Source organism: Cryobacterium sp. Hb1 (assembly GCF_004403585.1).
In the GTDB taxonomy this organism is placed as follows: Bacteria; Actinomycetota; Actinomycetes; order Actinomycetales; family Microbacteriaceae; genus Cryobacterium; species Cryobacterium lyxosi.
In genome coordinates, this window is the sequence record NZ_SOHI01000013.1 from 1 (window position 1) to 57,671 (window position 57,671).

Annotated in this window: 48 protein-coding genes and 1 pseudogene (1 of these 49 running past the window's edge); 19 read left to right on the forward strand and 30 right to left on the reverse strand. The window is 63.3% G+C overall.

All coding sequences use genetic code 11. The features are described 5' to 3' along the window. Positions 1–453 precede the first annotated feature (453 nt). From E3T38_RS04840 to E3T38_RS04875, 8 genes are all read right to left on the reverse strand, one after another. Positions 454–1,857, reverse strand: a complete 1,404-nt coding sequence (locus E3T38_RS04840; RefSeq protein WP_134546699.1) for a recombinase family protein — start codon at positions 1,855–1,857, stop codon at positions 454–456. 302 nt (positions 1,858–2,159) lie between these two features. Continuing rightward, positions 2,160–2,705 (reverse strand): HAD domain-containing protein, encoded by a 546-nt coding sequence (locus E3T38_RS04845; protein ID WP_104198177.1) that lies wholly within the window; start codon positions 2,703–2,705, stop codon positions 2,160–2,162. 246 nt (positions 2,706–2,951) lie between these two features. Further along, entirely contained in the window at positions 2,952–4,166 is a 1,215-nt protein-coding gene (locus tag E3T38_RS04850; RefSeq protein ID WP_134546701.1) for a M20 family metallopeptidase, read from the reverse strand. A gap of 61 nt (positions 4,167–4,227) precedes the next feature. After that, the gene (locus E3T38_RS04855) at positions 4,228–4,998 is read right to left on the reverse strand and encodes an amino acid ABC transporter ATP-binding protein (protein ID WP_304562591.1); all 771 of its coding nucleotides are present in this window, start codon (positions 4,996–4,998) and stop codon (positions 4,228–4,230) included. Then, a complete protein-coding gene (locus E3T38_RS04860) occupies positions 4,995–5,957 on the reverse strand; it encodes an amino acid ABC transporter permease (RefSeq protein ID WP_134546703.1) in 963 nt (320 codons plus the stop codon). The genes E3T38_RS04855 and E3T38_RS04860 overlap by 4 nt, the downstream gene beginning before the upstream one ends. 2 nt (positions 5,958–5,959) lie before the next feature. Then, a complete protein-coding gene (locus E3T38_RS04865) occupies positions 5,960–6,901 on the reverse strand; it encodes a transporter substrate-binding domain-containing protein (RefSeq protein WP_134546705.1) in 942 nt (313 codons plus the stop codon). Between the two features lie 115 nt (positions 6,902–7,016). After that, on the reverse strand, positions 7,017–7,931 hold the full coding sequence (locus tag E3T38_RS04870) for an IclR family transcriptional regulator (RefSeq protein WP_134546707.1): 915 nt from the start codon (positions 7,929–7,931) through the stop codon (positions 7,017–7,019). Further along, the gene (locus E3T38_RS04875; protein WP_166805423.1) at positions 7,928–9,205 is read right to left on the reverse strand and encodes an amidohydrolase family protein; all 1,278 of its coding nucleotides are present in this window, start codon (positions 9,203–9,205) and stop codon (positions 7,928–7,930) included. The genes E3T38_RS04870 and E3T38_RS04875 overlap by 4 nt, the downstream gene beginning before the upstream one ends. 353 nt (positions 9,206–9,558) lie before the next feature. Here E3T38_RS04875 and E3T38_RS04880 point away from each other — a divergent pair, with 353 nt between their 5' ends. The 3 genes from E3T38_RS04880 (at position 9,559) to E3T38_RS04890 (ending at position 17,526) form a co-directional block, all read left to right on the forward strand. Beyond that, positions 9,559–10,917, forward strand: a complete 1,359-nt coding sequence (locus E3T38_RS04880; RefSeq protein WP_134546711.1) for a M20/M25/M40 family metallo-hydrolase — start codon at positions 9,559–9,561, stop codon at positions 10,915–10,917. A 515-nt stretch (positions 10,918–11,432) separates the two neighbouring features. Beyond that, a complete protein-coding gene (locus tag E3T38_RS16620; RefSeq protein ID WP_166805424.1) occupies positions 11,433–12,323 on the forward strand; it encodes a phospholipase in 891 nt (296 codons plus the stop codon). 352 nt (positions 12,324–12,675) lie between these two features. Then, entirely contained in the window at positions 12,676–17,526 is a 4,851-nt protein-coding gene (locus E3T38_RS04890) for an NAD-glutamate dehydrogenase (RefSeq protein WP_134546713.1), read from the forward strand. Between the two features lie 141 nt (positions 17,527–17,667). Here the strand turns inward: E3T38_RS04890 and E3T38_RS16625 are convergent, their stop codons facing one another. From E3T38_RS16625 to E3T38_RS04905, 4 genes are all read right to left on the reverse strand, one after another. Continuing rightward, complete coding sequence (locus E3T38_RS16625; protein ID WP_166805425.1) at positions 17,668–17,823, reverse strand: hypothetical protein; 156 nt, start codon at positions 17,821–17,823, stop codon at positions 17,668–17,670. 242 nt (positions 17,824–18,065) lie between these two features. After that, positions 18,066–18,389 (reverse strand): hypothetical protein, encoded by a 324-nt coding sequence (locus tag E3T38_RS04895; protein WP_134546715.1) that lies wholly within the window; start codon positions 18,387–18,389, stop codon positions 18,066–18,068. A 57-nt stretch (positions 18,390–18,446) separates the two neighbouring features. After that, complete coding sequence (locus tag E3T38_RS04900; RefSeq protein WP_134546717.1) at positions 18,447–18,719, reverse strand: glutaredoxin domain-containing protein; 273 nt, start codon at positions 18,717–18,719, stop codon at positions 18,447–18,449. A 50-nt stretch (positions 18,720–18,769) separates the two neighbouring features. Next, complete coding sequence (locus E3T38_RS04905) at positions 18,770–19,066, reverse strand: hypothetical protein (protein ID WP_104198168.1); 297 nt, start codon at positions 19,064–19,066, stop codon at positions 18,770–18,772. Between the two features lie 62 nt (positions 19,067–19,128). Between E3T38_RS04905 and E3T38_RS04910 the strand changes: the two genes are divergently transcribed. Continuing rightward, positions 19,129–19,419: a hypothetical protein gene (locus tag E3T38_RS04910; RefSeq protein WP_134546719.1), complete on the forward strand. Its 291-nt coding sequence runs from the start codon at positions 19,129–19,131 to the stop codon at positions 19,417–19,419. 77 nt (positions 19,420–19,496) lie between these two features. On the opposite strand, the gene E3T38_RS04915 is transcribed toward E3T38_RS04910, so the two are convergent. Both E3T38_RS04915 and E3T38_RS04920 read right to left on the reverse strand, forming a co-directional pair. Beyond that, positions 19,497–20,273 carry an ice-binding family protein gene (locus E3T38_RS04915; protein ID WP_134546721.1) on the reverse strand — a complete coding sequence of 259 codons (777 nt, stop codon included), beginning with the start codon at positions 20,271–20,273 and terminating at the stop codon, positions 19,497–19,499. A gap of 265 nt (positions 20,274–20,538) precedes the next feature. Continuing rightward, positions 20,539–21,138: a histidine phosphatase family protein gene (locus E3T38_RS04920; protein ID WP_134546723.1), complete on the reverse strand. Its 600-nt coding sequence runs from the start codon at positions 21,136–21,138 to the stop codon at positions 20,539–20,541. A gap of 221 nt (positions 21,139–21,359) precedes the next feature. On the opposite strand from E3T38_RS04920, the gene E3T38_RS04925 reads away from it, so the two are divergent. Next, the gene (locus E3T38_RS04925) at positions 21,360–22,121 is read left to right on the forward strand and encodes an endonuclease/exonuclease/phosphatase family protein (protein WP_134546725.1); all 762 of its coding nucleotides are present in this window, start codon (positions 21,360–21,362) and stop codon (positions 22,119–22,121) included. 25 nt (positions 22,122–22,146) lie between these two features. Here E3T38_RS04925 and E3T38_RS04930 read toward each other — a convergent pair whose 3' ends face one another. Further along, on the reverse strand, positions 22,147–22,890 hold the full coding sequence (locus E3T38_RS04930) for a sulfite exporter TauE/SafE family protein (protein WP_134546727.1): 744 nt from the start codon (positions 22,888–22,890) through the stop codon (positions 22,147–22,149). A 129-nt stretch (positions 22,891–23,019) separates the two neighbouring features. Between E3T38_RS04930 and E3T38_RS04935 the strand changes: the two genes are divergently transcribed. Together E3T38_RS04935 and E3T38_RS04940 are read left to right on the forward strand one after the other, a co-directional pair. Next, entirely contained in the window at positions 23,020–23,700 is a 681-nt protein-coding gene (locus tag E3T38_RS04935) for an HAD-IA family hydrolase (protein ID WP_134546728.1), read from the forward strand. A gap of 188 nt (positions 23,701–23,888) precedes the next feature. Then, entirely contained in the window at positions 23,889–24,788 is a 900-nt protein-coding gene (locus tag E3T38_RS04940; RefSeq protein ID WP_134546730.1) for a DarT ssDNA thymidine ADP-ribosyltransferase family protein, read from the forward strand. 64 nt (positions 24,789–24,852) lie between these two features. Here E3T38_RS04940 and E3T38_RS04945 read toward each other — a convergent pair whose 3' ends face one another. Beyond that, positions 24,853–25,410: an MOSC domain-containing protein gene (locus E3T38_RS04945; protein WP_134546732.1), complete on the reverse strand. Its 558-nt coding sequence runs from the start codon at positions 25,408–25,410 to the stop codon at positions 24,853–24,855. A gap of 137 nt (positions 25,411–25,547) precedes the next feature. Here E3T38_RS04945 and E3T38_RS04950 point away from each other — a divergent pair, with 137 nt between their 5' ends. From E3T38_RS04950 to mgrA, 3 genes are all read left to right on the forward strand, one after another. Beyond that, positions 25,548–25,850, forward strand: coding sequence for a hypothetical protein (locus tag E3T38_RS04950; RefSeq protein WP_134546734.1), 303 nt, complete (start codon positions 25,548–25,550; stop codon positions 25,848–25,850). Between the two features lie 158 nt (positions 25,851–26,008). Continuing rightward, the gene (locus E3T38_RS04955; RefSeq protein ID WP_134546736.1) at positions 26,009–26,488 is read left to right on the forward strand and encodes a Dps family protein; all 480 of its coding nucleotides are present in this window, start codon (positions 26,009–26,011) and stop codon (positions 26,486–26,488) included. Positions 26,489–26,561: 73 nt separating this feature from the next. Beyond that, positions 26,562–27,587, forward strand: a complete 1,026-nt coding sequence (mgrA, locus tag E3T38_RS04960; RefSeq protein ID WP_134546738.1) for an L-glyceraldehyde 3-phosphate reductase — start codon at positions 26,562–26,564, stop codon at positions 27,585–27,587. Here the strand turns inward: mgrA and E3T38_RS04965 are convergent, their stop codons facing one another. The 4 genes from E3T38_RS04965 to E3T38_RS04980 all read right to left on the reverse strand — a co-directional run bounded on the left by E3T38_RS04965 (position 27,588) and on the right by E3T38_RS04980 (position 38,998). Next, the gene (locus E3T38_RS04965) at positions 27,588–30,275 is read right to left on the reverse strand and encodes a DEAD/DEAH box helicase (RefSeq protein ID WP_134546740.1); all 2,688 of its coding nucleotides are present in this window, start codon (positions 30,273–30,275) and stop codon (positions 27,588–27,590) included. It abuts the gene before it with no gap. A gap of 4 nt (positions 30,276–30,279) precedes the next feature. Further along, the gene (locus E3T38_RS04970) at positions 30,280–32,406 is read right to left on the reverse strand and encodes a S9 family peptidase (protein ID WP_134546742.1); all 2,127 of its coding nucleotides are present in this window, start codon (positions 32,404–32,406) and stop codon (positions 30,280–30,282) included. 44 nt (positions 32,407–32,450) lie between these two features. Continuing rightward, a complete protein-coding gene (gene hutI, locus E3T38_RS04975) occupies positions 32,451–33,632 on the reverse strand; it encodes an imidazolonepropionase (protein ID WP_134546743.1) in 1,182 nt (393 codons plus the stop codon). A 299-nt stretch (positions 33,633–33,931) separates the two neighbouring features. Beyond that, entirely contained in the window at positions 33,932–38,998 is a 5,067-nt protein-coding gene (locus E3T38_RS04980) for a multicopper oxidase domain-containing protein (protein ID WP_134546745.1), read from the reverse strand. Between the two features lie 347 nt (positions 38,999–39,345). Here E3T38_RS04980 and E3T38_RS04985 point away from each other — a divergent pair. Then, positions 39,346–39,774 (forward strand): annotated as a pseudogene (locus tag E3T38_RS04985) (hypothetical protein); the annotation flags it as partial. Here E3T38_RS04985 and E3T38_RS04990 read toward each other — a convergent pair. From E3T38_RS04990 to E3T38_RS16630, 4 genes are read right to left on the reverse strand one after another with little or no spacing between them, the layout of a single operon-like run. Further along, a complete protein-coding gene (locus E3T38_RS04990; protein WP_134546749.1) occupies positions 39,765–41,108 on the reverse strand; it encodes a formimidoylglutamate deiminase in 1,344 nt (447 codons plus the stop codon). The pseudogene E3T38_RS04985 and the gene E3T38_RS04990 overlap by 10 nt on opposite strands. Next, positions 41,105–41,227 (reverse strand): hypothetical protein, encoded by a 123-nt coding sequence (locus tag E3T38_RS17280; RefSeq protein WP_255452725.1) that lies wholly within the window; start codon positions 41,225–41,227, stop codon positions 41,105–41,107. The genes E3T38_RS04990 and E3T38_RS17280 overlap by 4 nt, the downstream gene beginning before the upstream one ends. A 2-nt stretch (positions 41,228–41,229) precedes the next feature. After that, positions 41,230–42,894: a urocanate hydratase gene (hutU, locus tag E3T38_RS04995; RefSeq protein ID WP_134546750.1), complete on the reverse strand. Its 1,665-nt coding sequence runs from the start codon at positions 42,892–42,894 to the stop codon at positions 41,230–41,232. Continuing rightward, positions 42,845–43,045, reverse strand: a complete 201-nt coding sequence (locus tag E3T38_RS16630) for a hypothetical protein (RefSeq protein ID WP_166805427.1) — start codon at positions 43,043–43,045, stop codon at positions 42,845–42,847. The genes hutU and E3T38_RS16630 overlap by 50 nt, the downstream gene beginning before the upstream one ends. Positions 43,046–43,142: 97 nt before the next feature. Here E3T38_RS16630 and E3T38_RS05000 point away from each other — a divergent pair, with 97 nt between their 5' ends. Then, positions 43,143–43,415, forward strand: a complete 273-nt coding sequence (locus E3T38_RS05000; protein ID WP_104199740.1) for a DUF2277 domain-containing protein — start codon at positions 43,143–43,145, stop codon at positions 43,413–43,415. Here the strand turns inward: E3T38_RS05000 and E3T38_RS05005 are convergent. Genes E3T38_RS05005 through E3T38_RS05015 form a run of 3 tightly spaced genes read right to left on the reverse strand, consistent with a single transcriptional unit; the run spans position 43,412 to position 45,497 of the window. Next, positions 43,412–43,849 (reverse strand): hypothetical protein, encoded by a 438-nt coding sequence (locus tag E3T38_RS05005; RefSeq protein WP_104198149.1) that lies wholly within the window; start codon positions 43,847–43,849, stop codon positions 43,412–43,414. The two genes, E3T38_RS05000 and E3T38_RS05005, sit on opposite strands and share 4 nt — an antisense overlap. A 16-nt stretch (positions 43,850–43,865) precedes the next feature. Further along, positions 43,866–44,360 carry a hypothetical protein gene (locus tag E3T38_RS05010; RefSeq protein ID WP_134546752.1) on the reverse strand — a complete coding sequence of 165 codons (495 nt, stop codon included), beginning with the start codon at positions 44,358–44,360 and terminating at the stop codon, positions 43,866–43,868. A 39-nt stretch (positions 44,361–44,399) separates the two neighbouring features. Further along, positions 44,400–45,497, reverse strand: a complete 1,098-nt coding sequence (locus E3T38_RS05015; RefSeq protein ID WP_104198147.1) for a type I restriction endonuclease — start codon at positions 45,495–45,497, stop codon at positions 44,400–44,402. A 455-nt stretch (positions 45,498–45,952) separates the two neighbouring features. On the opposite strand from E3T38_RS05015, the gene E3T38_RS05020 reads away from it, so the two are divergent. The 4 genes from E3T38_RS05020 to E3T38_RS05035 all read left to right on the forward strand — a co-directional run bounded on the left by E3T38_RS05020 (position 45,953) and on the right by E3T38_RS05035 (position 51,880). Continuing rightward, positions 45,953–46,126 (forward strand): hypothetical protein, encoded by a 174-nt coding sequence (locus E3T38_RS05020; RefSeq protein ID WP_166805428.1) that lies wholly within the window; start codon positions 45,953–45,955, stop codon positions 46,124–46,126. Positions 46,127–46,210: 84 nt separating this feature from the next. After that, entirely contained in the window at positions 46,211–48,778 is a 2,568-nt protein-coding gene (locus tag E3T38_RS05025) for an Ig-like domain-containing protein (protein ID WP_134546756.1), read from the forward strand. A 25-nt stretch (positions 48,779–48,803) separates the two neighbouring features. Continuing rightward, positions 48,804–49,958, forward strand: coding sequence for a threonine synthase (locus E3T38_RS05030; protein ID WP_134546758.1), 1,155 nt, complete (start codon positions 48,804–48,806; stop codon positions 49,956–49,958). A 305-nt stretch (positions 49,959–50,263) separates the two neighbouring features. Next, positions 50,264–51,880, forward strand: coding sequence for an isocitrate lyase (locus E3T38_RS05035; protein ID WP_134546759.1), 1,617 nt, complete (start codon positions 50,264–50,266; stop codon positions 51,878–51,880). Positions 51,881–52,010: 130 nt separating this feature from the next. Here E3T38_RS05035 and E3T38_RS05040 read toward each other — a convergent pair whose 3' ends face one another. Continuing rightward, entirely contained in the window at positions 52,011–52,913 is a 903-nt protein-coding gene (locus tag E3T38_RS05040) for a DUF808 domain-containing protein (RefSeq protein WP_134546761.1), read from the reverse strand. A gap of 273 nt (positions 52,914–53,186) precedes the next feature. On the opposite strand from E3T38_RS05040, the gene E3T38_RS05045 reads away from it, so the two are divergent. From E3T38_RS05045 to E3T38_RS05055, 3 genes are read left to right on the forward strand one after another with little or no spacing between them, the layout of a single operon-like run. After that, on the forward strand, positions 53,187–54,245 hold the full coding sequence (locus E3T38_RS05045; protein WP_370448989.1) for a permease: 1,059 nt from the start codon (positions 53,187–53,189) through the stop codon (positions 54,243–54,245). 58 nt (positions 54,246–54,303) lie between these two features. Further along, positions 54,304–54,990, forward strand: a complete 687-nt coding sequence (locus E3T38_RS05050) for a TIGR03943 family protein (RefSeq protein ID WP_241984306.1) — start codon at positions 54,304–54,306, stop codon at positions 54,988–54,990. Between the two features lie 31 nt (positions 54,991–55,021). Next, complete coding sequence (locus tag E3T38_RS05055; protein WP_134546765.1) at positions 55,022–56,392, forward strand: Ig-like domain-containing protein; 1,371 nt, start codon at positions 55,022–55,024, stop codon at positions 56,390–56,392. Between the two features lie 332 nt (positions 56,393–56,724). On the opposite strand, the gene E3T38_RS05060 is transcribed toward E3T38_RS05055, so the two are convergent. Both E3T38_RS05060 and E3T38_RS05065 read right to left on the reverse strand, forming a co-directional pair. Further along, the gene (locus E3T38_RS05060; protein ID WP_134546767.1) at positions 56,725–57,246 is read right to left on the reverse strand and encodes a hypothetical protein; all 522 of its coding nucleotides are present in this window, start codon (positions 57,244–57,246) and stop codon (positions 56,725–56,727) included. Positions 57,247–57,268: 22 nt separating this feature from the next. Beyond that, positions 57,269–57,671, reverse strand: the end of a protein-coding gene (locus E3T38_RS05065; RefSeq protein WP_166805430.1) for an acetyltransferase. It continues 920 nt past the right edge of the window; the window shows 403 of its 1,323 coding nt (coding positions 921–1,323); the start codon falls outside the window, past its right edge; it ends in the stop codon at positions 57,269–57,271.

Consider the following 57,671-nt stretch of genomic DNA (forward strand, 5'->3'; position numbering starts at 1 on the left):
AGCCACCAGCCCGCCGCTGATACGGCATAGTAGAAAACACAGATAGTGGTCCTGTTTTCAAACGGCACTATTGGCCCCGTTTTGGCCCAGCGTTAACAGTTGCACCGGTACGACGTGGCCCAGAATTTTCGGCCGCGCCCGGTGGCGCTGTCGGGCCTATCGTCCGAGGACGTGCTCAGCCAGGCATCGATGCTTTTGGAATCTCAGCCGTCGGTCGATTGGTCATCATCCTCGGTTGAGGATTGGCCGGGACCGCCGTGCATCTGGGCTCAGTGGGGCCGGTGAGTCGTGATCGATAGAGCGGCATTGCGCGCGTGGTTGGAGGCCACCTGCGCTGTGCAAGGGGTTCCGGTTGCGGTGACTGATGCCGGGGTTGTTTCTCGGGTTGGCGTGCTGTTGAGAGGGCGGGATGTTGCGGGGCAGCCGCGGAGCGGCGACCGTAACGCCCGCCTCTCACAGCTGCCAGCTGGGAATGATCCGGTTGTAGTCCACGCTCCGGGCACCTAGAACGCCCGGGAGAATCGTTGCCATGTCCAGCACCGCCCGCACGATGGCAACCTGCCGGTCCAGGTTGAGCGTGTCCCAACTGGCGGTCAGGTGTTCTCCTTGGCCCACGAGAGCGTCGAGGGAGTTCGTACCGGCGATCTGGTCCAACTGCTTCTGCACGTTATCGACCCGGGCTTCCAAGGGCGTTCTGGCGTCCTTCCACTCCGACCGCGAAATCTCATCCGCCGCCCACATCTCAGCAAGCTCCGTCATCTTCGACTGCGCAGCCTGCAATTCCGTCAGCAAGGCGGCCTGCCGGTCGTTGGCGTCGGCGCGTCCGGCGAGGGTGTCGTCCATGGCGGGCGTGTCCAGGCGCATGAGAACGGCCGCCGCGATCCACTCTTCCACCGGCTGAGCGACAATTGTCAGCCGACCGCAGCCGCGATGATCCGGCCCGGACACGCACACGTAGCGACGTCGATCACGCCGAATCGAACTGTAGAGCCGATTTCCGCAGTTGCCACAGCGCAGCATTCCCGACAGCAGATAGCTGCGCGGCGCTCGACGTCCCGACACCTTCTTCGTCTGGAAGAGCGCATGAATCTGGTGGTGCTGGGCCACGCTAATAATCGCCGGCCATGCCGCCGGCCCCACTGCTTCGCCGTGATGATCCCGCAGGCCCGCGATACGCCCGGACAGAAGAATCTGCCGCAGCGTCGGCGTGCGCCACCCCTCCGCGGCCGCAGTCGTCGGGACGTCCTCCGCGGTCATCCACGACACCAGAGAACGCACCGACTCGCCTGCCAGAAAACGCTGCACAAGCATTCGGATAATCTCGGCCTCCGACTCGCGCACCGTGAGCCGGTCGATCTCATAGCCGAAGGGACGCTGTGCTCCACCGTTGGGTTTTCCCTGCTCGACGTTCTGTTGAATCTTGCGCTTGATGCGCTCGGACTTCCGCGCCGACTCGTTCGCGGCGACAGCTGCCGTGATCCGGGCGACGAGCATCCCGTTATCGTTGCCGAAGTCAATGTCCGACGTGACCGTCGCCAGATTTTGCACGCCCGCCTGGTCGCACAGTTCCACGAACTGCTCCCACTCCATCGGGCGGCGGGTCAACCGGTCCTGATGGTAGGCGACGATCGCGTCCCGCCTGCCCGCGCGAATGTCCTCGAGCATGCGTTCGTAGGAAGGCCGCGCCTTACCCCGGAACGCTGAGATATCGTTGTCGATGTATTCCTCAGCAACGGTCCAGCCCCGCTCGGCAGCGAGCTTCCGGCAGTCCTCCAACTGGCGCTGCACTCCCAACCCCAGCCCGGTCTGGTCCGAGGAAATCCGTGCATAAATCGCTGCCGTGCGGATGATCTTCATAGGGGTCACATTAGCGTTGTGTGGGCAACGGCGTCCTCCTCTGCTGGTTCCACCACCACACCATCAACACCAACGGATGGACAATCCGCATGATCAACGGCAAACCCCAAATACGCGGCCCACTCCTCTGGGACCCCACCCAAACCTGGCGCCCCGCCCACAGCCACCGNGCCACCGCGCCAACACCCCCAGCCCCGAACCACCCTGGCGCAACTAGCCGAACCTGGCCGCAGCTGCTAGCCGAACCTGGCCGCAGTGGGTCCAGTCGTGGCGCGCGGGGCAAGACGAGTGCTCAGACTGAACTAGGGCAGCTGCTCGAGCCAGACGCGCATCAGGGCGATGTCGTCGACGGTGATGCCTACCTCGGAGCGCGGCGGAATTAGCAGCGACGGTGTCTCCAGCGTGGCGTTGCGTACCGTCTCCCCGTGCAGTTGCACGTCGGCATCGTCGATCCAGATGAACGGTGCCGGCATGTTCTGGTCTTCTTCGATGCGCTCGGACTTCCAGAGTCCCGTCTCGCCATCGGTGCGGCCGGGGCGTTTCGGCGGAGTCGTCACGTCGAGCATGCGCCCGCCGGCCAGGCCGTGCAGCTCGGGCACGAGCAGCTGCCGGGTGGCATCGAACTCGTTCCAAGAGGTGAGCCAGACCAGCTCGACTCCGTACTGCATCAGCAGGGAGTCGAGCGCCGTGATCAGGCGGGGAGCCCAGTGCACGTCGCGGGTTGCAGCGTGACCGTCACCGTACTCGATGTTGATCGATGCCTGGGCTACATCTCCCCAGGCCGGGTCTGGCTCGGAACGGGGGCACAGGCATCCGTTGACAGAGAGGTAAAGTCGTGGAACGCTCACCTTGCCTGCCCATCGTGACCGGTGGCGTGGCTGGCATCAACGATGCGTGCCGTATCGGCCGTATCGGCCGTGGTGGTATCGCTGTTCAGCGTGAAATTGTGAATTGTCGAACTCCCAAGAATATGCATCTGTATATAGCTAAGCACGCACGAGCGACGTACGCCTCCCCGCGAACTGGGTGAACTTTAGGGCCGTCTCTGTGGTGGCGTTTGTGCATGACGAGCCCGCGCCGAAGATGGCCCGGGCTTAGCCCGCCAGTTCGGCCATACGCGACAGTGCCAACTGCGTGTACAGGGCCGTTCCGTCGGCCAGGACATCGTCGTCAAAGGTTGCCGCGGGGGAGTGATTGAAGGCGGCGGTGGAGGCATCCGCTTGTCGCGACACGGCCGAGAGAAAGACAAAGGTTCCCGGTACCTGTTGCAACACTCGCGAGAAGTCCTCGGAGCCGCTCAGGGGGTTGACCATGCGGGTGAACCGCTTTTCACCGAAGAGTTCACCGACGACGCGCTCGGCCCGGCTGGTTTCGCCCTCGTCTGTGACGGTCGATGGATATTCGGTGGCGTAATCCACCGCTACTTCAACGCCGTGCGCTGCCGCGATTCCCTCGAGCAGCCGGGGGACCACGCGCGCCAGCTTGGCCCGCGACTCGGGTGTGTATGACCGAACGGTCGCCTCCAGTCGCGCGGAGTCGGGGATGATATTGCGCTTGGTGCCGGCCTGCAGTACCCCGACCGAGAGCACCACCGGGTCGAACATGTCGAATTGGCGGGTGACCATCACCTGCAGGGCGGTGACCATTTCGGTAATCACCGTCACCGGATCCTGCGCTTGGTGCGGGGCCGAACCGTGCCCGCCGGCCCCGTGCACCGTCACAGTGAGGCTATCGCTGGCCGACATCAAGGTTCCGGCGCGACTGGCGAATTGCCCGTTGGGTGCGCCGGCCGACACGACGTGCAGGCCGTAGGCGGCGTTCGCCCGGCGGCCGGCGGCGTCGAGTACGCCCTCGCGAATCATCACTCCCGCCCCGTCGTACCCTTCCTCACCCGGCTGGAACATGAGCACGACGTCTCCGGCGAGCTGGTCACGGTGGTGGGCGAGCAGTGTCGCCGCGCCCACGAGCATAGACGTGTGCAGGTCGTGACCGCAGGCGTGCATGGCGCCGTCAATGCGCGAGCTGAACTCCCATCCGGTACGTTCCTGTACTGGAAGCGCGTCCATGTCGCCGCGCAGCAACACCACGGGCCGTGAAGCGGATGCCCCGGCGCCGGTTCCGCGCAACACCGCCGTCACCGAGGTGGTGTCGCTCCCCAGACTGATCTCGTACGGAAGGCCCTGGAGGGCCTTGAGCACCTTCTCCTGCGTGCGTGGCAGCTGTAGCCCGATTTCGGGTTCCTGGTGCAGTCGGTGGCGCAGGTCAGTGATGTCTCCGGCGAGTTCACGGGCATCTGCGAGTACGGTCATGGTTTCTCCTTTGAAGGCCACTGGTGGATCCAGTGTGAGCCGCAGCGGGAGAGTTGTCGAGTCACACCAGCGTCTTGCGCAGGAACTCCCGGGTGCGTGGTTGCTGTGAGTGGTCGAACACCTCGGCCGGCGAACCCTGCTCGAGAATGACGCCGCCGTCCAGGAAAACGACCCGATCGGCCGCTGCCCGAGCGAAGCCCAGCTCGTGGGTGACCACGAGCATGGTGGCGCCGCCGGCGGCCAGTGCGGCCATGACATCGGTGACTTCGCTGACGTTTTCCGGATCGAGGGCCGACGTCGGTTCGTCAAACAGAAGCAGGGCGGGTTCAAGGGCCAGTGCCCGGGCGATGGCGACGCGTTGCTGCTGCCCGCCGGAGAGCTGGCGAGGGTAAGCGTTGGCACGATCAGCCACTCCCACCCGGGTCAGCAGCGTCATGCTGCGTTCGATTGCGTCGGCCTTGCTCAGTTTGAGAATGGAGCGCGGTCCGTCGGCAATGTTCTGCAGCACGGTCCAGTGTGGAAACAGGTTGAAGTTCTGAAAAACCATTCCCACTTGGCGACGCTGCACGGCGATCTGGCTTTCCGTGAGCCGGCGCAGGGTCCCTTTAGACTCTTGCCGATAGCCCATGACCTCGTCGCCTACCCAGATCGACCCGCCGCTGGCAACCTCGAGGCAGTTCACGCAGCGCAGCAGGGTGGATTTTCCCGACCCTGACGAACCGAGGAGCGCGACGGTTTCGCCCACGTGCACCTCGAGGTCTATGCCCTTGAGTACCTCGACCCCAGAGAAATGTTTGCGCAATCCGCTAATGCGCAGAATGGGCAGAGTCACGATTGCAGACCGCGATTCCGGTAGCGTTTGGCGGCTCGTCGATCGAAAAACCTGGCAACAATAACCGAGCTGCCATTGCGGCTGGACCCCCGGCCGTAGTGACGCTCAATGAAGAACTGCACGCCGTTGAGCACGGTCGTGATGAAGAGGTACCAAATACTCGCGACGATCAGCAGCGGCACGGTTTGATAGGTCTGGCTGTAGATCTGCTTGACCGAGAACAACAACTCGGTTCCGCCGATCACGCTCACCAGCGAAGTCCCCTTCACCAGCGCGATGATGGAGTTGAAAGTGGGCGGAACGATGAAGCGCATGGCCTGGGGTAGCTGGATTCGAAAGAAGACGCGAACCGGCTTCATGCCCAGGGCTTGTGCCGCCTCAAGCTGCCCCTCGTCAACCGAGATCAGCCCGGCGCGATAGATCTCGGCCTGATAGGCGGCATCGTGCAGTCCAAGACCGATGATGGCCGCCAACAGTGGCGTCACCAGGGTGTTGGACTCGATGGAGGCAAATGTCGGACCAAATGGAATCCCGATGCTCAAAACCGGCACGAGCAGGCCGATGTTGAACCAGAAGATCAGTTGCACGAGCTGTGGTGTACCTCGGAACAACCAGATGTACGACGAGGCGAGCGCGCTCAGCAGGGCGTTATCTGACAGCTTGCACACTGCCAGAACGCCGCCGAGAACCAGACCGATCGTCAGCGCCGTCACCGTGAGAAAGAGAGTCATGACAACGCCCTGGAGCACGGTTTCGCTATTGAGGTATTGCCCGACGACGTTCCATTCAAAGTTGGGGTTCGTCAGCACCAGGTTCACTATTTGAGCGGCGACGACCACGGTAATGATGGAGAGCACCCAGGTAGCGGGCCGCCGGGGAGGCAGCGCCCGCGCTACGTCCACAGGGTGTTGCGGGTGAGGCAATGCGATGTCGGTCTGGTTGCTCGGCAGGTTTGCCATGACTATTGCGGATTTGCGACGAGCCAGTCGGCGTACAGGTTGATGCCGGGCTGTTCGATAATCTCTCGATCGAGACCGTACTTGGTCATGATTTTCTCGTAGTCACCATTGTCAAAGAGCACTTGAAAGCTCGCGAGCAGCGGGTCGGAGAGCTCGGAATCTTTCGGGAGCAGAGCCCCCATGAACTGACCGGCGAACCCGTTGGCGAACTCGTCACCGACGACTTCCAACTCGCCGTTGGATTCTTTGGCTGCGTAGAACAGCGAGGCTCCGCCGGTGAAGAATGCATCCGTTCGCCCTGATCGCAAAGCCAGTACGCCGTCGGGAACGCTCGCGACGCTTAGCACGGTGAGGTCCTTACCCTGCTCCCGGCACTTCACTGCCTGAGCCTCGGCGACTTTGTAAGTGGCGGCGTTGGCGAGTGCTGCCACGGTGACATCACACAATTCGTCCATGTTGGTGACGTTTTTGGGGTTGCCCTTCTCGACGAGAAAAGGCACGACCTCCTGTAGAACGTCAACGAATTCGGCGCCGGGCCGCTCCCTCGGTCCGCCGACCGAGTCGGCGTAGGGAAAGAAACCGAAGGCGTAACGTTCGGCGCTGATCGCGGCGAACGCGCCGGAAATGTCCGGCACGGTGGCGACCGTGACATCGACGCCCATGACCTCGGCGATGGCCTCCATGAGCTCGGCGCCGGCGCCGGTGTACTCGCCGGTTTTTCCGGGCGTCGTGACCCACCATGGCGGGTTTGCACCGCTCGTGACGACAGTGAGCTCGCCAGCGTCCTGAATGTTTTGGGGTAGGGCGTCGTGGATGGCTCGGTCCATGAGAGAGGATGCTGTGGGTTCCGCCGGTTCCGCCGGTTCGACCGCTGCGCTGCACCCGGCTAAGAGCGAGATCGAGAGGGCTATGCAGAGGGTTTTTGCGACCTTGATACGGTTCATTGACAGTGTTCCATTGCTGTAGTTGATGAGGTGAACTCAACACGCCTGCGTACAGGCCTGCGCCGATCTAGTGAAAAAGACGACGGAGCGCTGGAATTGCGCGGTAGAAGCGCCGCTATTTTCGGGGAAAGCCGAGCGTGGCAGAGATTCGGTGGGCGGCGTTGACGACCGAATCTCTCCACGCACCCTCGACATTGCCCGACACCCGCGACATGGCACCCCCAATTACCAGGGCCGCGATCATGTCTCCAGAGTAGTCGTAGACCGGCGCGGCGACTGCCCCTGCCCCGGCATCGACCTCGCCGAGACTGAGGCTGTAACCGCGTTGGCGAATCTCCTCCAATTGTCGGCGCAATTCGGCCTCGTCGGTGATGGTGTGTTCGGTGAACGCTGGCCCGCGATGCTTGAGTACCTGGATCAGGCGTTGCTCGTCCTGGCCCGAGAGCAGCATCTTCTGCCCAGCCCCCGCATGAAGTGGCCGTTTTTTGCCGACATCAACGGAGATACGCAGGGAATGGGTGCTCTCGATGCGGGAGATGCAGATCGCTTCCATGCCCGACGGCGCCACTAGATAGACCGTTTCATTGGTCTGCGCCTGCAACGCCTCCAGCTCGGGCTGCGCGGCGGCCCGCAGTGCCTCGATCGGTTGGATCGCCACTGCGCTGAGGGTGAGTAATCGACTGCCCACCCGATAGTGGTCGCCGATACGCTGCAGAAAACCGCGCGATTCGAGGGTTTTGATCAGGCGGAACGCCTTGTTTCGAGTCACTCCAATGCGCCGGGCGATGTCGGCGACGCGCAGTTCCCTCTGCCCGTTCTCGAACTCGAGCAGAATGTCGAGGGCCGCGGCGACCGGCCCGATCGTATAGTCGGTGGCCGGGCCCGTTGCGACGGTCGGCTCCGTCGGCTCCGTCGGCTCCGTCGAAGCCTCAGAAGCCGCAGAAGCCTTAGAGGTGCCAGGCGTGTCAGAGGTGTCAGGCGTGTCCGAGGTGTCAGGCGTGTCCGAGGTGTCAGCGGTGTCGGTTGTCACGCGGTCACCGCGGTCGTTCGGCGACTGGGCGCATCCGCTATCGAGAGGAGGGAACCGCTCATGAACTGGCCGCCTTTCAGCACGGCGGTGCGACGGCTCGCATCCTGCAACAAGTGGATGTCCCGATGCGGGTCGCCGTCCACGATGAGCAGGTCGGCGAACTTGCCCGCCGCGACGGTACCGACATCGGCTGACATGCCCAGGCACTGGCTGGAGTGGTCGGTGGCGACCGTGATTGCTTCGGCTTCGGTCAGGCCGGCCTCGACCAGCAGTTCCAATTCCATTCCGGTGCGCCCGAATCCGTGGAACGGGTTGGTGTCTGTGCCCGCAGCGATGCGCACACCGAGTCGCACGGCCCGAGCAATGCTCTCTCGATGGCGAGCAGGCATGTCGGCGGTGTGGTCGCGCACGCTGGCCTGGGACAGGGTGCTGTGCCAGTTGGAGATGCACATTGTTGGAACATACCATGTGCCGCGATCAGCCATTTCGCGCGCGCACTCTTCGGTGAGGTAGGTTCCGTGCTCAATGGTATCGACCCCGGCCCGTACGGCTAGGATCGCGCCGGGGTCGCCGTGGGCGTGTGCGCACACCGGGATCCCCTCGAGGTGCGCCTCGTCCACGATGGCGGCGAGTTCCTCCTCGGTGAACAACGGGCGGTGCGGCCGTCGTGCGGCGAACGTCATGCTCCCCGTCATCGCAATCTTGATGACATCAGCGCCCATGCGAATAACCTCTCGAACCTTGGCGCGAGCAGCCACCGGGCCGTCGCACCAGGGTTCGGGCAGACCGGGCCAGATCTCGTAGCGGCCGCGGGAGTTGATCGCGCCGCCCGACACCGGATGGTGATCCATCAGCGAGTTGGTCGGCGACACAATGATCAGCGAGGTCTGCAAACGCGGACCGGGAATGACTCCGCGGTCAACGGCGTCGACGAAGCCGCGTTCCAGACCCCCGAGGTCGCGCGCCGTGGTGATTCCAGCCTCCACCGTCACCTTCAGGGCCGCCACGGTCTGGGACACCAGCAGTCCGAGTGGTTCCGGGTGCGTGACCAGGCTCTGCGCCCATGCTGCATGGTGCGTGTGGCAGTCGATCAGGCCGGGCATCAGGGTTGCGCCGCCCAGATCGACGACCTCGACGCTGACGGGAAGGGGTCGATCGTCGGTCACCTCGACGATACGTTCGCCGCCGATGATCACGGTCGACCGCTCGCGGGCCGGGCCGCCGGTGCCATCGATGAGACGAGCGTTGACGAGGGCACGCAGCTGGGTGGTCATGAAATGGGCTCGTTTCGGGAGGTGGAAAGAAGAGTGGATGCGCGGGCGTGGTTTCGCGCACTCACCAGCACCGACCGCCGCATCTTGCCTGGTTCGGATGGCGGAGTTTCGTAGGACAAAGGGATTACCCAAATTGTATCGCTGCATAGACAGTAGATATATATGATGAACAAGAGTGACCATTGATGCTCGCCGTGAAGGGTTGCGCAAATGTTGATGACAGGACTTGCTCGGGAGATTTTCATCTCGGGAGTGGCCGAAGCGCCATTAGGGGAGATGCGGAACATGAAGACAACAACTCCCCAATTTGAGCAGCCACACGGTCTGCCAGCTCTGATCGGCCCCGTGACATCATGACCATCGAGGATGTCTACGCCCATATTGATGAGGGATTTGCCGCAGCGATCGACGAACTCGCTGGTCTTGTCCGCATCGCCGGCGTGAGTACTCAGCCCACGGATGACCTTGTCGTGTGCGCTCAGATCGTGATGAACAGCGTCTGCGCGAGTGGTCTGCGCGCGCACCTGATCGAGGGCTATGGACCGCCGGCGGTGTACGGCGAACGCATCGTCGACCCCGCTTTGCCGACCGTGCTCATTTACGGGCACTACGACGTGCAACCGGCGGATTTTGACGCGCACTGGCAAAATGATCCGTTCGAGTCCACCATTCGAGACGGCCGCATGTACGGGCGTGGTGCCAGCGACAACAAGGGCCAGCACCTCGCACAGCTGTGCGCGCTGCGTGCCATACTGGCTGCCCACGGCGAGCTTCCCGTGAATGTGAAGGTGCTCATCGAGGGCGAGAAGGAGATCGGAAGCCCGCATCTGGCCGAACTGGTGCGCGATAACCGGAACTTGTTGGCGGCCAATCTCGTCATCACCTCGGATGGTCCCGTTCATCGCAGTGGTACTCCGCAGATCGTGCTCGGCACTCGCGGGCAGCTCGGTGTTGAGCTGCGCACCCGTGGGGCTAACCGGGAGGCGCACTCTGGCAGCCTGGGCGGGCTGCTGCCCGACGCCGCCCAGCTTCTCGTACAGGCGATGGCAACGCTGTGGCAACCCAGTGGTGAGATCGCCGTTGCGGGCGTCTTCGATGACGCGCTGCCCTCGACGCCAACCGAAAGCGCAAATCTGGCCGGGTTGCCCCTCGACCTGAACGATCACTTGACGGACTTCGGCATTTTCGAGCTTCCCGAACCGGCGGGAATAGGGTATTACGAACGGTTGATGCTGCAGCCGACCATGACTATCACCGGTCTGACCAGCGGCTATACCGGACCGGGGATGAAAGCAGTCATTGCCAACGGCGCCCGAGCGCACCTTGATATGCGGCTGGTACCCGGGCAGAACCCCAATGAAATATTTCGGTTGCTCGAGGCGCATCTGGCAGTGCATGCTCCGGATGTCGAGCTGACCCGGCTCAGCTCGGTTCCACCATCGCGCACGGCGCATGGCAATCGCTACGTCGCGATCGTGGCTGGTGCAATAGAGCATGCAACCGGCGTGGTTCCCTTCATCGTGCCGAGCCTCGGCAGCTCGACGCCGAACTTCGTCTTCACGGATATCCTGGGCATTCCCTCAATTCTCGTGCCCTATGCCAATCCGGACCAGAACAATAACGCCGCGAACGAGAACTTCGAGCTGTCGCGATTCAAAGACGGGATGAGAATTTTTGCCACCATCCTCGACCACGTCGCCCACGCGAACTAATTGCAGCGCGAGGCGCAGAGCATCGTCGATCTGGTCGAGTTCTGTCCGGCTGACGTGGCCCACCACTATGCCGAGGCGCTCGGGCGCGACGGCCGAAGTTAGCTCGAAGAAAAACGTGCGTCTGGAACAGGAACGCACCCAATGAAATCTCGCGCTGGAGCGTTGGAGTGCTTGCTCGCTAAATTTCGTGCAAAATAAGTTTCGGTTTTTTCCAGCCTGAAGATCGCGGTTCACTCGGTCGTTATGTCCGCCGATACGACGATGATCAGGCTAAACGCTCCGTCGTACCTATGAATGAACCCGCCAGCAGTCGCAAATTATGCCATGACAGAACGCGCGTGACCGAAAATCAGGGGTTTCGGAGAATATCGTGAGGTTTTGTTCAAAAAGGGCGGGCATGCTGGCGGCCTTGTCCGCGCCACCCCGAAGTGCACGGACCAAAAACCGAGCGAATGGGCGTACCTAGCGTCCATCATTCGCGCCAGATGAAGGATATGCGCCCAAAAAACACGGAAATGCCTCATGCCCACGTTGCCCTCAAAAATACTCGTACGAGTCGTGAGCGCCGCAAACCACGAACCCGCCGACACGAGATCGTAGCGGCGACCGGTACCGCACTCGTTATTGCCGGTCTGGTCGCCAGCAGCGGATTCGTCGCCCAGTCGGCCGATGCCAGGCAAGACAGCATCGCCGCCACGACCGTACTCACCGAAAGCACGGGCCTGCAGAGCGATCAACTCGACTTCTACGTGCAGCGCGGTGAGACGATCACTCGCGATAACGCATCCGCTGCCCTGAGCGCGGCCCACGTCGTCATCGCTGCCAGCCAAAGCAAAGTGGATGCCACCACTCTCACCTCGGTAGCCAGCTCGCTTGCCAGCTACGCGATCCTGCCGATCGAGCGGGTGGAATCGCTCACGGCCGAGGCGAAGGCGGAGACCGCGTCGGTCGCTGCCGCCACGGCTGAAGTCGACCGCGCCGCCGCCGAGGCCGCTGCGGCTGCGGCTGCCGCAGCCGCTGCTGAAGCAGCAGCGCAAGCAGCAGCGCAAGCCGCGGCCGAAGCTGCTCGCGTACAGTCCCTCGCCGGCGGCAACTCCGTCGACGGTGCGCGCGCGACAGCGCGTTCGATGGCCGCCTCGCAGTACGGCTGGGGTGAGGACCAGTTCAGCTGCCTCGACCGGTTGTGGCAGAAGGAATCGGGCTGGAACTACGCGGCCATGAATTCCAGCAGTGGTGCGACCGGAATTCCTCAGGCACTTCCCGGTAGCAAGATGGCGTCGGCCGGCAACGACTGGGCTACCAACGCCACGACGCAGATCAGCTGGGGTCTCGGCTATATCAAGGCCTCGTCGTACGGAACGCCGTGCGCTGCGTGGTCGCACTCGCAGTCTGTCGGCTGGTACTAAAGCGCTAGTCGTCAACGGTTTACGCCCCGGTCACGACCGAATCGCCGAGGAGCGGGCTCTTCCAAGTGGCTGGCCGCAGGTTCTGCGGCGACCATCCAGGGTGCAGGGCCCGGCGCTACGATGAGTGTATAAGGATCCCATGATTGAGTTCGACGAGGCACACCGACGTGCCCGTCGCAGGAGTCCGCATTCACAGTTCGTCTGTGTACACAGTGCGCTGGTTGTTGTTCGTAGGCTGCCCGGTCATTGCCGTGCCGGATTCCCACCCGGGAAGGTCGGCAGTGGCCGGTAGCTCGTGAGCGAGAACAAGCCGCACCCGCACGGCGATGAATTTGATGGAGGCGTTTTTTCAATGTCGTCTGGTTTCACCCGATCGGGTCCGTCGCCGTCGGATCTATCCCCTTCCGGCCCAACGCTCGAAACGTTCATAGTTGATTACTATGAGCATCTGACAGACGAAGATGCGGCGGCCTACGCCCCTGAGGTTCTGGAAGCTCGGGCGCGTGCCCATTGGCGGGTCGCGCAGCGCCGGGTCCCCAAGACCGCGGCCGTCGAGATCCACAATGAATCCGGTCGGAGTGTCGTTTATATCGTCACCGACGACATGCCTTTCCTCGTTGACTCGGTCACGGCCGAGCTGGTGCGCCAGCACGCCGCTATTCACCTGGTCGTGCACCCCCTGCTCATCGTCGCTCGCAGCAAGTCCACGAACGACCTCGTTGATATCAACCGTATTCCGGCCAGCGTCGGCGTCTCTAGCGCCGGCGTCTCCAGTGGTGATACCTCGGCCATGCCCAATATCGCCCACCTCATCGCGACCGGTGATGATGCCTCACACCTCGAGTCCTGGATCGCCATCGAGATCGACAGCGCGAACGACGATGAGCAGGCCAGCCTCATCGGCGGGCTGGCTGCTGTGCTCAACGACGTGCGGGCAGCGGTCGAAGACTGGCCGCTCATGCGCACCAAGGCCAGGCAGATCGCACAAGCGCTCGACACAATTGTTGGTGGCGAGCACATCACAGACGTACACCAGACCCAGCAGCTTTTGCAGTGGCTCGACGAGGGCAATTTCACTTTTCTCGGTTACCGCGAATACAACCTCGAAACACAGGGCGGTGAGGACGTGCTCACTCTCATCGAGGGCAGCGGCCTCGGCCTGCTGCGTTCCGCCGACGCCCGTCATCAGGTTCAGCACCTGACAGATGCCGGCCGTCACAAGGCGCGCGAGCGCACCGCCCTGGTGATCACCAAGGCCAACTCCCGGTCCACCGTGCACCGTCCCGCCTACTTCGACTACATCGGAATCAAGAGTTTCGATTCCGCCGGCGAGGTCGACGGTGAGCAGCGGTTTATCGGCCTGTTCGCCGCGAGTGCGTACACCAGCTCGGTCACCGCAGTTCCGGTGCTGCGCGAGAAGGTCGAGGCTGTCATGACCGAGGTCGGTTTTCCGCCCGAGTCGCACAGCGGAAAAGACTTGCTCGGCATCATGGAGACGTATCCTCGCGACGAGCTCTTCCAGATCGAGGTGCCCGCCCTCGTCACAGCGTCGCTCGCGATTCAGCGTCTGCAGGAGCGTCGTCGTACCCGTCTGTTTCTGCGACCCGACATTTACGGCCGGTTCATGTCGGCGCTGGTCTACCTTCCGCGTGACCGCTACAACACCGGCGTGCGACTGCGCATCGAGAAAGAACTACAAGAGACGTTCAACTCGGGGTCGCTCGATTTTGAAGCGCGAATGACCGAATCTGCGCTGGCGCGATTGTTCTATCGCATCCGCCTGCCCAAAGATGCCCTGGCGGACTCCGTCGATATCGCGGCGCTGGAACAACGCCTGGCCAGAGCCGTTCGCTCCTGGCCCGAGGGGATCAGCGACGAACTGTGCAAGACACACTCGGTCGAAGATGCGGAGCGGTTGGCCGACGTGTGGGCCGACGCTTTTCCCGCCAGTTACCGGGTCGACTACGAAATTACTGATGCGCTCCAAGATATTGGGCGATTTGAGGCCTGTGCCGCGAAAATCAGCCGCCCCGGACTGTACGTGTACCTGCCCAGAACGGCTGGTGACCCGGGCGAAGACGCCCGTATCAAGCTCTACATGACCGAACCGAAAAGCCTCAGCCAGATTCTGCCCTTTCTGCAGAACCTCGGCATCGAGGTGCTCGATGAGGTGCCGTTTGAAATTCAGACCACCGATGGGCGTCGCTTCTACCTCTACGACCTCGGCCTGCACTACCCGGCCGGAGTCGACCCGGTCGCGACCGGCGCACTGCTGGCAGACTCCTTCGGCGCGGCCATCAGTGGTGCCATCGAATCCGACAGCCTCGACCGCCTGGTCTTACAAGACGGCTTGCCCTGGCACCGCGTGGTTATTCTTCGCAGCTACGCCAAGTACCTGCGCCAGATCGGCAACGCCAACTCCTACGGTTTCGTCGCGAACGCCCTGCTGGCCAACCCGGCCGTCACGCGCGGCCTTGTTGCCCTGTTCGAGGCCCGATTCGATCCAGACCTGGCCGACGGCGAGCGGATGCTTCGCGTCGCCGACGTACGCGAACAGCTGCGGGTCGCAATGGAGCAGGTTGCCACCCTCGACGCCGACCGGGTGCTGCGCACACTCATCACCCTGATCGAAGCGTCGCTGCGCACGAATTTCTTTCAGCACAAGCCCTATCTCAGCATCAAACTCGACCCGTCACAGATCGCTCAGATGCCCTCACCCAGGCCCATGTACGAAATCTGGGTGTACTCACCGCGCGTGGAGGGTGTGCACCTGCGTTTTGGCAAGGTAGCCCGTGGCGGGCTGCGCTGGTCCGACCGCCGTGAAGATTTCCGTACCGAGGTGCTCGGCCTGGTCAAGGCCCAAACGGTCAAGAACGCCGTCATCGTGCCCACCGGCGCCAAGGGCGGATTCTTCGCCAAGAAGCTACCCGACCCCGGTCGTGACCGTGCGGCCTGGATGGCTGAGGGTATCGATAGCTACAAGACCTTCATTCGTGGACTGCTCGACCTGACCGATAACCTGGTGGCCGACGTCGATGGCGAACACGTCGTTGCACCGCACCGGGTGGTGCGGCATGACGACGACGACAGCTATCTTGTCGTCGCCGCTGACAAGGGCACGGCATCCTTCTCCGACATCGCCAATGGGCTGGCCGCCGAGTACGGTTTCTGGCTCGGCGACGCTTTCGCCTCCGGTGGCTCGGTCGGCTACGACCACAAGGAGATGGGCATCACCGCCAAGGGAGCCTGGGAGTCGGTCAAGCGCCACTTCAGCGAACTCGGTGTCGACACTCAAACCGAAGACTTCACCGTCGTCGGTGTCGGGGATATGTCCGGTGACGTGTTCGGTAACGGCATGCTGCTCTCCAAGCACACCAAACTCGTCGCGGCTTTCGATCACCGGCACATTTTTCTCGACCCCAACCCTGATCCGGCGCTCTCTTTCGCGGAACGCACCCGGTTGTTCGAGCTGCCGCGCTCATCCTGGGCTGACTACGGGACCGATCTGATCAGTGCCGGTGGCGGCGTCTTCCCTCGCCAGGCCAAGGTCGTTCCCATCTCGGCCGAGGTGCAGGTCGTGCTCGGGCTGCCAGAAGGGACCGCCCAGCTGAGCCCGCCGGAATTGCTGCGGGCGATTCTGCTGGCGCCGGCTGACCTGCTCTACAACGGCGGCATCGGAACCTACATCAAAGCGAGCAGTGAATCGGCCGCGCAGGTTGGCGATAAAGCCAACGACGGCATTCGGGTCGACGGCAGGGACCTGCGGGTCAAAGTCGTCGGGGAGGGCGGCAACCTCGGGTTCACTCAACTCGGCCGCATCGAAGCCGCGCTTGCCGGAGTCATCCTCAACACCGACGCGATCGACAACTCGGCCGGGGTGGACTGTTCCGACCACGAAGTCAACATCAAGATCTTCGTGGACCGAATGGTCGCAGCCGGCAAACTCGACCCGGCCGAGCGGGCCGGGTTCCTCGCCGAGATGACCGACGAGGTCGGGCGGCTGGTGCTGGTGGACAACGTCGATCAGAATATTCTGCTGCTCAACGACCGCATGCTCGTGAACAACTGGAGCCCGAGCTATGAGCGCCTCATGAACTGGCTTGAAGAATCGGGAGATCTGCAGCGCGAGCTGGAGGCTTTGCCGACGACAGCCACGCTACGGGAGCGTCTGGACCGCGGGCAGGGACTGACCAGCCCCGAGTTGAGCGTGCTCGCCGCCTACGCCAAGATCGAGCTGGCTACCGCCCTGCGGAGCAGCGACCTGGCCGATGACCCGTGGTTCGGTAGTACCCTGCGCGGATACTTCCCGGGGCACCTGTCCGAACGTTTCGATGCCGAGCTGGACACACATCCGCTTCGCCGGGAGATTATCGCGACGGTCGTCGCGAACGACATGATCAACCTCGGCGGCATCACCTTCGCTTTCCGTGCGATGGAGGAGACCTCGGCTAACTCGGCGACGATTGCGCGAGCGTTCGTGGCTCTGCGCGAGGTTTTCGACCTCGACTCGATGGTCGACGCACTCAACGCGCTGCCGTCGTCGTTCCCGACCAAGAAATGGACGTCGATCCACCTGGACATTCGCCGTCTGCTCGACCGTGCCGTGCGTTGGCAGGTCAATCAGGGCACCAGCATGCCTGTCGGCGCGGTCATTGCCGCGTACACGCCGCAGATCGCGCTCGTGCGCGCGCACCTCGGCGACTACCTGCAGGGCGCCGATCGCGGGCGCCTCGAAACGCAGGAGAAGAAGGCCAGGGAGTGGGGTCTGCCCGACGACCTCGGTCGTCGCTGGTCGGAATTGTTCGAAGCGTACGCGCTACTCGACGTAGCCATGATCGCGGCCAGGGCGCACGTGCAGGTCACCCGGGTCGCCGAAATCTACTACACGATCTACAACCGTTTCGGCGTCGACAGTCTGCTCGAGCGCATCACCAAGCTGCCGCGCAAGGACCGCTGGCAGGCCCTCGCCCGCGCAGCTCTCCGCGACGACCTCTACTCGACCGTCGCAGACATGACGCGGTCCGTGCTCGATGAAACACATGCCGGAACTGCCGACGAGCGCCTCCTCGCTTGGGAAGAACTCAACGCCGAACAGCTCGGCCGGGCCCGTAGCGTGTTCGACGAGGTCAATTCGCTCGCGCAAGATGACATGGCGTCTCTCTCGGTCGCCGTGCGCCTGCTGCGTTCCATCGTGCGCCGCTGAGCATCGGGTGACGGGCTGCGAAGCATCCGGTGACGGGCAGCTAAGCATCGGGTGAAGGGCCGCCAAGCATCGGTGACGGGGGTGTGACTCACGCGTGGCCAACGCTGCTGGTTGGCGCCGCGGCGGTCATGACAACGGCGCTCAGGCATCCCAACCGCGCGCCGGGAGATTGTCGAGCCAATCGTCGAGCGGGGTCGACGTAATCGTGCCGCTGCCGAGTGGGGGTCCGTGCGCTGGCGGCACGCGAGACGATGATTGCTGATCGAAATCGACGGCCGGAGTGATGGTGACAGTCATCGGCGGAAGAGCGATTCCAACGGAGGTCCAGGCCTCGCCGGACAACCTGCTTATCGGATGTAGATACGTGTGAAACATCAAAACCCCTGACTCGATGCGGTCAAAACCGCTACCGGGGTCTGGGGTAACACTTCGACGCTACGCGCAAAGATGTCAAAACATCAAGAGTTCTGCATTAACGGTAGGAGAACTCGCCGCCAAAAACGCCAGTGAATTCCTGCCCGAGAGCGCGCCCGGTACTGCTAGGGCAGGGAGGCGATCACAATGGCGGCGGCCATCCAAAGGGGCATCGCTAAGACCATCAGTGCGAGGCCGACCCATTGCAGCCGCGCATACGGCTGATTGATGCCGCCACGATTACGGGTGCGCACAATGTCGACTACCGAGATGACCATGCCGACGAACATGAGTGGAGAAACCGAAAGCAGCACGAGAACGTTGAGCGGGTCATCGCGCACAGACGAGCACACTGCGACGCCGGGCACGCAGTAGATGACGAACAGTGCCGCGCTGATCCAGAGCGAAATGGGAATGTGCCGCGTCGACGTCGTGATAGTTGCGTTCATGATGCGACCCCCGTTAGTGCCTGCGATTTCTGACAGTAGCACGGGGGTGAGGCTGGGTCAGCCGATGTAGCCGAGTTGGGTGAGCCTGGTGCGTACCTCGGCGTCGCTTGGCTCGACCAGGTGCGTGTCGTCGGGAAACACGATGACGGGAATGTTGGTGCGCCCGCTTATGGCGCGGGCACGATCGGCGCCATCCTCGACGAGGAGCAAATCGACGTAGTCGTAGTCCACCTCGAGGCGGTCGAGCAGCGACTTGGAACGACGGCAATCGCTGCACCACTGTGCTCCATACATCGTGATGCGCGAAGCGGTGGCAGTCGATTCAGTCATACCTACGAGCGTAAGCGGCGCACCTGAGTGTCACGGATGGGGCATCCGCTTTAGTCGTGCAGGTGGTCGACCTGCCAGCCGGTGGATTGCTCGAGCAGATCCAGAATGTTTTGAGCGGATGCCCGCGCTTCGGCCTGGCCGCGCACGTTCACCACGTCGATGGTCAGGGGCAGGCTTTCGCCGAACTTGGGAATCTCCACGTCAATCCGGCCGCCGTCGGGCAGCGCGATGAAAGCGTTCGCTCCAGCCGGGTTCTCTACGTTCGTACCGAGGGCGGTGGCGATGGCCGCGAGGGCATCGGGCTTGGTGCGCTGAACCTGGGCGATGATCGTGGCGGTGAACGTCATGGGGCTCCGAACGTGAGGGGTTGAGGACTCGTACAGTAAAGCAGTACCCGTACCCTGAATCTATGCCTTCTTATCGCGTCACCATGAGTATCGAATCCCTGCACGCAGGAACCGTGCCTGCCTCGGTCGTGCCCCGGGCGGCTGCGGCGGCCGCCGAATTCACCACGGTGGAAGCCTCCGATCTGACGATCGTCGCCGGTGCACCGCGGGTCATCGTGCGTTTCACGGCGGATGACTCGGCGTCGGCCCTGCAGATCGGCGCGCACGTCGTGGCAGATCTGCGGGTCGTCGCCGAGTTGCGGGCGTCGCTGATCACCGAGCGAGTCAAGGGAACCTGGGTGCCGGTGCACTGACCTCGACGTTCACGCGGTAACGCACACGGGCGTGGGCGACACGACGTCAGCCGCGCCCGTGTGCATATTTTGCGAAGCTACTCGACGGGCGCGGTGACCGTGTTGCTCTGCAGTGTGACGGCCGTCTGGGCCAGGAGGTGTCCGTTGATGGTCGCTCCGGTCTTCATGGCGATCATCGTCTGGCTGAGGATGGTGCCTTCGAAGTGCGCGGTCGTGCCGATGGCGACGGATCCGGCAACCTGCCAGAACACGTTCTTGGCCTGCACGCCGCCGGCGAGAATCACGTTCTGAGCCGAAGCCTGTTCCAGGTCCTTGGAGATCTGAAAGATGAAGACGTCATCCGCGGTGCCGGTGAGGGTGACGTCGGTGGAGATGTTCACGTCGGTGCCCCACTTGTAGAGTCCCTGGGTGAGGGTCAGGCCACCGATTTCGCCGGCGCCCAGGTTGATGAAGTCCGGAGTGGTGCGCCCGGCGGCATCGGTGTAAGCGATCTCGAGGTCGCTGACGGCTTCGGTGAGGTACGTGGCATCGGTCACGATGCAGGAGGGACCCTCGGCGTCGACGCTGTAAATCGTGCCATTGGTCACCTCCGGGCAGGTGACGTGAATAGCAGCTCCCGTGATGGGGCTCGCTCCGACGTTTCCGCTGATCGCTGATGTGTAGACGTCCGTGATGCCGGACTTCGAGAGGATAGCAAAGGTGCCGGCCTCTCCAAGGTCGACCACGGCGCGCGGTGCGGGCTCGGATGCGACGGCTCCGCCGATTCCGATGCTGCCCACTCCGATGATGCCGACGACCAGGAGGGCGCCGAGAAGTCGCTTGCGCGACGATGAAAGCTGTGTAAACGAACTCATGTTTTTTTCCCTCTCCAAAGACCCGCACGATGCGGGTCAGGGCAGGGCCACGTGCTGATATGGCCGCCGGTGCTGCACACCGGGCTTCTCCCGTTGACCGGGCTCGCGAGTAGGTGACGCCCCCAAGCCCCAACTGTCGTGCCCTCCGGGCGCAATACGCACATACGTTCGTGCGCCCCCACGACAATGATTCCAACGAATAGAATCTGTCTAACCCCAGACTAGGGGTAGTACGGCCGTTTGCCGTGCTTCGTTCGCCGTACGACTAAACGATCGGGTCCATCGAGCTCAGGTGGGAGGAGTCGTTCCACATCTGCAACACGCGGTTCTCGCGCTCCCAACCGAGCGTTGACACGGTTGCGGTGCCGAGGCTCAGGCTCTTGCCAGCGACGGCGGGCAAATCCATCCAGCGCGCGGTCAGGATGCGCAGAAAGTGTCCGTGGGCGAAAATGGCCACTCGGCCCTCGGCTGCGAGGCAGGCGTCGATGGCGAGATCAGCCCGTGCGCCCACTTCCTCCACGGATTCACCATCCGTAATAGGGTCGCTCCACACGGTCCAGCCGGGAATTTCCGAGCAGATGTCCGCGGTTCGGCGTCCCTCGTACACCCCGTAATCCCATTCCAGTACGTCGTCGGTGGCCACGCCCTGCGCGCCGTAACCGGCCCGTTCCATGGTTTCCCAGGCACGCACCAGCGGGCTCGAGTAGACCCGATCGAAGTGTCGACCGTCCAGCATCTCGCCGAGAGCATCCGCTTGACGGCGCCCGAAGTCGGTCAGTGGAATGTCGGTGCGCCCGGTGTGTTGACCGGAGATGCTCCACTCGGTCTGCCCGTGGCGAATAAGAACGATGTCGTTCTGGGTCATGCGGCTCCCTCGCGTGTGCCGCAGGAACGCGGCCGATCAAGTCTACGTTTCGTGCGCCGGGCAGCCCCGACCGGGGACGCCTCGGCGTCGACCCTTGGGTTCGAAAAAGTTGGCAGGCTGGATGCCACCTGCGCATGTGTCAACTGACCCCGGATGTTCAATTTCGACCCCGGCGAGAGTCGTAGGCTAAAGGCCTAGCCATCGAGTCTGAGACGGGTGCCATGAGGGTCATTAGTTACAACCTCCGCAAGAACCGTGCCAGCGGCGAACTCGTCGCCCTGGCCGAACGGTACAGTCCCAACATTCTCTGCCTGCAGGAATGCAACACCATCGATCTGCCGGCCGAGGTCGGAAACCTGCACCTGGCCGATTCGACTCATCGCAATCGCCTCGGCCTGGCCATCTACTATCGCAGGGACCGCTTCACAGCGATCAGGACGCAGACCTTCGCGCTCAAGAAGTCGCTGCACGACCGTGTCGCCGCGCCCGCACACGAACGCCTGATCGCCACCCGCCTGGTTGATAATGTCGCGCAGCGGGAGTTCGTCGTGGCATCGTTTCACGCAGCGCCGCTGACCGCGCTCAATTCTCTGCGCCGCAACCAGATTCGCAGCGCCCACGAAGAGTTGAGCGTTCTGGGCCCCGGCCTGCCGACCCTCATGGTCGGCGACTATAACTATCCAATCTTCCAGGGCAAGCTCGGTAATAAAGTGAACCAGTCCGGCTACGATCTCACGCTCAGCGATACGCGCACGTATACCCGTTATAAGTTCTTTCGCGGACACTTCGACTTGGCAACCTCGATGGGCTTGATAATTTCCAATGTCGAGACCCTCCCGCAGGGCACCTCAGATCACATGCCCATTCTGGTAACGGCTACCTATTCCGACGAGCCTAGGATGCAGACGGATGCCGCGCATCACCATGCCAACCCGGCCGCCTCCGAGTCGGTATCCATCGAGGGCGCCGACTTCACCATCTGAGGTAGTGACCAAACCGCCGCCCGCCTTAGACGAGCAGCTCGATTATTCCGCGCACGATGGTCGCGAACGACCCGAGATAGGCAACGATTACGAGCAGGCGGCGGGCCACGTGCGGCTCGACCACAGAGGCCAGCCGGTCACCGATGATGAGCCCCACGATGCAGGCGCATCCGATGAGCACCCAGACCAGCACGGGCAACTGGGGCAGGTCGGCCGATCCTAGGGCGAATTTTGAGGCCAGGGACGCCAGCCCGATCGTGAGAAAGTACGGCTGCATGGTCGCGGCAAAGGACCGCTGCGGCCATCCCGTGGCAATCGCGTAAATACTCACCGCCGGACCGCCGACACCGGCCGTCGTGTTCATGAACCCGCTGGTCATGCCGGCCATCACGCGAAAACCGAGTCGGTCGCGCACAACGACCCGGCCGAGATTCACCGATATGGTCAGACCGGCTGCCACGAGTACGCCGATGGAAATTTCGAGCCAGGCCACCGAAACGAACTGCAAAATGTAGGAGCCGGGCACGATACCGACAACGGCGCAGAGTGCCAGAACTATGTAGCGCCGCCAGTCCACCTGCCGAAATACTCGCGTCAGGATGATGCTCGCCGTGAGGACCCCGCACACGTTGACCACGATGACGCCGTCAACCGGCCCGAGCAATAAAACCAGAAAAGGCGCCGCTACCAGGGCGAAGCCCATGCCCGTGATGCGCTGCATGCTCGACCCGACCAGCACGGCCGCAATCACCAGAACGGTCGTCCACACGTCAAGGTCTCCCAGCTCGGTTGTTGCTGTCCACGATACCGGCCCGGGCCGCACCGAATGGCGTGGGCAATGCTGGGTGGCCTACCGTTGACACATCGGCAGGTAGCCGGCGCGACGAAAGGACAACGGATGCCCGACCTCAGTTTTGCCACCGAAAACGTTTTGCAGGGGCGCACCTTCGACGCCGTATTGTTCGACATGGACGGTACCCTCATCGATTCCACGCCGGCGGTCGACCGCTCGTGGGCCGTTTGGGGAAGGGAATGGGGCGTGGCCAAGGACGAAACCGCCCACGGTCGCCCGGCGCGCGACATCATCGCAGAACTCGTGCCAGCCGCCCGCGTCGACGAGGCGATCGACCGCATTCTCGCCCTCGAAATCGCTGACACCCAGGACATCACCGTGTTGCCCGGCGCCGCAGCGCTCCTGGACAGCCTGCCGGAGAGTCGACGGGCGATCGTCACGTCCTGCGCGCGGCCATTGGCGGTCGCACGGCTGGCGGCATCCGCTTTGGTGGCACCGAGCGTGATCGTGACCATCGATGACACCCCGCGCGGCAAACCGTTCCCTGAACCGTTTCTGGAGGGAGCCGCCCGGCTCGGCGTCGACCCGCGTCGGTGTCTGGTAATCGAGGATGCGCCCGCCGGGTTGCAGGCCGGCCGCGCCGCTGGCTGCACCACGATCGGAGTCGCCGGAACCTATCCGGCGGCCGAACTCGAGGCCGACCTCGTCGTGCCCGGGCTCGATCATCTGCGCATTGAATGCACTGACGACGGTCTCATTGTTCGGTTCAAGTTGCCGAAAAACTAAAGAACGGTCAGCGCAGCCATCCAAATGAACGTAACGTTAATAGGCGGTATGTGCGTTCGGCTTTTCCGAGTGGTGCGAGCCGCGTAACGAAAGGTTTTTCCCTCTTGGACGACGAATGCATCCACGGACTCGAGGGCCAATTGTGCGCTCTGTGTTTTCCCAAAGTTGTTACTGAGCCCCTCACCCCGGTGAAAAAAACCCGCGCACCGAAGCTGTCCTCGCTGCGCGACCCGCTGCCGACGGCGGCTATGCCCGCCGCACGCACGGCCCGCCCGGTTCGCGTGGCCGGCGCGCCTCGCCCGGTGCGAGCTGAGAAGGTCTCGACCGACAACGTCGACGAGCAGCGCGTGTACCACCTCACGCACATCAGCAACCTCGGTGCGATCCTGCAGGACGGACGCCTGCTTGCCAACGACGCCCTCACCGCGCGGCCGACCGTCGACATCTCCGCACCGGGCACTCGCGACCTGCGCCGGGCTGCCCGCGTCTCCGGCGATGGTCGCAGTGTTGCTGAGTACGTGCCCTTCTTTCTGTCGCCGAATGCGACCGTCTGGGAGAGCGTTCGCGCTGAAGCCGCTGACCCGCGCCTGGCGCGCGATGCCCACGGCTCCGAGGCCTTCGACTTCGTCATGCTCGTGAGCACGGTCAAGAAGATCAATGATGGGATGGCGGCGCGTGCCGCAGCTGAAATTGTCTCGGCCAATGCCCCGGTAGACGAGGCCCAGCTAGACCCCGCCCAGGATCTGACCGCGCCAGATGCTGACGCCGCCGAGGAGGCGGTTCCGTTCGTTGCGAGCGTGATCGCCGTCACCAACGGTGATGCCGCCGGCGCGCTGACCCGGTTCGGCGCCACGCCGGCCACCGCCGAACGCATGCTGCAGACCCTTCGCGCCGAAGCAGACGGTGCGATGCTTCTCGAAGCCGAGCTACTCGTTCCCGACGCCGTGCCGATGGACCTGATCACGCTCATCGGCGTCTGCAACGACAATGTGCGCGAAACTGTGCGCGGCATCCTGAAGGCCAGCTCGTATAAGCCCAAGGTTGCGGTCTACCCGCCGTGGTTCCACACCTCCGCTGATCCCCAGTAGGGCTTGGTTGTCGGCCCGGACCCGGAGAGTAAGCCCATGATCTGGCCTGATCGTGAATCCAGATCTAGACGACCCCGAGCGGGAGATGCTCACCGATGGGCAGCTCCACCCGGATCCGGTCGCCCGGTTGCACGATGCCGCCGGTCACCACGACGCCCATGATTCCGCCGCGGCGATGAACCGCGCCGGCAGCATCCGTTTTGATGAGCTGCTTCATCAGGCCTTTCTGGTAGCCGTTGATGAGCGAGCAGGGGCTGCGCATGCCGGTGATCGAGACCACGGCCTCGCTGCCGAAGTGCAGTCGGGTTCCAAGCGGCAGGGTCATCAGATCGATTCCAATGGTCGTCACGTTTTCGCCCAGCTCGCCCGGTGCGACCGTATACCCGGTGGGTACGAGGTCGTCGAACAACTCTGCGGCCATGAAGTGCACCTGGCAGAGGTTGGGCGCCGTGGGATCACGTTTTTTGGCATAGCGGTGCTGCACCGTGGCGCCCGCGTGAGAATCGCCCTCGACACCGATTCCAGCCAGCAAACGGATGCTTGCGAACACCGGCTTACTGAAGCGGTGCGCGTCATCGCGGCTGACAGAAACGACCGCGCCGGGACGTCCCTCGAGTGCCATGTCCTTGATTCTGCCATAGCGCACGCACGTTCGAGGGAACGCATACAACACCGACTGCGCAGACGTCAAAATGTCTGCGTCAAGTGGTTGACGCACCAGCACGCTCGGCCTACATTTCATCAGTGGAAAGGTTGCCGATGACCAGTGTTGCCCCCGACAGTCACGACCAGTTCAATGAGGGTACGGCTGAACCACCGCCACTACCGACAGACGAAACCGCCCCGCATATTGCCCGGCCCTACCGAGCCCTGGAGCGAGAGTTGGAACGCGCGGTGCGCGATCGCGTCGACGTCAACCTGCGAGTCACCGCGGCGGTCAACGCTATGCGCGACGGCGGCTGTTCCTGGGCTGATATCGCACGCCTCCTTGGTACCGCCCCGCAGACCGCGCACAAGAAGTACAGCAAGCCGCGCCTGCCACGCGCCCCAAAGGACGCCTGACGAGATCAGAGCGTGCCCAACGCCGCGCCCGCGATAATCCCGCGTGCCGGGGGCCGCACGTCGGGTTTGCGGCCCTCGGTCGGGCGATTGCATTGTGGCCCAGATCACACGGTCGTGATATAGCCTTGAGGCGAATTCTCCCTGATTGAAAGGACACCATGCACGCCTCCGAGACACTCAGTAACAACCTGCAGTCCGTTCTGGTCGACCTGATCGAATTGCACGTGCAGGGCAAACAAGCGCACTGGAGCGTCGTTGGAAAGAACTTCCGCGACCTGCACCTGCAACTCGATGAGATCATCGTCGATGTGCGTGAATTCTCCGACCAGGTCGCCGAACGCATGCGCGCACTCGACGCGATGCCTGACGGTCGCAGCGAGACGGTCACCAAGGCCACCAACCTGCCGAAGTTTCCCGACGGCGAAGTCGACACGGCCGAGACGGTCACCCTCATCACCGAACGGCTCGACGCCACGGTCGCCAACATGCGCAAGGTGCACAATGAGGTCGACGAGGAAGATCCCACCAGTGCCGATCTTCTTCACGCTTTCATCGAGAAGCTCGAGCAGTATTCCTGGATGGTCAGCGCGGAGAACCGCAAACCGCGCAAGCGTTCCGAGGTGAAATCCGCGCACTGAGCTTGCTGACGCATACTCCAGGTTTCTCCTGGGGTAGCGTCGGTGTGGAAGAGAAAAGTGCCATCATGATCAAATGACCTTTCTCGCGAATGAATCCCGTTATGAGTCCATGCCCTACCGTCGTGTCGGGCGCAGCGGCCTCAAGCTTCCCGCCATTTCGCTCGGTCTGTGGCAGAATTTCGGCGATGACAAGCCGCTTGCCACACAACGAGCTATTCTTCGCCGGGCCTTCGACCTGGGCATCACCCACTTCGACCTGGCCAACAACTACGGTCCGCCCCCTGGGTCGGCCGAAACGAACTTCGGCCGGCTGTACCGCGAAGATTTCAGCGCCCACCGCGACGAACTCGTGCTCTCGACCAAGGCCGGCTACGACATGTGGCCGGGCCCGTATGGCAACTTCGGCAGCCGTAAATCCTTATTGTCGAGCCTCGACCAGTCGCTCTCGCGCATGGGCGTTGACTACGTCGATATCTTCTACTCGCACCGTGCCGACCCCGATACCCCGCTCGAAGAAACCATGGGCGCACTGCACACCGCAGTGACGAGTGGCCGCGCCCTCTACGCCGGAATCTCGTCGTACTCGCCCGCACGCACCCGAGAAGCAGCCGCGATTCTGGCCGACCTCGGCACCCCGCTGTTGATTCACCAGCCTTCCTACTCGATGTTCAATCGCTGGGTCGAGGACGACCTGCTCGATACGTTCGACGACATCGGCGTCGGCTGTATCGCGTTCTCGCCGCTGGCCCAGGGGCTGCTCACCGACCGCTACCTCAGTGGTATTCCGGCGGACTCCCGGGTCGCCCGGGATGGCTCGGCGAACAAGTCCATGGTGAGCGCGGAGGCGCTGACCCGTATCCGCGCCCTAACCGAGATCGCCTCCGGCCGTGGTCAGTCACTGGCCCAGCTGGCATTGGCCTGGGTGCTGCGCAATTCAGCGGTGACGAGCGCGCTTATCGGGGCATCGTCGGTCGCCCAGCTCGAGGCGAACGTGGGGGCACTGGACAACCTCGACTTCAGCGCCGAGGAACTGGCCGCCATCGACGAGCACGCTGTCGATAACGGCATCAACCTGTGGGCAGCGTCGAGCGCGGTCTGATCACGGCTCGAGGAGACCGCGAATGTCATCGGCGGTCAGCGCGGTGCTGAACATGGCGTCGTCGTCAAGCACAGCGTTGAACAGCTGCGATTTTTGCTTCTGGAGTGCCACGACCTTCTCTTCGATAGTGCCGGTCGCGACGAGCCGGTAGACCATCACGTTGCGGGTCTGGCCGATGCGGTGGGTGCGGTCGATGGCCTGCGCCTCGGTTTGCGGGTTCCACCACGGATCGAGCAGAAAGACGTAGTCGGCTTCGGTGAGGTTGAGACCGAAGCCGCCAGCCTTGAGACTGATCAGGAACACCGGCGCCGCACCGCTTTTAAACCGGTCGATCACCTCGCTGCGCCGCAACGTCGACCCGTCGAGGTAGCAATACGGAACACCCTGCGCGTCGAGCCGGGCGGCGGCGAGCTTCAAAAATGACGTGAACTGGCTGAAGACGAGTGCCCGGTGTCCCTCGCTGATGACATCGCCCAGCTGTTCGAACAGGGCGTCGAGCTTGCTCGAACGCACGCCCGCATACTTCTTGTCGACGAGGGAGGCGTCGAGGCTCAGTAGGCGCAGCAGGGTGAGCGAGCGAAAAATAATGAACCGGTTCTTGTCGAGTTCCTCGATCAAACCGTAGAGCTTCTGCCGTTCCCGCTGCAGAAACGTGTCGTAGAGATTCTGGTGCGCCGGGTTCAGCGCGATCTGCAGCTCCTGCTCCTGCTTGGGCGGCAGGTCACGGGCAACAACGTCCTTGGTCCGGCGCAAAATCAGCGGGCGGATGCGCCGCCGCAGCTTCGCAAGCCGCTCGGGGTTCTCGCCCCGGGTTACCGGCCGTACGTAGTCCTCGATGAATTTGCGCGATGAGGCAAACAGGCCCGGCGCGACAATACTGAACAGCGACCACAGATCCATCAGGTTGTTCTCCAGCGGAGTTCCCGTGATGGCCAGTTTGAACGGCGTGTTCAATTCCTTCGCGCAGGCATAGGCGCGGCTCGTGCGGTTCTTCACGAATTGCGCCTCATCGAGAATGAGGCCAGCCCAGGCCACTGCCTGGTATGCGTCGAAATCGAGACGGAACAACGCGTATGACGTGATGAGTACGTCGACGTCGGTGGCGGCATCCGCTATGAGCGTGCGGCTTTTTACCTCCGTCGCCGTGAGAGTGCGTACCCGCAGCCCGGGCGTGAATCGAGTCGCCTCGTTCTGCCAGTTCGCCACAACGGATGTCGGTGCCACGACCAGGAACGGCCCCGGCCCAGAGGCGCTCGCGTGCACCAGCAGCGCCAGGGTCTGGAGTGTTTTACCGAGGCCCATGTCATCGGCGAGTACCCCGCCCAGCCGGTGCTTCCAGAGAAAAGCGAGCCAGGTGAACCCCTCCTGCTGGTAGGGGCGCAGGGTGGCACGCACGCCGCCCGGAAGCGAAGTCGGGTCGATGCCGGCCAGATTTTTGAGCCCGGCGGCGGCGGCCCGCCACGAGATTGCCGGCACTGTCTCGTCGGCGAGATCCTCGAAATCGCTCCATAAACTGGCCTGGTAGCGGCTGATGCGCAGGCCGGTCTCCCACTCCTGCAGTGCGCGGGCTTCGTTGATGAGTTCGTGCAGCTGCTCGAACTCGGGGCTCTGCAGGGAGAGATAGCTGTTGTCGACCAGTCTCAGGCGGGTCTGGCCCTTCGCAAGAGCCTTGAACAGCGGGCCGAATGGCACCGTGATCGCGCCGACGGTGACGATCACGCCGAGATCGAACCAGTCGCGCTGGTCGGTCTCCACCGTCGTGATCACCAAGTGCGGTACTTCGGTGCGCTCAAAGTCGTCGGGCAGTACCTCGGGAAAGCGCACCGAGGCGTCCGTGCTGGTGACCAAGACCGTGCGTTGCAGCGTCGGGTAGACGGAGCCGAGAAACTCGGCCGCATCCTCTGCGGGGACCATCGCCGCCTCGACGCGTCCGACCAGGTGACGCTGCTCGCGGTTCAGCGGGCCAGCGGTCGGTGCAAGCGTGAACACGGTCGGCAGGCCGAACCGCACACTGTAGATGCCGTGGCCGGCGATGATTCCGGCGGCCTCGAGGGGGTGGTTCTCCCCGTCGATGTGCAAGCGGGCTTGCAGAACCAGGGGGCCGGCAGAATCTGTTCGAGAGGCGTCGAGGCTGATCTCGGCGAGCGAACCGACCCGCACACAGACGCCTTTCTTGGCGCCGACGAAGCCGATCCCGAGCTGTTCGGCCTCTCGCAGCAACGGCCAGAGCAGCGCACTGGTGAAGTTGTCGAGGTAGATCCAGTCGGTTTCCTGGCTCGTGTACACCTCGCGCACGGCCTTGTAGAGGGCGGCGAACTGCGAGATCCAGCGATGGTGTTCGGGGTCGAGGTTGAACCGGTTCAGCTGAAAGGTGAGGTGGCTCCAGGTGACGTTGCTGCGCACCCAGTTACCCTTCGCATTCGAAATAACCGGCCGCACGCCGAGCCGAAACTCGCCGTGGCCGGGCTCGAGCGTTTTCACCGGCTTGGCAGTCGGCCCACGCCACCGGTCATTTGTGCGCGGAGTCTGCTCGCGCAGCTCGAACTGCAGCCCCATCGCCACTTTCGGGCCGGTAGTCAGTGCACGCGGTTGCCCGAAATTACCGATTCGCGGCAGAGCGGATGCCGGCGGCTCGGGCGCCTGCACCAGCCGCTTCCACGCGGGGGTCAGGTCTGGGCCGTTCGACATTCCCCTAGCTGTCGCTCTCTGACGGATTCAGACCGGCGGTGCCCAGCACCCAGGCGTAGTTGAACGCGCGCTCACGCCACGCGCTGTAGCGACCGGAGACGCCGCCGTGGCCGGCCGACATTTCGGTCTTGAGTAGGGCATCCGCTCCGACTTCCCGGAGCTTAGCCACCCATTTTGCCGGCTCGACGTAGAGAACGCGGGTATCGTTCAGGCTGGTCACGGCAAGAATATGCGGGTAGGCGACGGCGCGCACGTTCTCGACCGGGGAGTACGACTTCATGTAGGCGTACACGTCGGCATCGTGCAGGGGATCGCCCCACTCGTCCCACTCGATCACGGTGAGCGGCAGTGAGGGGTCGAGAATCGAGGTGAGGGCGTCGACGAATGGAACCTCGGCGAGGATGCCGGCGAACAGCTCGGGCGCGAGGTTCGCCACGGCGCCCATGAGCAGCCCGCCGGCGCTGCCGCCCTCGGCGACCAGTTGGTCGGGGGTCGTATAGCCCGCGTCGATGATGTGCCGGGTGCAACTCACGAAGTCGGTGAAGGTATTGCGCTTGGTCAGGGTCTTGCCGGTTTCGTACCAGGTTCGGCCGAGTTCGCCGCCGCCGCGCACGTGCGCGATGGCGAAGATCATGCCGCGGTCGAGCAGGCTGAGCCGGGCAATACCGAATCCGGGGTCGATGCTGTGCTCGTACGATCCATAGCCGTAGAGCAGTGTCGGTGCCGGGGTGCCGGGCAGGATGAGGTCGCGGCGGTAGACCAGCGAGATGGGTACCTGAGTGCCGTCTTCGGCGGTCGCCCACTCACGGCGCTGTTCGTACAGTGTGGGGTCATAACCGCCGAGCACCGGCTGCTGCTTGAGCACGCGGCGCTCGCCGGTAGCCACGACGAGGTCGTACACCGTTGACGGGGTGACGAAGCTCGTGAAGCCGAATCGAATGGTCGGCTGCGTCCACTCCGGGTTGCCGGCCGAGCCGACGGCGAACAACGGCTCGTCGAAGTCGAGCTCGGTCAGTCCGCTCTCGTCGTGCCGATCGATGGCGATCCGGGTGAGGCCGTCCCGGCGGTACTCCACGACCAGAAAGTCAGCGAACGCGTCGACGCTTTCGAGGCGGATCTGTGGGTCATGCGGCAGCAGCATCCGCTGGGTGCCCCGCGGATCTTCTACTGCGACGCTGACCAGCTCGAAATTGACCGCGCCGCCGCCGTTATGCACGATCAGGAGGCGGTCTTCACCGTTGATGATGGCGTGCTCAACATCGTATTCGGTGTGGTCGTGCCGGGGCCAGACCACGGTGAAGTCACCGGTGGGGTCGGTCGCATCGAGCAGCCAGGATTCGGTGGTGACGCTCGAGCCGGCCTCGATCATGAGGAATTTGCGGCTGCGGGTGATGCCGATGCCGACCCAGAACCGTTCATCGGGTTCGTGAAAGATGCTGGTGTCAGTGGTTCGTGAGGCGCCGATTTCGTGCCGCCAGACGGTGTCGGGGCGCCAGGCGTCGTCGACGGTGGTGTAAAAGAGGTAGCGTCCACTCGGGTCGAACAGGGCGCCGGCGCTCGTGTTCGGGATAGTGTCTGGCAGGTTCTCGCCGGTCGCGATGACGCGTACCCGGATCGTATAGCGTTCGTCGCCCTCGATATCGACGGCGTACAGCAGTTGGGTGCCGTCGTCGCTGAGGTCGAAGCTGCCGAGCGAAAAGAACTCGTGGCCTTCGGCTTCGACGTTGTCATCGAGCAGGATCTGCTCGCCGGTCAGGCCGATCTGGTCGCTGCCGCTGATGAGGGGAGCGGCCCAGTCATTCGGGCTGCTGATCGGCGCGCGACAGTGAATGCCGTACTCCTGGCCCTCGACCGTGCGGGTGTAGTACCAGTAGTTTCCCCGGCGCACCGGAACACTCAGGTCGGTCTCCTGGGTGCGGTTTTTGATCTCGTTGAAAATCTGCTGCCGGAGCGGTTCCTGGTGGGCGGTGCGGGCATCCGTATAGCTGTTCTCCGCTTCGAGGTGGGCGATGACCTCGGGGCTGTCCTTATTACGCAACCACTCGTAGTCGTCGATATAGACGTCGCCGTGGTGTTCGCGATTTTGCGGCTTCTTGTGTGCCAGGGGAGGTGTGCTCGGGCCAGAGGTCATCCCCCCAGCGTAGTTCGCGCGCGGGCGCGCGAGGGATGCCGTCCTCAGGAACCCCGGCGTAGCCCGTGCCTCCAGACGGCGCGGGTCAGGGCAACTCCGGGGCGGTAGGCCAGGTGCGAAATCGAGGGAGCGTTCAGAACCTGCAGGTCGGCGCGGCCGCCGACCTGCAGGGAGCCGACGGTATCCGCTTCCTGGTCTTGGCCGAGCGACCGGGCCGCACCGCGCGTCGCCGCCCAGACGGCCTCGCCCACGGTCAGGCCCATTTGCAGCACGGCCGTCGCCACGCAGAACGGCATCGACGTTGTGTAGGAGGTCCCCGGATTGCAGTTGGTCGCCAAGGCGATGGTCACGCCGGCGTCGAGCAGTCGTCGGGCCGGCGGAAACGGCTGCCGCGTCGACAGGTCGCAGGCCGGCAGCAGGGTGGCTACCGTCGTTCCCGCGGCCAACGCGTCGATGTCGGCCGGCTCCAGGTAGTTGCAGTGGTCGACGCTCGCCGCGCCCAACTCGGCGGCGAGTCGCACGCCACCGCTGAAGCCGAGCTGGTTGCCGTGCACACGGATTCCCAGGCCGGCGGCCCGGCCGGCCAGCAGTACCTCTCGGGTTTCCTCCACGTCGAATGCGCCTTGCTCGCAGAACGCGTCGATGAACTGCACATAAGGTCGCACGGCAGCGAGCATCGGCCCGGTCACGAGGTCGAGGTAAGTGCGACGGTCTATCCCGACGGGCACGATGTGGGCGCCGAGAAAGGTCACGACATCGGCCACCTGGGCGGCAGCGCGCGCCGAACGTGTTTCGCTTTCGACATCGAGCCCGTAGCCGGTCTTTGTTTCGAGAAACGTGGTGCCCTGAACTTCGGCCTCGTGGCGCAAACGCCGTGCCGTTGCCACGAGCTGTTCCTCGGTCGCGGCACGTGTGGCGGCGACGGTCGTGTTGATGCCGCCCGCGGCATAGGGGTGGCCGGCCATGCGGGCCTCGAACTCCGCCGAACGGTCCCCGCCGAACACGAGATGGGTGTGCGTGTCGACCCAGCCGGGCAGAACCGCGCGGCCGTCGAGATCCGTTCGACGATCGGCCGCGGGAGCCTTCGCCGCGGCGCCGATCCAGAGAATGCGACCCGCGCCGATCACGAGGGCGGCGTCGCGGCGTCGTTCGCCCGATTCGTCGTGGGTGGTCAGCTCACTGATACCCGTCACAAGCTCGGTACCGTCAGGCTCGGCCGCAGTCATCTTTCGAGCCTAACGAGCGCGTGAGTAAATAACCCAGACGTAGGCCGTTTTGGGTGTCATGGTTGTGCTGCGTCGGTTGCCGTGGAGGTCGAAGAGTCGTTGGCGGTCAAGTTCGCCGCGTTGTTTTCTGGGCGCGTGGGATGCGGCGCGCGCTCTGAGGACACGAGGTTCAGGATATCCGGCCCGCGGGCCCCACTCGGTGGCACTCCTGGGTCCAGCGCGCCCAGCAACGCGCGTGAGCCGGCGGCACCCGAGGTGCCGCCGGCTCACGTTCTCACGCTGTTCTCACAATGGATGGACTACTGGAGAGGCTTCAGGTCTGCCTTGGGTGAGCCCTCCACCCTGAAGATGCCCCACAGGCCCTGGTTGACCTGGTTGTCCAGACCGCCGTCCCGGTAGAGGTAGTCCCCGGGAAGCTTCTGGCGTCCACCGGCCCCACCGAGCAGGTTGTAGTTGAAGGCGTTGCCTGTGAGCAGACCGCCCTCAGCTGTCTTGATCATCGCGTTCGGGTCGCTGGGCTGGTAGCGCCACCCGTGCCCGTTCAGGCTGAAGGTGTGTGGCCGGTCGCGGTCACCACCCGATACGAGCCGCAGGTGCGTCTCGTCTCCGACATAGGCCCGCACGAGCGGTGTGGCCGGGTCGCCGTGCACCACCGACGACATGACGTTGGCCACTTCTGGGTCCTTCGCCAGGCGAGGGGCGAAACGCTCGGTCGTGTAGTTGATGCCCCGGTGCCCTTGGTCGCTGGGTTCGCCCTCCGCTGGGTAGGGGAGGATGGCCCCGGCCTTGTCTCGCAGGATCAGACCGTCGACCCAGTTGAGCACAGCCTCGCGGAAGCTGCGTTTGACGCCGGCGGCGTCGGTGTAGGTGACGTTGGCCTGTGCGCCCGAGGTGATCGCAACCCCGGAGTTGGGGTTGACGTATGTCGAGCCCTTTGGCTCGATCAACAGCGCCCCGTAGGACCCATGGTGGCGACTCCCACGCCGGTCAGCGAAGTCGAGCAGGTTCGCTGCTCCGTCCTCGACCGCGGCATGGACATACCACGTGTACTTTGTCGTAATTCCTGGCGCGACGGTCTGGTCGTAGTTGTACCCGACCGTCGCCCCATCGGAGTCAATGACGTTGTAGGTCAACAGGTTTGGGTGCATGGACACCCGGTTGGAACGTGGGAAGTTCGTCACGTCCGCAGGCAACGGTAGGTCACCGGTGTGCGCTGCGGGCGTCCGTGGCAGCTCGTTCTTGAGCGTCACCGTGACGCAGTCACCCACATTCGCTCGGATCACCAGGGGCTCGGTCTTCATGGCACCCGAGCGAACCTTGGTCACGTCCTCGCTTCGCACGAACATCGTGCCGTACGGGTCGTGGTCACCTGACTTCGCGTTATACACGATGTCCTTGGCGATGGCCGACACGTTGACGGCGACCGCCCTTGACCCTGTCGGGCACGGGGTGACCGAACCCAGCGATCCTGTTGGAGCAACCTTGAGCGCGTCACCGGGCTTGAGGGCTGGCCACGCGTCGCCACTTCCAGGAGCTGGCCGGTCGGGCAGCGGCTGGAGGTCGGAGACCGCGTTCTTGGGGACCCGGAACAGACCCCACATCCCCATCCACTGGTCCTCGAGCAATGGGGAGCCATACAGGTAGTCACCGGGGGAACCGGCGCCGTCCTGCAGGATCGACGGGGTGCCGTTGGCGACGCTGTTCGAGGCTTTGGCGACTGTTGTTGCAGCACCGGGGTTGGTCTTGACCACCTGCGAGCCCTGCAGCTCGTAGTTGAAGTACTCCGCGAGCGAGAGGGTCTGGGTGTCGACCGTCCGAGACAGGGGATTGTCCGGCTCATTCAGCCAACGGTGACCGTGAAGGTTGAACTCGTGCATCTCCTCGTGGGAGCCAGCCACGTTGCGGATGACCACAGGGTCCTTCGAGTATGCCCTCAGGAGCGGCGTATCGGGATCGCCGTTGACCGCAGATGAGTAGGTGTACGCGGGGTCGCCCTTAGCGCCGTGAACCCCGGGTTTCGTCCGGATCTGGAACGGGGCGTTCTTGTAGTTGATCGAGTAGCCGCCCTGGTCCTGGCCGTAGTTGTCCGGTGCCGAAGGTGGGTTGATCGGTGGACCAGCGCCGTTGTCCTTCCACATGGGCGTTCGGTCGGAGTAGAAGATGGTCATCTCCCGGAAGTCCGGGCCGCTGGCTGAGCGGATATCGGCCATGGGGCCGACCCCGTTCGTCGCAGCACCAGTCTTCGGATCGTGCCACGTGGCGTCAGCGGGCTCGACGTTCATCGCGGCATAGAGGCCCTTCTGCTGGTGCAGGTTGGCGTATTGGTGGTCGTGGAAGAAGGTCGTCCGCAAGGCTGTGTCCACGAACCACCGATAGCCGTAGGTCTGGCCAGGCATCGCCGAGGAGCTGTAGTTCCAGCCCACGCTGGTGCCGTCGGAGGCAACCTGGTCGAACTTGACCAGGTGCACGTGTGTCGAGACCTCGGATGTCTCCTCGGTGGCCATGTAATCACCGTCGAGGCGGTTCACGTGGTCGAGGGGGACGTTGGGATTCTCGTCGAGGTGCAGGTCATTGGTGGTGAACAGCTGAACGCACTCACCAACCCTGGACCGGATGGTGTACGGCTCGGGTGCCTTCTGTCCTGTCCGCACAGCGACCGCATCGGATTCCTCCACGTAGACCCTTCCCTGCTTGTCCTTCCAGCCCGCGGAGTTATAGGTGATTGGGGTGTCGATGACGTGTGGCCGGTAGACCCGTGTTGGTGCCGTTGTCGGGCACGGGTCGATGTAGCCGTTGCCGGGCTTGTCCGGGTCAAGAGCAGGCATCCCTGCGGCCTCAAGTGCGGTCGGGCCACGGGGGGCGTCGCCGGGGCGACGGATAGCAGCGAAGGTGTCTTTGACCACCGCGTTCGGCGGACGGTAGGCACGCTGGCCGACGTCACCCTTGACGAACAGTGGGAAACCGGGCTGTGCTGCGGTCGGGGCCGCCGTGGCGCCTGCCCGGTTCGGCAGCTCCTGCAGCGCCTCCAGGGGCGTGCCGTCGGCATACTGTGCCGTGCCGTCGCGCAACTTGTCGAAGATCCGCAGGTGGCCCCAGAAACCCTGGGCGAAGTGCGGGTAGAGATGGCAGTGGAAGATCGTGTCACCGACCGTGCCCTGGGTGCCGCCGGCACCTCCCTCAATCTTCAGCTCTCGAGCCTCATGTGGGCCAAACGACTGGACGTCGTTGAGCGGTGACTTCGGGTTCTTCGGGTCGGCGTTCCAACGCTGGGTGTGCTGGTGCCAGGGGTGGGTCTCCTTGGCGCCCGGGTGGACGACGTGGAACTTCAGCGGGTCACCGACGTACCCCTTCGGGATCAGGTTGTCCGAATCGGTCACCTTCACGCCGTCGACGGTTCGGGTCAGCTTGCCCTCGTCGCCGAAGACCCACGACTGCAGGTGGGACTCCTCGCCCATGCACTTGGCGCCGGGGTCGTCGACGACCTTGCCGAGCTCGGGCACGTAGCCGTTGCAGAAGTTGTCACTTGGGGCATAGGTCTTGCCGTTGGGGAGCGTGATGGTCTTGGCCACGCCACCCGGGTTCTCCGGAGTGACGGTCCCACGGTGCTCGAGGATGGCCCGCAGCCGGTTGCGCAGCGGCTCCGAGCGGTAGTTGATGCCGAAGCTCGAGTCCTTCAGCCCGGTCGTCGGGAAGGTCGGTTGCTTCCCGTCCCGGTCCAGGACGCCCTCGTTCTCGTCGAGGAAGATCATGACGGCCGAACGGGTCGAGGCCGCGCCTGCCCGGATGTCGGCGAACAGCTGGGACTCGACGGCGCGCCCGCCCGTGAGCAGGTCGGCCCCGGTGATCTGATTGTGCCAGGTCGAGTCCTTCGGGTGCACGACGACCGCGCCGTACAGGCCGTTCTGGACGGAGGTGTGCTTCGGGTCGTTCGGGTCGAGGTTGGCGTTGTCGTACAGCGGCGCCTCGCCCTCCCGGTCGGCGTACCAGGTGTAGGTGCGCTCGGTGCCCGTGGAGATGGTCGTGTCCGGGTTTAGGCCCACCCGCGCGCCGTCGGAAGTCTTCACGTCCGCTTGAACGAGGCCCTGGGTGGACAGGCCGATTCGCCGGCCCGCGATGTCGTTGCGTACCTTGACGGACACGCAGTCACCGACGTTGGCGCGCACGACGAGCGGCTGGGTGAGGTTGGGGTTGGCAAGGATTTTTTCCTTGTTCACCCTTGCGTCGGCGTTCTTGAGGGCATACATCAGGCCGTTGGGCAGTTTGTCGCCCCAGCCGTTGAGAGGGATGGTCACCTGGAAGGCGGCCAGGTCGTACTCAATAGCGCGGGCACCGGCCGGGCAGACCCCGTTGGCCGAAGTGATCGGATCGCCAATGACAGCTGTCGCCGAAGAGGAACCCATCAGAGCGGAAGTCGTCATCACGACGACACCGCCCGCCGCCACGGCGATGACCAGGCGAGAGCGGCGTGGCGTCGGGGCCACGACGGACCGGGCACGCCGTGCCGGCGTCGGGGTCACGACAGACCGGGTACGCCGTACCGGCTTCGGGGCATACCCACCGGTCACGTCATCGCTTCGGCGCATGCCCAGGACGAGGCCTGCCAGGGCGAGGAGCAGAAGCACCGGCAACACGCGAGCGGCCTCGATGGCTCCGTGCTCGAAGAGTGCAGCACCCGAGGTCGCCTCCATGTGGCCGCCCGTGGCCGATTCGGCTACCGCTGCGCCAGTAGTGCCAGCGGAAGAGGCTGTACCGTTGTGCGCAGTGTGCGGGTCGGCAGCGGCGGCGGCAGCGGTAGGGGCCTCAGCGGCGCCGTTGTGCGCAGCGTGCGGGTCGGCAGCGGCTTTGGCGGAGCCATTGGCTTGGCCCGTCTTGGCCAACCACTCCGCCGAGGGCTGGTGCGGGTGGAACCCGGGCTTGGTCGCGGCAGCGACTGGGGCACCTGGCGCGCCAGGTGGCGGGACAGCACCAAGTGCAACACTGGCGCCAGGAGCTGCCTGGGCAGCCGGTGCGACAGCTGAGGCAACCGCGTGGGCGGCGGAGGCATGCTCGGAGGGGAAGATCAGCGTGTGGCCGATCGCACCTGACATGAACACAGCCGTAGTGACACCGACGACCGCGACTGTGGCGCGAGCCAAGGAGATCATCCGAGATGCCGGCCGCAGGCGAGCGATCATCGCGAACACGACCAGGACGGCCGGGACCACTAGCAAAAGCGACAATGTCCCGTCCCGAAGGAAGTGCAACGCTGAGGTGCCCGAACTCCAGTCTTGCTGGGCAGAGGCTGCGTGAAGCCCGTGGAGCCAGGCCGTGCCGCCGTAAGCGAGCACCACCCCCATGCCGACGCGAGCTCTCATAGAAATGTTCATTGGTCTCCCTGTAACGGCATTGATGTTGTGCTGAGGTCAAGCCGAACCTTGAGCTGGAACAAATCAGGGCGGAGTGGCTTGGTCACGGGTGTGGTGATCCACGGGGCAACCATGCTCGGCCGACCTTGAGAAAACCTTGGGCTAGAAAAGGTCATCAGGGAGTCAAGACCCTGCTTCCGGGCGGTGTGGCAGTAGTGCTCGATCGAGGTCCCCGCTGTCGCCCGACAACGGGCCGCCAAGGTCGACAGGCACAGAATGCGCAAGGCCGCCACGGGACTGCCCTGGGGCGCTGGTGGCGTCGACTCTTGAGATCTCAGGATGGTTCCTCCTTCGCGGCGTGAATCCGGTTGCCGTGGAGATCGAAGAGTCTGCGCTACCTGGCCGACGAGCTGGCCGAGCAGGGTCACAGGGTGTCCGCGCCGACCGTGGCGGGCCTGCTGCGGGAGGAGAGTTTCAGCCTGCAGGGCAACGCCAAGACCATCGAGGGTGGCCGTCACCCGGACCGGGATGCCCAGTTTGCCCACACCAACGCCGCGGTCGAAGAGCACCTAGCGGCCGGCCAGCCGCTAACCAGCCACGAAGTCATCGTCACTCGCATTGCCGGTACCACTACCCGTACAGGTCTAACCGTCACAGCCAGACTCGACGACACGATCTACCCCAAAAGCATCAAGATCACCGACCGCGAGATGGCAGACCTGGAAACCCAACACCTCACCAAGCATGACTTCCACGGCGACTGGAACTACACCGTAAGCCCAGCAGATCAACCCTGAACTACGCGTGTTGTTGATTGACAGGCCCTAGCGAGCGCGTCGGTCATCAGTGCTGCCGGCCGCTCGCCGCCGATCAGTTGGCCACACTCGGCTACCAGTCGTCCGCCCACGAAAACGCGCAGTACATCGGAGGCCGTGGCGGTCAGCGGCAGTTGCCCGGCAAGGGAGCCGACCGTGCGCACCCCGGTCGTGCTGATCTCGACGAGATCGCATAGATCACCCGGTTGCAGCCGGTGGCGTCCGAGTCCAAGGGAGGCATAGCCGGCGGTCGACGCGGCTGCCAACAAAGCGGCGGGGGCGAAACGTCCGCGCTGCTTCGAGACGAGTCGTTCACCCATTTCGAGGCCGCGCATCTCCAGGAACGGGTCGATGACCGCGTTTTGATCGGAGCCGAGCGCAATCGGCGAACCGGCCGTGGCGAGGGCGTGCGCCGGGCCGACGCCGTCGCCGAGGTCGGCCTCGGTGGTCGGGCACATCACCACGGTCACGCCGGCGTCACCGAGCAGGGCCCGGTCGGTGTCGCTGAGGTGCGTAGCGTGCACGACACTCAGGCGCGGCGCGAGTGCCCCGACCGACTCGAGCAGGCCGGTCGGGGTCAGGCCGAGGGCGGCCAGGCAGTCCCTGTTCTCCAGCGGCTGCTCCGAGAGGTGGATATGCAGGGCAACCTCGCGTGGCAGCCCCGCGAGCACCTCCCGCATCGCGTCGGGCGTGACGGCCCGCACCGAGTGCAGAGCCGCCCCGAGGGTCACCAGGTCGTCGCCCGCGAGCTGCGCGCGCAGCGACTGCCAACGGGCCAGCCACCCGGCGGCACTTCCGTCGCTGAACGCGCGTTGCTCCGGCGCCAGTTCCCGACCGATGCCGCCCGTCAAATAGAGCGTGTCGAGTAGCACCAAACGGATGCCCACGGCCCGCGCCGCCGCCGCAAGCGCCAGTTCCATAGCGTGCGCTGGCTCATACGGTGCCCCGTCCGCGCGATGATGCACGTAGTGGAACTCCCCGACGGCCGTGTACCCGCTCACGAGCATCTCCGCAAACACCGCGGTAGCCAGCGCCTGGTAGTTCGACGGGTCGAGCTGGGCGGCGACCCGGTACATCCGCTCGCGCCAGAGCCAGAAATCACCGCCATCCCCGTGGGTCTGGCCCCGCAAGGCCCGATGAAATGCGTGCGAGTGGGCATTGCCGAACCCCGGAACAACCGTTCGCAAGCGGATATCCGCCGCCTTCGCAGGCTCCACCTGAACGCGCGTGATGCGACCGGCCGGGTCGACTTCGAGCCGCACCCCGGCGACGTGGACCCCGTCGATCAGCAATGATTCGCACCAGAACGCGGTCACCGCAGATCCCGCAGGAGTTGTTCACGGGCGTCGATTCCGGCCACGCGGTCCGCGGCTGCGGCGAATTCCTCGGTGAGGCTGGTGGAGCATCCGTTTTGTTCAGCAGGCTGCTGGGGCATTTTTACTCTTCCCACATGGGCACGCGCAGGCCGCACTTGCGGGCCACCTCTTCGGCCCGCTCGTAGCCGGCATCGACGTGACGCATGACCCCGGTGCCCGGGTCGTTGGTGAGCACCCGCTCGATCTTCTCAGCGGCCAGCGCGGTGCCATCGGCGACGATCACCTGCCCGGCATGGATGCTGCGACCCATTCCCACGCCACCGCCATGGTGAATGGATACCCAGGTCGCGCCGGAAGCGGTGTTCAGCAGTGCGTTCAACAGCGGCCAGTCGGCGATCGCGTCGGAGCCGTCCTTCATGTCTTCCGTTTCGCGATAGGGCGAGGCGACCGAGCCGGAGTCGAGGTGGTCGCGGCCGATCACGATCGGCGCGCTGAGTTCACCGGAGGCGACCATCTCGTTGAACTTCAGCCCAGCGCGGTGACGTTCCTGGTAACCGAGCCAGCAAATGCGCGCCGGCAGGCCTTCGAACTTCACCTTTTCCCGGGCTTTGGTGATCCAGCGGTGCAGTCCGGCGTTGTGGGGAAACAGTTTGAGAATAGCGCTGTCGGTGGCCAGGATGTCGGCCGGGTCGCCCGAGAGCGCCACCCAGCGGAACGGACCTTTACCCTCGGCGAACAGCGGACGAATGTAGGCGGGCACAAACCCGGGAAACTCGAAAGCTCGCTCGCAGCCGCCGAGCTGCGCCTCGGCGCGAATGGAGTTGCCGTAGTCGAAGACCTCAGCGCCGGCATCCTGAAATTCGACCATGGCCTGCACCTGCTTGGCCATCGTGGCGCGGGCACGCGTGGTGAACTCGTCCGGTTTCTCGGCCGCGTAGCTGTGCCATTGGTCGACCGTGACGCCCTCGGGCAGATAGGAGAGCGGGTCGTGCGCGCTGGTCTGGTCGGTGACGATGTCAATGGGTACCCGGCGAACCAGCAGCTCGGTGAATACGGTCGCGGCATTGCCGACCAGGCCCACCGACAGCGCGCGGCGTTCGGTCCTGGCTGCGAGCACCCGGGCGATCGCCTCGTCGATATCGTCGGTCATCTCGTCGAGATAGCCGTGGTCGACGCGGCGTTGCAGCCGGGCCGGGTCGACGTCGACGATGAGCACGACACCGTCATTCATGGTGACGGCGAGCGGTTGTGCGCCGCCCATGCCGCCGGCCCCGCCGGTCAGGGTCAGGGTGCCAGCCAGGGTGCCGTTGAATTTTTTGGTAGCGACGGCACCGAAGGTCTCGTAGGTGCCCTGCAGGATGCCCTGGGTGCCGATATAGATCCAGGATCCGGCGGTCATCTGCCCGTACATGGTCAGCCCGAGGTGCTCGAGGCGGCGGAACTCGGGCCAGGTAGCCCAGTCGCCGACGAGATTGGAGTTGGCGATGAGTACGCGCGGCGCCCACTCGTGGGTGCGAAAGACGCCGACCGGTTTGCCCGACTGGACGAGCAGGGTTTCGTCTTTTTCCAGCGTTTCGAGCGTGCGCACGATCGCGTCGAAGCATTCCCAATTGCGGGCGGCCTTGCCCGTACCGCCGTAGACCACGAGGTCGTCGGGGCGCTCGGCAACGTCCGGGTCGAGGTTGTTCATGAGCATGCGCAGCGGTCCCTCGGTCTGCCAGCTTTTCGCGGTCAATTCAGTGCCGCGGGCGGCGCGAACGGGGCGTGCGGTGTGAGGGACTGTCATGGGCATCTCCTTCGATAACAAATCTGCCGACGCGATGGTCGACCATGGCGTTGAGCTCGGCCGACAACCGCAGGACCGAGAGCAGCAGTTGGGCCTCCTCCTCGGCGACGACACAACCGGCAGCGCACAGTCGCGCGATCAGGTTGGCCATGGTTGCTGCCGTGGACGTCTCCTGTCGAAGCCGGCGAAGCAGGAGCATCCTACGCCCGGGTCTTGAAGGGTGCGCACGCCTTGATTACCCTGAAGGCATGTGCCGAAACATTCACGTCCTGAGCAACTTTGAACCCGCCGCGACCGACGACGAAGTGCACGCGGCCGCGCTGCAATACGTGCGCAAGATCAGCGGGTCGGCGCACCCGTCGAAGGCCAATGAAGAAGCCTTCGACCGCGCAGTGCACGAGATCACTCACATCTCCCAGCACCTGCTCGAAGACCTCGTGAGCGCCGCACCACCCAAAAACCGGGAGATCGAGGCGAAAAAGGCCAAGGCGCGTTCCCAGAAGCGGTTCGCTGCGGCTTAGCGGCTCAGCCTTTCCGCATAGAGCACCATGACGGCCGCCACGACGCTGGCCGCCGCACCGAACGCCAGGCCGAACGCAATGGTGATGCCGGCATACAGTCCGTCGTCCAGCACCGATAGCACAGCCGCGATCGCCGCGGACAGCAACACCACACCGCCCATCGCGCCGAATGCGGCCACTGTGACGCGCAGGCGCCGCGATTTCGTCAGGTGCCGATCGGCAATCGCTATTGCGGCGAGCCCGCCCAACAGTGCGACCGCCCCGATGACGAAGCCAATCACGCCGTAGTTCGCCATGGAACGCACGACGAACCAGAACCGAAATTCGGTTTCTCCACTACCGGCGTCGGTCATCACGACCGCCACGCCCGCCGCGAGCAGAAAGCCCACGAACGGTGCAAACACCGCGATGCGCCAATAGCGTCGAATAACCATGTGCCCACCCTACGGTCTAGAAGTCCTCCCAGGCACTGGGCAGCGGATGCGCGACTCGACCTGGCCGGGTGCGCTCGCGTCGCTCGGCCCGGTAAACCAGAATCGCGGCCACGCTGCCCGCCACGGTAGCGACGACCAGGCTGATAATGACCAGCAGGTAGGACCAACCGCCGTTTCTCATCGTCTCCGACACAATCACCAACACGATCCCCATTGTCAGCACGCCGCCGGCCGCGCCGAGAGCGGCCAGTACCGTGCGAGTGCCCGATGATTTCGTGAGGTGCCGGTCGAGGCAGCCGACCAGAACGAAGCCGCCGATCAGCGCGGCGCCGCTCACCACGAGACCGACGGCGCCGTAGGCCAGAATCGCCGAAACGACACCCCCGGCGCTCTGGCCGGTTCGCGTATAGGGATTACCGCCCAGGGCTATCACCCCGAACACACCTGCCCCCAGCAGAAACCCGATTACCGGCGCGACAAGCAGGATGCGCCAGTACCGGTGAATCATCATGGCTCCCACCATATGGCGCCTAGCATGGCGTCAAATTATTTAGTTCTGGTAGCTCTTAATCGTTTCGCGAATGTCCTTCGCGAAGAGGTATATCTCGTCAAGGGTGTCGATAGGGTGGCGAGTCTCGACCTTGTCGGCGTCGAAGACTCCAAGGTACTTCTGCTTCCGTCCATTAAAATGAAGTCGCGCCACCGGCTTGCGATTGTTGTCATCGAGAAGCACTGCGAAATAGGATTTTGAATCTCTATGCATCACTCGCTGTGGCTTTACTTCGCTGCAGGCAATCGCTTTGACGATTTGATATCCCTCTAGTTCTTCAAGAGTCGTCTCGATCTCGGTGTCTCGGGCGAGATCGATCTCAACTATGTCGTGGCTGTTAATGACTTCGCCGCGCACTTCTGACGCTGCACCCGAAAAATTCGAACCGCCCAGCGCTGTTTTCAATCGGTCGTTAACCTGATCGTTCAGGAACTGCTTTGTCGATTTTGCCACCAGGGACGTAAATTGCTCACGGATCTTTTGCGTAAAAGCACCGTCGTAAACTCGTGTCGTGAAAAATCGAATCCAGTCGTCTTCAGGCTCCGTAAACTGAGCCGCGATAGTGCGCTTTATTTGACCGATGTACTTGAGCTCCTCTGCCGAGTTAATGATGGAGTCGAGGTCAAAAACGTCCTTGGTCAGTTTCCTCAGTTCCGGAATCAGCGTTTCGTCGATGTCCATCAAATCCAGAACCAAAAACGGCTTTTCATCCATACGGTTGGGCGCGTCTAAGTCCGTGTAAAACTGGTAAATCTCGCCATTTGTGAGAACGGCGATACGCGCGTTGGTAACTGCGAAGTAGCGGAACAATTGTGAGGCGTGTTCAATCTTCAACGCTTCCGTGGACTTCTTACATTCGACAAGGATCTGGACTTCGCCGTCGCGCATAATCGCGTAGTCGACCTTTTCGCCCTTTTTCACGCCGACATCGGCGGTGAATTCGGGGACGACTTCCAACGGATTGAAAACGTCGTAGCCCAAGATGGTCGAGATGAAGGGCATGATAAAAGCGTTCTTGGTAGCTTCTTCAGTCTGAATTGCTCCGCGCTGGTTTCGTACTTTGAGAGCCAATGCCCCTATTAGTTCTGCAAATTCCATAGTTCCCCCGATTTGTGATTTTCTACCTCCGAGCTTATCGGCTCGACCTAAATCAGACGAGCTTCGGCGGGATTTGGTGCAGCGGGGCGCGATCCTCTCCGTCCTGAATCGTGGCTAAGTTGCCCGTGGAATACGGATGCGGTGCCCGAAAGTCCTAATCTGGTCACACAATTCTTTCGCACGTTCTGATCGACGGACTAAGGCGGGGAGAGCCCGACAGCGTCGACGCTCACACTCCAGCGTATGATCGACTCGTTCTGGGCGGGTCTGGTCGAGCCATGGCGGCGACCGCCGCACGGGGCATCCGTCTGTTGGCTTACGGAAGGGCAAGTTAGGGCGGATCGACCGAAAGTGATGTCGGCCTCGCTTCCGCCGCCGGAACCGAGGGTCTCGTCGATGACGACCTGGCCTTCGTTCTGCCGTGGGGTTTCAGCGTTGCCGACATCGTGACCCCCGTGCTGTACGCGCAGGGTGGTCGGGATCGTGTGGTACCGCCCGCGCACGGTACCTGGCTGCTGCAGAACACGCCAGAGGCGGAGTTGTGGCTGCGGCCTCGAGACGGGCACATCGCCGTTCTGGACGCCTGCGCGGTCGCGATGGATTGGCTGCGCGAGCACTCCCGACTGTGATCCGGCGCGGTGAGGCCTTGTTGGGTCGGATGAAGCGCGTTACTGTAACGGGCACGTCGTGGCCAGCACCGGAAGGACACGAGAATGACAATCGTTCGCGCTCCGAGGCCGTCCCGCATCATTCGTCGAGCGCTCGCCGCGCTCGCCGTGCTCGCCACCATCGCTGCCTCGTTTACCCTGCTGCCGACCGATGTCGCTGATGCTTCCAGCGTGTCCGACTCAACCGCGAGCATCGTGCGGACCGCCCCGGACCTGGCCAAACTCTGCGCCCGCCTGAAGATCACGGTCGCCAAAACCACCCTGTGCAGCCACGGGCCCGACCCCGTCGCTGCTTTCGGCGGTGCGGCCAAGCTGAAGCAGACATCTGCTTTGGAGGAGCAGCGTGTAGCCGCCGCCCCGGCATCGGAACTGACCGCGTTGTGCAGCGCGGGCGGAGTGAGCGGCAAGCGCATCGAGGTGATCTACGGCGTACCGCAGGATCGCACCAACCGGTTCGCCGAAATGCTCGCCCCGCTGCGCGACATCATGCGGCAGGTCAACAACAACCTCGAGGCAGTGGATGCCGCCACCAGCCAGAGTTATCGTTTTCTGTGCACGAATGGTGCCGATGTGACGGTGCGCAACGTGACACTGGCTCAAGTCGGAACGGATGGCACGTACACCTTCGACGACTATGTGGTGAGCATGCAGAACCAGGTCGAGCGGGGCCTGGGCCCGGTGAATTACATCGTGAACGACCGCTTGTACATCACCTACATCGACCAGATTCAGGATGTCTACCCGTACGGCGGTCAGGGCGAGCTGACCGGCGACGATCAGCCGAGTGCCGCCGCCAACGCCAACAACGATTCGCGGCCGCGTTATTCCATGTCGGCTTACCTGGACATGTCCGTGATCGCTCATGAGATTGGTCACAACATTGGTGCCGTGCAGGATTCTGCGCCGCACTCCACCAAGGGCGGCCACTGCTACGACGAGAACGACCTCATGTGTTACGACGACGGAGGGCCCTATTTCGCCCTCGGCGGCCGGCTGACCTTCACCTGTGTGGGGCTTGCCTCGGCCGTCGACTGTCATAGCGAGGACTACTACTATCCGGGCACGCCGCCCGCGTCGAACTATCTCGCCACCCACTGGAACACCGCTAACAGCGGATTTCTGAGCCCGATCGTGTCAGTGGTCAAACCCTCCCCGCCGACCGCCGTCACGGCGATAGCTGGCGATGCCCGCGTGTTCGTAGGATGGGCCGGGCCTGCTGCCGGGGCGCCGGTGGTGGATCTCTATAACGTGGTTGTCATTGCGCCTTCCGGTGACCAATGGCTGTGGGCCGGCGATGGAAGCGAACGAACTGCAACAATCAACGGTCTCACTAACGGGACGCCCTACACAGTGTCCGTATCCGCAGAGAATTCGTCCGGATCCAGCGCTCGGGTTTCAGCCCCCACCACCGTGATCCCGAAAGTCGCGGCCATTCGCGAAACATTCACCTCGTCGGCCGCGAACTTCACGGAGATTCGCGGCGGCACGTGGGCTGTCGCGTCGGGCCGGTATTCGCTCACAGCCCCGTCGACAGCCGCCGTGCCAAACGCTAACCTTGCCCTGCAGAAAACAGTGATGGCCGGGGATTTCTCGGTCATGGCCACCGGGATGACCGTGGCCTCAACGTCACCGTGGAACGATTTCTCGATCGTCTTCGACTACCGCGATGCGCTCAACTATTACTTCGCGAACTTCAGCGAGGGACAAGATGCCGCCAGCAACGGTCTGTTTCGCGTTTCGCGTGGTGTTGCCGCCCAGATCGCTGACTTCGCCCCCACGATCACGGCAAACACCTTCTACTCCATTCGCATCGAACGGCAGGGTGCGGCCATTCGCGTCTTTCGTGGCACCACCCTCCTCGCGGCAGCTGCCGACGCGACGTTCTCTTCCGGCCGAGTCGGCTTCGGCAGCAAGAACGACGCCGCCAAATTTGACGACCTCATCGTGACCGGAACAATCGGAGGAACCGACACGACGGCTCCCACGGTCGCGGCGAAATCGCCGGTGAGCCTGGCCACCCGGGTCGCGCAGACCGCCAATACTTCAGCAACATTCAGCGAAGCCGTGCAGGGAGTCTCGCCGACCACAATGCGACTAAAAAACGCTGCCGGTTCGACTGTCTCTGCTGCGGTCAGCTATGACGCGGCGACGCGAATTGCCACCCTCAACCCGAGCGCGAGTCTCGCCCCCGACGCGAAATACGCTGTCAGCCTCATTGGGGGAGCTACCGCGATCCGCGACGGGGCGGGCAATCCGCTCGTGTCGACGGGGTGGAGCTTCACGACCGGGCCGGCGCCCACGATCACCGTCCGTACCCCCTCCAGCGGAGCCACAGGCGTTAGTCGTATCGCGAGCATCTCGGCGACATTCAGTGAGGGGATGGCCGGAGTTGCCGCATCCACTTTCACGCTGAAGAATACCGTGACCGGCGCACGGATCGCCGGCGTCGTCTCACGCAGCGGCACGACCAACAAGTGGATCCTGAACCCCGGTTCCACGCTCGCAGCCAGGACCAGTTTCACCGTCACGGTCACTGGCGGCACCACGATGGTGCGTGACCTGGCTGGCAACCCCGTCTCGACGAGCACCTGGAAGTTCACCACGGGTAGTTGATGGCGGGGCAAGTTAGTCTGAAGCGATGCCCGCTTTACCCGACCTTGTCTGCTCCGAGTGCGCCGCAATCTATCCGGTGGCGAGCCTGACTTGGAGGTGCAGCTGCGGCGGTCTCCTCGACGTGGTCGATTTCGTGCTGACGATGGATGCCACGGCTCTGCCCGGCCGCAGCCCCTCACTCTGGCGCTACACCGAAGTGCTACCCATCGCGGTGGACCCCACGGTTACCCTGGGGGAGGGGTTCTCGCCCCTCGTGCCCTCCCGCGCGTTGCCTCACGTGCAGCTCAAGCTCGACTTTTTGTTGCCGACGCTGTCGTTCAAAGACCGCGGCGCGGTCGTGCTCGCCACCCTCGCCAAACGGTTGGGCGTCACACGCGCCATGGTCGACAGCAGCGGAAACGCCGGCACGGCGATGGCCGCCTATTTCGGGCGGGCCGGGATCGGCTGCACGGTGTACGTTCCCGAATCCACCTCGCCTGGCAAACTCGCGCAAATGCGTGCGCACGGCGCGACGGTTGAGCTGGTGCCCGGTTCGCGAGCGGACACCTCTGCGGCGGCACTGCAGGCGGCGGGGCAAGACGGCGTGCTGTACGCGAGCCACGTCTACCACCCGTACTTTCTGCACGGCGTGAAAACCTACGGCTACGAGATCTGGGAGCAGTGCGCACGCTCACTGCCCGAGACGGTGGTGGTTCCGGTGGGCAACGGAACGATGGTTCTCGGGTGTTACCTCGCCTTCAGCGAGCTGGTTGCCGCTGGGCTTGCTGAGCGGATGCCGCGCATCGTCGCGGTGCAGGCATCCGCGTGTTCACCGCTCGAACAGGCCATGGCGCAAGGACTCGACGCACCCCTGGCCGTTCAGAACGGCGCCACGATCGCGGAGGGCATCGCCATCACGGCGCCGCCCCGGGGGAAACAGCTTCTCCGGGCCGTGCGCGCCACCGGTGGCACCATAATCTCCGTCACCGACGAGCAGATCGCGGCCGCACGCCAGGAGCTGGCTGACGAGGGGCTCTTCGTCGAGCCGACCTCAGCGGTCTCGTTCGCCGCCGTGCGCGTTGCTGTCGACCGAACGTATGTCTCCGACAGCCCCACCTGGGCGGTGGCCGCGAGCCTGCTCACCGCCCAATCGGTGGTCGTGCCGTTGTGCGGTGCCGGCCTGAAATCGGGGACACGGTGAACGAGTACCCCCTGTGTCCCGCCTGCGGCACCGAGATGATGGCGGACGGCGTAGACACCGCTGAAGGTCTTGAATCCTGCCATCGGTGCCCACGATGCCGGTTGGTCATCCTCGTACCCGGCCTGTGGCCGGAATAAGTGCATTCCTGACGCATAACTTTTTATTTGCAGAAGAACTCCATTTCTTCTGCGCACTTTTCCTGAGAAGACCGGTTGTTCTTGCGCCAATCTGGATTTAGCAGCCGATACCGGCCAGTTGAGTCAGTTGTCCCGGCTCAGCCCAACTCAGACGTCGAAGGAAAAAACATGACTGTGTACCAGAAAGACATCGAGGACGTTGAAGCCCTCAAGCAGCAGGTCGGAAGCCGCTGGGACGCTATCAACCCCGAATCCGTCGCTCGTATGCGTGCCCAGAACCGGTTCAAAACCGGGCTGGAGATCGCTCAGTACACCGCAGACATCATGCGCAAGGACATGGGGGAGTACGACGCTGACTCCTCGATCTACACCCAGTCGCTCGGCGTCTGGCACGGGTTCATCGGCCAGCAGAAGATGATCTCGATCAAGAAGCACCTCAAGACCACCAACAAGCGCTACCTGTACCTGTCCGGTTGGATGGTTGCCGCGCTGCGCAGCGAATTCGGTCCTCTCCCCGACCAGTCCATGCACGAGAAGACGGCCGTTCCGGCCCTCGTTGAAGAGCTCTACACGTTTCTCCGCCAGGCCGACGCCCGCGAGCTCGACCTGCTCTTCACGGCCCTGGACAATGCTCGCATCGTTGGCGACGACGCCAAGATCGCCACGCTCACCGGACAGATCGACGCCTTCGAGACCCACGTCGTGCCGATCATCGCCGACATCGACGCCGGTTTCGGAAACCCCGAAGCTACCTACCTCCTGGCCAAGAAAATGATCGAGGCCGGCGCCTGCGCCATCCAGATCGAAAACCAGGTCTCGGACGAGAAACAGTGCGGTCACCAGGACGGCAAAGTCACCGTTCCCCACGAAGATTTCATTGCCAAGATCAACGCCGTTCGATATGCGTTCCTCGAGCTCGGCATTGAAAACGGCATCATCGTGTCCCGCACCGACTCGCTCGGTGCCGGCCTCACGCAGAAGCTCGCCGTGACCAACCAGCCCGGCGACCTCGGTGACCAGTACAACTCGTTCCTCGATGTCGACGAGATCACCGAGGCCGACCTTGGCAACGGCGACGTCGTCATCAAGCGGGGTGGCAAGCTCTTGCGCCCGAAGCGCCTGGCCAGCAACCTCTTCCAGTTCCGTTCCGGAACCGGTGAGGCGCGCTGCGTGCTGGACAGCATCACGTCACTGCAGAACGGCGCCGACCTGCTCTGGATCGAGACCGAAAAGCCGCACATCGGCCAGATCGCGGCCATGATGAACGAGGTTCGCAAGGCCATCCCGAATGCCAAGCTGGTCTACAACAACAGCCCGTCGTTCAACTGGACCTTGAACTTTCGCCAGCAGGCATACGATGCTCTCCTCGCCGAGGGCAAGGATGTCTCCGCTTACGACCGTGCCAAGCTCATGAGCGTCGACTATGACGAGACCGAACTGGCCCTCAACGCCGACGAGAAGATTCGTACCTTCCAGCGCGACAGCTCGAAGGAGGCTGGTATCTTCCACCACCTCATCACCCTGCCGACCTATCACACGGCCGCGCTCTCGACGGATGATCTGGCCAAGGGTTACTTCGCCGACCAGGGCATGCTCGCCTACGTCAAGGGTGTGCAGCGTCGCGAAATTCGCGAGGGAATCGCCACGGTCAAGCACCAGAACATGTCCGGTTCCGACCTGGGTGACAACCACAAGGAATACTTCGCCGGCGACGCAGCACTGAAGGCTGGCGGCGTGAACAACACGAGCAACCAGTTCGACGAACCGGCTCTGAGCAGCCACTGACTCCCACAAAGCGCATAACGAAGAAGCCCCAGTCAATCGACTGGGGCTTCTTCGTTACACAGACCGAGGGAGGAGGGAACAGCCGTGGAACTGTCAGATCGCGACTGACCGCCGCCGCAATCGGCGCGTATCAGACCCGTCCGGGCACATTGGCGCCGGGTTGGTTCTGCTTGAGAAGGCGCGATATTCCAAGAACGATCACGACAATGATCAGACCAAGAATGAGGCCGAACACGGCCGACATAGCGGTGTCGATAACCCAGACGACGACGGGTCCGGCCGTTTCGACGATTTGGGTTGCTGCGTGCAGCACGTCGTAGGGCGCTTGCCAGAACGTATCGGCCAGGTTTGAGATAACCAGGTGGCCGCCAACCCACAACATAGCGACCGTCCCGATAATGCCGATCACCCGAAACACAGCGGGCATTGACCGCACGATGCGCGCACCGGTGCGTCGCAGCCATCGTGCTGAGTTCTCCATCAACGTCAGTCCGACGTCGTCGATCTTCACCAGCAAAGCGACCGCGCCGTAGACGAGCACCGTCATGCCGAGGCCGATCACCACCAAAGCACCGAGCGTCATCCAGATCTCGAAATCAGGATCCAGGCCTGCCAGCGAGATGAGCATGATCTCTGTGCTGAGGATGAGATCGGTGCGAATGGCGCCGAAGATGAGCTTGCGTTCATCCCGCGCTTCCGTCTCGCCGGCGCCATGATGAACGCCGAACCATTCGGTCACTTTCTCGGCACCCTCGAAGCACAGATAGGTGCCGCCAAGGATCAGCAACCACGGCAACACCCATGGCGCGAACGCGGACAGGAGCAGTGCCAGCGGAATAATGATGATGAACTTGTTGAACAGGCTGCCCAGTGCGATCCGCCAGACCACGTGAAGCTCGCGCGCCGGCGACAGCCCCTGAACGTACTGCGGGGTGACGGCAGCATCGTCGATGACGACGCCTGCCGTCTTCACACTCGCCTTGAGGGCGGCGGTGAGTATGTCATCCACTACGGCAAGCAGGCCGACCGACATTTGGTTCTCCTCGGATCGGGCATCGCCTGGTGCAGGGCGATGGCATTGGTGTCCACAATACTGCGTGGCGGGTGCGTGTGATTCCTGGCTCAGGGACGATCAAGTAACCAACGCCGCCGGGTGTCTCAAGCTCGGGTGGTGAGACTGTGTGTGAGATGCTCTTTCTGTACCCGGATGAATTGTTGGGTCTGAAACTGTCTGGCCGCGCGTGGGTCGAAACAGCGCTTCGCAAACGAAATGAGCAGAACTATCGGCACTCAGCGAGAAGATTCCGTGCTGTTGACCGATTCGGCTGCGGCGGAGCCAAGTAAAGCTGCAGAGCGGGGTGGTGAAAGAGCCAGGGGCCAACGCCGCGGGCTGATGGGCTTGCTCTTGGGGCTGGCCGTGTTAGCTCTCCTTGCTGTAACGCGCATGTCGGCACCTCAGTCTGTGGCTGCAGGGATGTCGGACTCTGCCAAGGACTTCGTCACACTTGCCGTGAGCGTACTTATCGAGTCACTGCCGTTTGTTTTCTTGGGCATATTTTTGTCTGTCGTCGTACAGGTTTGGCTTCCGGATGGCTTTTTGCTTCGTCACTTGCCGCGACGGGGAGTATTGCGGCGGTTTGCGGTTTCGTTGATCGGTGTTCTGGTCCCTGTTTGCGAATGTGGCAACGTACCGCTCACCCGCGGCCTCATCATGAAAGGGCTCACGGTAGCCGAGGCGATGACGTTCCTTCTTGCCGCGCCAATTCTCAACCCCATCACAATCATCACGACGTATCAAGCGTTCGGCTGGGATAACGGCATCCTCGTTAGTCGTATCGCTGGCGGGTTTTTAATTGCAAACCTCATCGGCTGGATATACAGCCGTCACCCCCGTCAGGACACCCTGCTCACGTCGCAGTTCCAGGCGGCCTGTGCCAGCGAAGGGGAGCATCACGCTGCCGCTGGCAAACTGCAGCGCAGTGTTCGTCTCTTCACGAAAGAGACCAGCGCGATGATGCCGGCGTTGTTCATTGGTTGCGCCATTGCCGGAGCGATCCAGGTGGGGATACCCCGTGACGTGCTAGTTACCCTGGGCACCAATCCGGTGTGGTCCGTCCTGGCTCTTATGGTGCTGGCCTTCGTCGTATCGATTTGTTCGAACGTGGACGCGTTCTTCGTGTTGTCGTTTGGAGCGACGTTCCTTCCTGGTGCGATCGTCGCTTTCCTGGTCTTCGGCCCGATGATTGACATCAAAATGCTCGTTCTGATGCGAACCACGTTCACGACGCGAACATTGGTCCAAATTACGAGCGTTGTGGCGCTCTGTTCGGCCGCGCTGGGGCTGGCGGTGAACTATGTCGCTTAGTCATCTGATCACTCGATGGCGGGGAGCCCTGTTGAGCTTGATCGGAATTGTCGCGACGGTGTGGCTGGGCATCACTGGTCAATTGGGCCTCTACATTCATCCCCGGTATTTTGCTTTTTCGATCATCATGGCGGTCGTGGCCGCCGCGGTCGTTATCGTGTCATTCGCGCTGTCCCCAGGTGACGAACACGCAGGGCACGATCACGAAGCCGAAACCGGGCACAAGCGTTTCTGGGCAGGCGCGAGCAGCGTAGTGATCGCCGCCTCTGCGGTAGCGCTGTTGGTTTTACCGCCCACAACTCTAACGACAACCACCCTGGAGCAACGCGACTTGAACGGTTCCGCCGCAGCGCTGACCGAGGAAGCTTCGGCAAAGTTGACAGGAGGGGACGCCTCAAAATTCTCTGTGAAAGACTGGGCCTCACTGCTGCGACAAGGCGCCGGGGTCGAATTTTACGCCGGAAAAAAAGCCCAGCTCACCGGATTCGTGACGCCCGACCAGGATGATCCAGAGAACGTGTTCTACGTGGCACGATTCGTTGTGAGCCACTGCGTAGTCGATGCCCAACCGGTGGGAGTACCGGTGTACCGGCCGGGATGGCAGGACGAATTTCCGCTCGACAGTTGGGTGGGCGTTTCTGGCGGCCTGACCGCGAATCCCAGCGTCGCCAGCAGTGAGGGAATAGTCATCATTCCTGAAGTGGTAGCCGCCGTCGACCAACCCCAACAGCCGTATGTCTACTGATTTCACCCGATCCGGCCGAGACTTCACCCGGATGTTGCTCACGACCGTCATCGTCCTTGCCGTGCTGGCGGGCGCACTGGCACTGCTCAACACCACACGAGGACCCAGATTGGAATCGGCGGCCATCAACCTCGGAAGTGTCATCGATCACCCGGGGCAACGATTGTTGCTCAACACCGACCAGCCGATATCCAGCATCGACCGGGATCAGATCACGGTAACCCCAGAGGTCCCGGTATCCGTCGCCGTTGACGGCACAGCCGTAACCATCACCTTCGAAGAGGTCCTCAACTACAACACCGATTACCGGGTCAACATCGACCCGGTAATCGGATTGTTCCAAGGCGCCCAGTCGTCGATTGAGTATGACTTCACCACCGATGATGTGGACCTGTACACCTTGCATCGCGACTCAAGAACCACCGATGATGGCACGAAGCGACCGGACGAAATACGGCGCGACACACTTCTTGGTACCGGGGCAGGGCGAGCACTATTCACAGCGGAGCGGATACAGGAATTCGCGGTGCTTCCGGGGTATCTCGCCGTGGTCACGCTAGATCAGGAAAATAGAAATCACCTCACAATGTTTTCTCTCACGGAGGAAACCGAGCTTGAAATTGTGCTGCCCTCCGATACGGTCCTGAAAGACCTTCAAACATCACGCACGACAAATCTGATCGGCTTCACGCTAACTAGCGGGCTAGTTGGTGGGGATCACGATCCGGTTGACACTCTCTACACATACGACGTCAACGAGCAGACAGCAGTGCCACAACCAGTTTTAGGGGTCGACCAGCGGCCACTACCGGTAACGGACTACGTTTTCGTTCCTAACACCACATCCCTGGTGGCGCACGGTCCGGACGAGGTCATGTATCTGATCGACGTGACTGTGGAGGGTGACATAGTTCCCCTCGGCCAGCACGTCGAGATGCGGGGCCTCATCCCAGGAACAAACTCTCTGGTGGTTGCTGACCCGACCCAAGGCGCATCAATAGATCTGCGCGACAGTACCGTGACCCCTTTGGACTTACCTGCCGATGATGAGCTCGGTGATGCCATCCCCGCAAAACTTGAAGTCCTCAACCGGGAGGGCAAATACGTTCGCCTGTATTACGCGTGGGGCACCGATGGAACATCCCGCCCGCTCCTGGCTCTCACCGACGACGAAGGCAGCTCGTTCGTCTACGTGCCAGCCTCTCCGGACACCGACATTCGGGATTTTTGCGTATCCCCGAACGGTCAATATGTGGCTGTGGAAACCTTCCCTCGCGGGGGAGATAGTGATCAGTACCCGACTCTGCCTGGCTCTTCCGCAATGATGACTACGTTCGTAGACCTGAGCACCGGTGTCAGCAACCGCAGCATCAACGGATTCCAACCGCACTGGTGTAAGTAATTCGACTTGCTGGCAAATAAAATTCCCACCATCCCCAAACCGCCAGGGCCCTGACAAGATGCCCCTGGGCGGCTTCGGAAGCGCCTTCCGACACGCACGATTCTTCACCTTCCACTCGGGCTAAGACTGATCTCAGGTGGCCCGTTACTAAGCGGCTCCCTGCTACTCGTGCACCGGCCCGCGTAGACCAAAGTCCTACGGGTCGGCCGCGATTTTCGGGCCGTCCCACTGAGCGGCCCACGACGTAGCGGATGGTGCCGTGCACGGTGTCGCGCGGGTGCACGGTGTCGCGCGGGTGCACGGTGGGGTGCGGGTGCACGGTGGGGTGGGAGCTATCCGGATGGCTTGGTGGCCCCGACGCGTACCGGCTCGGTCCAGGGAGTCACCGTGCCGTCGTCAAGCACAGCACGGACGCGGTAGGCCAAAGTGGAGGCCTCGGCCAGCTGGATGTCGCGTCCGAGCATCCCGGCAGCCGCGTCGTTGACGCCGCTGGCGATGTCGAGCTCCAGACACTGCCCGTCCAGCTTCCGGAGGCTGGTTCCGGACCCTTCTGTCGTCACCGCCTGCGCCTCGAACCGTGTCGTGTTGCCCCCGTACTGCTCGAAGCAGGCGCGCCAGGTGGTGGTCCAGGACATCCGGCCGTTTTGCTCGGTGGTCATCTCGTCGTTGAGGAGGGCCTCGACCACCTCAACCGGTTCACCAGCCTCCACGGGTTCCGCCGGTGATGTCTCCGGCTGCGCGGTGCCCGCCGGGGCCGCGCACCCGACCAGGAGCAAGGCGGACAGACCCAGACCGGTCAGCAGTGCGATCGAGCGCGGGTGCACGTGATGAGGCGGCAGGCGCCGCCCCATCACGTGGCGTTCCCTCAAAGAGTCGTCACCACTCGACGTCGCCGAACTTGACGCCGTTGATGATGACCGTTCGCGGCGCGACCTCGGTGCCGGGCGCCAGCTCGCTGCCGACGACCACGCTGCGCTGACCGATCACGCTGCCGTCCCCGATGGTGCTGCGGAACACGATGGACTCGTCCTCCAGCACCACGTCGTCGCCCACCACCGTGGGCTCCTCGGGCTCACCGGCAACGACCACCCTGCCGCCACCGTGCACGACGACCTTGTCGCCGTACTCCACCCGATCACCGACGACCAGGTCAGCTTCTTCCAGCGCATGGAAGATCACGTCATCGCCCATCCGGTCCACCAACCCGACTCCGAAGGGCTCACCTTCGTCGGCCCGTAGCGAGATCCGTGCGCCACTGACGCTGGAGAAACGACTGAAG

What these genes read in the sequence shown, in the direction of transcription:
- hutI (WP_134546743.1), bottom strand. Translation starts at nt 33,632, where the DNA reads ATGACTGCGGCCGAGCCTGACGGTACCGAGCTTGTGACGGGTATCAGT.
- E3T38_RS04895 (WP_134546715.1), bottom strand. Translation starts at nt 18,389, where the DNA reads ATGAACGCAACTATCACGACGTCGACGCGGCACATTCCCATTTCGCTC.
- E3T38_RS04950 (WP_134546734.1), top strand. Translation starts at nt 25,548, where the DNA reads ATGACCAGTGTTGCCCCCGACAGTCACGACCAGTTCAATGAGGGTACG.
- E3T38_RS16620 (WP_166805424.1), top strand. Translation starts at nt 11,433, where the DNA reads ATGCCTCATGCCCACGTTGCCCTCAAAAATACTCGTACGAGTCGTGAG.
- E3T38_RS05030 (WP_134546758.1), top strand. Translation starts at nt 48,804, where the DNA reads ATGCCCGCTTTACCCGACCTTGTCTGCTCCGAGTGCGCCGCAATCTAT.
- E3T38_RS04935 (WP_134546728.1), top strand. Translation starts at nt 23,020, where the DNA reads ATGCCCGACCTCAGTTTTGCCACCGAAAACGTTTTGCAGGGGCGCACC.
- E3T38_RS17280 (WP_255452725.1), bottom strand. Translation starts at nt 41,227, where the DNA reads ATGCCCCAGCAGCCTGCTGAACAAAACGGATGCTCCACCAGCCTCACC.
- E3T38_RS04900 (WP_134546717.1), bottom strand. Translation starts at nt 18,719, where the DNA reads ATGACTGAATCGACTGCCACCGCTTCGCGCATCACGATGTATGGAGCA.
- mgrA (WP_134546738.1), top strand. Translation starts at nt 26,562, where the DNA reads ATGACCTTTCTCGCGAATGAATCCCGTTATGAGTCCATGCCCTACCGT.
- E3T38_RS16630 (WP_166805427.1), bottom strand. Translation starts at nt 43,045, where the DNA reads ATGGCCAACCTGATCGCGCGACTGTGCGCTGCCGGTTGTGTCGTCGCC.
- E3T38_RS04920 (WP_134546723.1), bottom strand. Translation starts at nt 21,138, where the DNA reads ATGACCCAGAACGACATCGTTCTTATTCGCCACGGGCAGACCGAGTGG.
- E3T38_RS05005 (WP_104198149.1), bottom strand. Translation starts at nt 43,849, where the DNA reads ATGGTTATTCGACGCTATTGGCGCATCGCGGTGTTTGCACCGTTCGTG.
- E3T38_RS04970 (WP_134546742.1), bottom strand. Translation starts at nt 32,406, where the DNA reads ATGACCTCTGGCCCGAGCACACCTCCCCTGGCACACAAGAAGCCGCAA.
- E3T38_RS04925 (WP_134546725.1), top strand. Translation starts at nt 21,360, where the DNA reads ATGAGGGTCATTAGTTACAACCTCCGCAAGAACCGTGCCAGCGGCGAA.
- E3T38_RS05040 (WP_134546761.1), bottom strand. Translation starts at nt 52,913, where the DNA reads ATGTCGGTCGGCCTGCTTGCCGTAGTGGATGACATACTCACCGCCGCC.
- E3T38_RS16625 (WP_166805425.1), bottom strand. Translation starts at nt 17,823, where the DNA reads ATGACTGTCACCATCACTCCGGCCGTCGATTTCGATCAGCAATCATCG.
- E3T38_RS05035 (WP_134546759.1), top strand. Translation starts at nt 50,264, where the DNA reads ATGACTGTGTACCAGAAAGACATCGAGGACGTTGAAGCCCTCAAGCAG.
- E3T38_RS04945 (WP_134546732.1), bottom strand. Translation starts at nt 25,410, where the DNA reads ATGGCACTCGAGGGACGTCCCGGCGCGGTCGTTTCTGTCAGCCGCGAT.
- E3T38_RS04980 (WP_134546745.1), bottom strand. Translation starts at nt 38,998, where the DNA reads ATGAACATTTCTATGAGAGCTCGCGTCGGCATGGGGGTGGTGCTCGCT.
- hutU (WP_134546750.1), bottom strand. Translation starts at nt 42,894, where the DNA reads ATGACAGTCCCTCACACCGCACGCCCCGTTCGCGCCGCCCGCGGCACT.
- E3T38_RS04965 (WP_134546740.1), bottom strand. Translation starts at nt 30,275, where the DNA reads ATGTCGAACGGCCCAGACCTGACCCCCGCGTGGAAGCGGCTGGTGCAG.
- E3T38_RS05000 (WP_104199740.1), top strand. Translation starts at nt 43,143, where the DNA reads ATGTGCCGAAACATTCACGTCCTGAGCAACTTTGAACCCGCCGCGACC.
- E3T38_RS04915 (WP_134546721.1), bottom strand. Translation starts at nt 20,273, where the DNA reads ATGAGTTCGTTTACACAGCTTTCATCGTCGCGCAAGCGACTTCTCGGC.
- E3T38_RS04875 (WP_166805423.1), bottom strand. Translation starts at nt 9,205, where the DNA reads ATGACCACCCAGCTGCGTGCCCTCGTCAACGCTCGTCTCATCGATGGC.
- E3T38_RS04860 (WP_134546703.1), bottom strand. Translation starts at nt 5,957, where the DNA reads ATGGCAAACCTGCCGAGCAACCAGACCGACATCGCATTGCCTCACCCG.
- E3T38_RS04840 (WP_134546699.1), bottom strand. Translation starts at nt 1,857, where the DNA reads ATGAAGATCATCCGCACGGCAGCGATTTATGCACGGATTTCCTCGGAC.
- E3T38_RS04850 (WP_134546701.1), bottom strand. Translation starts at nt 4,166, where the DNA reads ATGACCGTACTCGCAGATGCCCGTGAACTCGCCGGAGACATCACTGAC.
- E3T38_RS05025 (WP_134546756.1), top strand. Translation starts at nt 46,211, where the DNA reads ATGACAATCGTTCGCGCTCCGAGGCCGTCCCGCATCATTCGTCGAGCG.
- E3T38_RS05055 (WP_134546765.1), top strand. Translation starts at nt 55,022, where the DNA reads ATGTTGCTCACGACCGTCATCGTCCTTGCCGTGCTGGCGGGCGCACTG.
- E3T38_RS04865 (WP_134546705.1), bottom strand. Translation starts at nt 6,901, where the DNA reads ATGAACCGTATCAAGGTCGCAAAAACCCTCTGCATAGCCCTCTCGATC.
- E3T38_RS04955 (WP_134546736.1), top strand. Translation starts at nt 26,009, where the DNA reads ATGCACGCCTCCGAGACACTCAGTAACAACCTGCAGTCCGTTCTGGTC.
- E3T38_RS04880 (WP_134546711.1), top strand. Translation starts at nt 9,559, where the DNA reads ATGACCATCGAGGATGTCTACGCCCATATTGATGAGGGATTTGCCGCA.
- E3T38_RS04890 (WP_134546713.1), top strand. Translation starts at nt 12,676, where the DNA reads ATGTCGTCTGGTTTCACCCGATCGGGTCCGTCGCCGTCGGATCTATCC.
- E3T38_RS05010 (WP_134546752.1), bottom strand. Translation starts at nt 44,360, where the DNA reads ATGATGATTCACCGGTACTGGCGCATCCTGCTTGTCGCGCCGGTAATC.
- E3T38_RS04910 (WP_134546719.1), top strand. Translation starts at nt 19,129, where the DNA reads ATGCCTTCTTATCGCGTCACCATGAGTATCGAATCCCTGCACGCAGGA.
- E3T38_RS04905 (WP_104198168.1), bottom strand. Translation starts at nt 19,066, where the DNA reads ATGACGTTCACCGCCACGATCATCGCCCAGGTTCAGCGCACCAAGCCC.
- E3T38_RS05015 (WP_104198147.1), bottom strand. Translation starts at nt 45,497, where the DNA reads ATGGAATTTGCAGAACTAATAGGGGCATTGGCTCTCAAAGTACGAAAC.